We start from the raw sequence: 57671 nt of genomic DNA, 5'->3' as shown, positions 1-57671 counted from the left end.
GCGGGCTCCCGGCACCGTATGGGCGGGGCGCTCGACGTCTCCGAGAAGATCCATCACTTCCTGCTGCCGGCCAAGGGCTGGGGCAGCGCGGTGGAGGTCCCCAAGCAGGTGCGGGACCTGGTTGATGCCGAGAAGCTCAAGGCTCTCAAGACCTGGCGCAGGGAGATCACGAAGGCACCGAATAAGACCCAGACCAAGCGGCTGACGGCCCTCGCCCGGCGCGTGGAGGTGCTGTGGGAGATGACCTTGCGGCGCCTACGGGTGGCGGAGGCGGAGGCCTCACGCCGAATCGACCTGTGGGGCCGCGATGCGCAGGACGACGCCGGTTCAACGGTGTCCCGTGAGGACATTGAGGCTTACCTGGGAGCGCCAGGTTCGGCGTACCGACGACTGCGGCTGGTGATGGATGCGTGGTGCGCGCTGTGGTACTGGCCACTGACCACGGATGTGACACCGCCGAGCCTGGATGAGTGGTTAAAGGCGTTGGAAGCGATTCTCGGCTACGGCGGTCAAAACTCTGCGACCAACGAGCCGACGTTGGCGGAGGCGACCACGTGGGAGGACCTGGATAGGACCGAGAAATGGGATTTCCAGTTCGCCAGCGCTCGCGAGATGGAAGCGGTCATCGACGAGCACCCGTGGCTAGAAGTAGTGCGGGACGTGGCCAAGGCGCAGGGCTTCTTCCACTGGGAACTGGACTTCGCCACCGTCTTCGCCCGCGGAGGCTTCGACCTCCAGGTGGGAAACCCGCCGTGGGTGAGGCCGACTGTTGACCTCAACAGCCTGCTCTCCGACGGTGACCCATGGTGGTCGCTAAGCCACAAACCCTCCGTCGCGGTCAAGAAGGAGCGCATGCCGCTGACCCTGGCGCGCCCCGGAGTCCTGGGTACAGTCCTTGACGGGACGGCCGAAGTCATTGTCCTCTCTGAGCTCCTGAGCGACCCGACCGTCTATCCGCTGCTCAGCGGCCAACCGGATCTCTACCGGGCCTTCATGTGTCAGGTGTGGGAACACCAGAGTGAGCACGGCATCTCGTCACTCATTCACATGGAGACTCACTTTACTGACGCCAAAACTCCAGATCTGCGCGCTTCCGCCTACCGGCACCTGCGCCGACACTGGCAGTTCATCAATGAACTTCGACTCTTCGATGTCCATCACCTCAACGCGTATGGTATCCATGTCTATGGCTCAGAACAATTGCCATCGTTCCGTCATGCCGCCTCGCTCTACCACCCCGAGACGGTGCAGCGCTCCCTCATGCACGACGGCAGCGGGGAAGAACCCGGATTCAAGGACCCGCACACCGGCACATGGGACTTGCGACCACATGCAGCCCGCATCGAATCCATCGATGAATCAACACTAAAAGTCTGGCAGTCGGTGACGGAATCTGCCGACTGGCGTTCAGCCCCCATGGTCTCCACCGTGAACTCAGCCGCATCACGAACGCTGGCGACGTTGGCCACCCAACCACGCATCAGCACTCTCAACCTCCAATTCTCATCCGGATGGCACGAAACGTCGGACTTCGAGAAGGGGCGCTTCGAAAAATCATGGGGACCAGCATCCTGGGACAATGCCATCCTCCAAGGCCCTCACCTTCATGTCTCGACACCGCTGTATAAACAGCCGAACGAAACGATGCGCAGCAACAAGGACTGGACCTCCACCGATCTGGAGACTCTTCCGGTAAGTGCTCAGCCCATCACCCAGTACAAACCTGCTGGAGATTCTGCCACCTACGACCAGCTCTACACCCATTGGGGTGATTCCTCCGCCCGCGACCACTATCGCATCGCCTGGCGCGCCATGGCAGCAAACACTGGAGAGCGCACCCTAATTTCGGCCATGATTCCACCCGGAACGGCACACCCCAATGGCGTCTTTTCCTCCGGATCACCGACAATCACGCCTCGATTTCTTGTGGCTGCTCAAGCAGGCCTATCGTCACTTCTGACTGATTTTTCACTGAGATCTCTACCCAAGTCAGGCATATATTTCTCAGATTTCTGCCGACTGCCCACAATTACAGATTCACACCCATTCCTCGCGAGGATCATTCTCCGCACACTTCGCCTGAATTGTCTTTCCGACGCCTATGCAAACCTATGGACCGAGTGTTGGGATGAAACCTTCTTGACTGATGCCCCGATTCTGGAACGTTATGATGAGCGTCCGATTGGTCCGGAGTGGACGGCGGACACACCTTTGCGTCGGGCGGAGGATCGTCGCAATGCTCAGGCGGAGATCGACGTCATGGTGGCAATGATGCTGGGGGTGCCGATCGAGGACCTGTGCACGATCTACCGCACTCAGTTCGCGGTTCTCTACGACTATGACCATGGCCGCGGCCAGGGGGCTTACGTCTATGACGCAAATGGCCGCCAGTTGCCGACTCCGGTCCGCCAGGCTTGGGAGAAGCGCCAGCGCCCCACCTCCAATGAGGACATACCCCTCTCTGAGCGTACTCACACCCACCCAGGCTCCGGCGTCTCCTACGTCTACGACCTCCCCTTCCGCATCCGCGACCGCGAATCCGACTTCCGCCGCATCCATCGCTCGCTCCAAGAATTCGGCCTAACCGGCTCCACCCCCGACACAAATCCTCAACCCCCAAAGGACTAACTCCCCACTGAACGCGCTCTACATAATTTCGAGACACACCTCCGGGTCGAGTATTATTCATCCGCAAGTTGCTCATCCCATTTGTCAAGATGATTAGCTTCCTGCTCATAACCGTCAGCCATCTGCCGCAAAATCATTGAGGTTCGAGGCCACCTAACAGCAAGTTTTCTAGCGGCGCTACGGAACTCCTGCGCCTGAAGTCGTTCAAAACCTCCACCATCATAAACGGGACGAACAGAAACACCCTGTCGGTTATAGCGACCGGTCGCCAAGCCGGCCTCAACACCTTCATTCTTCAAAGACTCGATGATAACCCTCACCTCTTCGGCAGGCCATATTCCGTCCTGCCCATCCGGGCTCGACGCCAGCACCTTGCCAATCTCCCTGTCCCCCATTTCTACGTCACCGCGTTCATCAAACAGCGTACGACATTTCGATACCCAACACCTCAGATGGTCTCCATCAATCTCCCCACACTCACGAAGGCCAGGCAGAATCCCCCAATGGAAGAGAACACTGTGAGCCAGTTGTGCAAGCATCACATCTCCTTCGGTTCGCGCCTTTCCTAGTTGATGCTGCCCGCGATAGATCAATCTAACGAGAGATACAAATTCTTCAGGCACATTTCCAAGCAAACTATATAATGCAAAGGAAGGGTCGTGATCTCCTCCAATGAAATCAAAATAACAAAACTCCAGCCAAGGCAGAAGCAGATCTTTTGGAGCCACGACTTCAAGCCACTTAAGAAGTTCTGAAACAACGTAGCCATAATGCGATCGATCAAAATTCTCCTGCACGGCCAAGCATGCACTAAGTACGTTGATCACCGTCACAGAGTCCACCGAAAGTTCACCTCCGCACTTCAACCGGAACAGGACATCAAATGCGCGCCAGGGGCGTTCGTGTACTAAAAGGAGACTAATGGCCTCGACACATTGAGCTTCAGGGATTTCGTGACAGTTTACATTACTCCAGTATGCCATGACAAATGCGTCGTCATATTTTTCAATCCAGTTCCAGAATCTTTCCTCAGTTGGAATCGAAGCGGCTAGGGCCAAACGTCCGTCAACTCCAAGTCTGGCACTAGCCACAACTTCCTCAAGCCATGACACCCCTTGATACCTTGCCTTGGTATGGACATAGGCCCGAGCCGCACATTGAAGATTGACTGCTTTGTCTTCTTCGAGCCAACGAATAATGTCGGTATCGCTCACGAGATCAAGACTGGCAAGAATTGTGCCGATAGTTTCAGGACGCTCGACGTCGACACAGAGCAGCCTAATCGCGCTTAATCCACCACCCTTTGCCACATTCTTAAGAGTTTCCAGCTGAATACTATTAAGTGCGGCCTCATATCCATCGTCATTCCACCGGAGTCCACGAACACGAAGGTCTATAGTCCAACCGAACAAGTTCACATACTGTCGCGGATCACTCGGATTCAGAAGACACGTAGAAGCATTGCGGAGGAAATTCAAATCCGAGCCAGCCGCGGCCCATCCGGCACCAGGATGAGCTTCATGGTGGGCAATTTCATCCACCAGTTCACGCCATACAGTATAGCGATCCTCATCACACCAAAACGAACAGTTGGAAAGGATGGCTTTGGAAACTGCGTGCACAAGTGTCGATTGCATTGCTTTTGGCAAACTATGCAATAACTTGATCAGATCAACCCAGCGTTCTGATTTAACTCCTGCTGTACTAACTGCCAGATCAAGCACCAACTCCTCAAACTGGCAAACTTCGTTGTACTTAATACATGCGCCGGGCAGTTCCCAATCACGAAACCTGGGCCCCATCGAGCTGACAATAATTGACTGACTAGGTTTCAGTAATGTCATTACCAGGCGCCAACCGACCTCGGGATACTTTTCTATCACCTGCTCAATGACGGCAATTTTGTCGTTCGTATTCGATACACTCTGCGCAGCCCAAACTGCGGTGACCTTATGGAGACTATCGAGAGGTTGGTTACGATCACCCAGATCGCGGGCAGCCAGGGCAGCCATTTGCATAGCAGCCGCACCAAAATAGTCCTCCGACCAGCAAAGGCATTCCAGCGCCCACAGTAAGTGATGAACTTGTGAATTGAATCCGGTTAAGAAACTAGCTAAATGAGGTTCATGAAAGAGTAGCTGGATAACTGGTGCCCCCTTGTCCAGGTCTTCTGATATTGCAGCCAAAAATTCACTTGGCGCCGCTTCTGCTAGCAGGGGAAGCGCCGAAGCCAGAGACATCAGAGCATCGCCAGTTTTGTCGGCAAATAACATCTCAAGCAATTGCTTTACAATACCTCTGACGTGAGGCTCAAGCATTTCCGATGTTGCAGCTGTCAAAGTAAGTCCTTCTGCGACATGCTTACGCAATGTGTCCGAACACCCAGACCGTATTCCACGAATCTCCGCAACTACGCTTTCCACCAGCCCCAAACCTAGACGTGGATCTGCTGCAAATAGAACATCGAACACCAAGGATCGCCATCTTTCGATGACTTCTGTTTCAATCTTGGGCAGCAGCAGGCGTGCCGCATCTACTGGATCCGCTAACCGCCACACTGATCCCGATAAAATGAATGGCGAATCAGCCTGACCACTAAGTGAGTCAACTAGAAGGCGAATATCGCTCATACAAGCTCCACAGAATGACTCGATATGATCTTTGTCCCGATCATCTCCGTCCTCCCAGGCGCCGATCAACACCAGCGGAGCAAGGATCGACACCGCCGTCACATCGCGAATCCATGCAGGATTCTGTACATCTGGATTTTTCGAGTTCATGCGCAGAAAGGCACCCATACTTCTACGGGCAAGCACTGCTATACGCTCCGCTTGACGGAAATCAACGCCTCCCTGACGGAGAATTTCAGCAGATTCATGACGCCCCACCTTAGGTAGCACAATCGTATTAGCATCTTTACTACGCGATTCACCGTCAATGACCACCAACACTCGGTGTCCTTGGGCAAGAGCAGTTGCCGTATCGGGGTCGTTGAATCTGGGTATCAGCAGCAGCGACGTCTTGAACTCCACCAAGTGATCCCAAGCCACCCGATCGCTAACAATCAGCGTACGCTCGAGCAAACTTGGGTAATCCTGAAGTGTCGCATGCAAAAAAGCCAAAACATCCCGTGAATCAACAGACAAGATCGACACCGGTGCGGCCAGTTGACCATCCTGAATTGCGTCGATGAGTTGCTTTGATTGAGAGTCACGTCGCGCAACATGGAATTGTGGAGGAATCTGGATGATAGAGTTTTGGCGTAGGTTGATCCACCAAGCCTGTAGAGTCTGCACTGCGCGAGGATTCCGACCAAGTTGTTCTGACAGCCAGTAGTGCACAGAGGGAGTTTCCTGTAGCCACCCCTCAAGCCTCTGAGCGTCTATTACTCTAACGTCGGCAAACTTCTGTTCCGACCGTCGATCTTCCACCCAATTTTGTCCACTCGGCCAACTTCGCGGAGTCGCGAACACAAAAACCAGCTTGCTACATCTGTCCCCTAACTCCGCAAGCCGTTTACTATAGTCGTTTTGAGCTTTACGTTTGACGTCTTTGTTCGTTCCAAACTCAAAACGCAACTCTCCGACAGGTAGATATGTACTACCAGCTGAAGAGGCAACACCATCCCATCCAGGCGCAGCTACACCTTCGTGAGCTCGAATGTCAAGATTTGTGATTCCCGGGGCCTGCGCGAGAAGACGGCGCATGAGTTCAGGAAATGAAGTTTTGGCGTGATCTCTATCTGCCCACTGCTGGATCTCAACAGCTGTGACTAGTTCAGGATTGTTCGACCGCAACGCCGGTGAGATCAACTGCTTCTCAGGATCGATGGATGCTCCACTGTTCACATCCTCAATACTAGCTCAAATTCTTCACAGGTACCGTCAAGTTTACATGACAAGGCGTTGGTCTAGGTGACGGGTGACGACAGCCCCTGAGTTGACTCGGCGCGAGCAGGCGCCATTGTCAGTTGCTCGGCACGAGCGTCCGAGGTTGGTTTTGATCGCCTCGCCGAGGATAGCACCACGATCGGCGATCTTGGTACAGGTGGCGTCGGTGACCTTGTCGGGAACGTGTTACCCATCGTCGGGCTCTTCAATGTGGAACAGTCGCTCGGCGGAAGCGAGAGCATCAAGATTGTCTTTGTTCGCAGTCTCGGTGAACTTGGTGGATGGGTGAGTCATGGTTGCTATTTCCAAGAGCACGCTCAGTTGTTATGGCACCGAGCCGATGTAGTACCAAACTTACGATGTCGGTGCCGGCTGGCATGATGGAGCCCGCCTCTTTTCGGCACCTCCTCCCGGAACGTCCATGTGTCCTTGCCGGGGAGGGAAGGCTTGGGAAGGAGGCGAGGGCCGTGTCCAAGCCGCAAGGCCGACGCGTTCACGTCCGCAAGGGCAAAGTAACGGCCCGGAAGGTGAGCGAAGTACTGAACTCTGTCGCTCGCCTCGTCCGGGCCGTCGGTGTCTTTGTGGATGCCCTCAGCAAGTGGATCGGCTAGGCCATCCTCTTGCTAGGAGAGTCGCCTGGATGCTACCCGGGTGGCTCCCCACCATTATGGCTGGCCCCGCTCAGCCCTGTCCACAGCGCGACGAGACTCATGAGGGATGCCCGCGAAGTAGGTTCGGTGCCTCACTAAGAACTGCTCGCGAAGTCCGTGGACCGTGAAGGGAATGCGAGCCCGAGGCCCGGCCTTGACCTCGCCCCAAGGAATGGTGCCGTGCTCGGCAATCTCAGCTCGGGCGGCGTCGGCGGCCTCAATGTCCGCCAGGTCCTCCGCCACCTGAGTGAGGCGCTTCAGGTCGTCGGCGTCGATCACCGCGGCCACGCGGCGGCCCCGGCGGGTGAGGAACACGGGCTCATGGCTCGCGCGGGCGTCGTCGACAGCATCGTCGAGTCGGCTACGCGCAACAGAGACGGGCAGGTCAGACATGACCTCCAGTATGGGTGAAGACTGCGAATACCTACGCCTTATCTCAAGAAGCGACTCGGGCTCCGCTTCTCCTTTCCTCTCACTGCGGTAGCCTCTGACCTGCGGGATCCATCTCCCGGAACAACGACGATCCGCACAAGGCCATGCCAGCCCCAGCACACACCATTCCCGTGCCATATCCGCACCCACCACGCACAACCGACACGCTCCACTTATGACTCTCCTCCTCCCCAGCCTTCAGGCCGAACGCATCAGGCGATCCATCGTCGACTACCTGTCGACGACCTTCGCGCTCACCGACACCGAGCCGCGGCGGGTACTCGCCGACTTCCTGGAGGACGAGGAGCAGGGGGTCTTCGTCGGCCCCTTCGTCCGCCTGCGCCTGCCCTACCTGGCCGCGAGCGCCAACCCCCATGCGGAGGGCCAGGCCGACAGCGCGACGAACCAGACCGACAGCCCCCTCGACTGGGACCCCGGCCTTCCTCCCTACCAGCACCAGGAGGACGCCTACCGGCGCCTGACCACCAAGGGCGGTCACCGCCCCGAGCCGACCATCGTCACCACCGGCACCGGCTCGGGCAAGACCGAGGCCTTCCTCCACCCCGTCATCGACCACGTGCTGCGCGCCCGCGCCGAGGGGGTCACCGGCGTCAAGGCCCTCATCCTGTATCCGATGAACGCCCTGGCCGCCGACCAGGCCGGCCGCCTCGCCCGCCTCATCGCTGGGGATCCCGCCCTGGCGGGGGTGCGCGCCGCCGTCTACACGGGAGACTCCTCCGCCCGGCCGCACAAGCACGTCACCGCCGACTCCCTCATCACCGACCGTTACGTCATCCGCGACGACCCGCCGGACATCCTGCTCACCAACTACAAGATGCTCGACCAGCTCCTCCTGCGGCCCGAGGACCGCGAGCTGTGGCGGGCCTCGGCCGGGTCGCTGACCTACCTGGTCCTCGATGAGTTCCACACCTACGACGGCGCCCAGGGCACCGACGTCGCCATGCTGCTGCGGCGCCTGGGTCTGACCCTACGCGCCCACCTGCCGGTCGACGACCCCCGTCAGGAGGCCTTCGCCTCCTCGCCACTGGGCCCCGTGTGCCCCGTGGCCACCTCCGCCACCCTCGGCGATGGCGCAGACCCCTCCCGGATGCTCGCCTTCGCCCGTGATGTCTTCGGCGCGGACCTGCCCACCAGCGCCGTCGTCACCGAGACGCGCGCCGACCCCGAGCGGTGGGCCGAGACCCACCGCCGCGCGGCCAAGGCCAAGGGACTGACTAGCCGCATACTGAACCTGGAGTCCCTGCCGGTCGAGAACCTGCAGGCCCTCGCCGACCTCGCCGAGTCCGGCTCCCCCAGCCCCGAGAGGCTGCTGCGCGACGTCGTCGCCAACCTCTACGACCTGCCCGAGGAGGTGGAGGACACCCTCGACGCCCCCGGCCTCGCCTCCGCCCTCCAGTCCCACCCTGATGTCCTGGGCCTCGTGCGCGCCGCCGAGCACTCCACGCCGCTGGCCGGACTCGCCCGCACCCTCATGAGCCCGGCCCACGAGCCGGGCCTGGCCCGTCGTGCCCTATCGGCGATCCTGGCGGCCCTGTCGGTAGTGCGCGCCGGGATCGACAGCGTCCCCGACCGGCGCGCGGTCAACGTGGAGGTCACCTTGTGGATCCGGGAGGTCACCCGCGTCGACCGGGCCTTGAGCTCCCTACCCGCCTTCCGCTGGGGCGACGCCGTTTCCGAGCACGCGCAGGTCGACGAACCGGCGCGCCCCGCCCTGTACTGCCGCTCCTGCGGGCGCTCCGGCTGGGGCATCGTGCTGGCCCCCACCGGGCAGCAGGAAAAGGACGACCAGTCCCATGTGCGCCGCGACCGTAAGAACGGCGATCCCCGCTTCCGCGCCCTCCTGTACGCCCCCGGGGAGGATGCCGACTACCGCAACCGCCTCGAGGCCGGCCAGATCGATCTGGAAGCCCGCCACCCGAGGCTGCGCTGGTACTCCGTCCACAGTCGCGAGCTCCTCACCCGCCGCCCGCCCGATGACGACCCGGAGGCCAAGGAGGGGCGTGTGCTTCCGGTCCTCACCCTGAACGGTGACGAGCGCAGCATCGCCGAGGACTCCATCCACGACGTGTGTCCCTCGTGCAAAACCAGGGACTCGATCCGCTTCCTGGGCTCGGCCGTCGCCACGCTCCTGTCGGTGTCGCTGACCACCCTGTTCGGCGACGACGCCCTGGACAGCACCGAGAAGCGCGCCCTTATCTTCACCGACTCCGTTCAGGACGCCGCCCACCGGGCCGGCTTCATCAACCAGCGCTCCCACACCATGAGCCTGCGCTCAGCCCTGCGGAGCGCCCTCACCACGGAGATGCCCATCGACGAGTGGGCCGAGGCCGCCCTCGATGACGCCCAGGCCAGCGCTTTCGACCGCTACCGGCTCGTGCCCGCGGCCCTGGCCGAGCACCAGCGTTTCAAGCCCTACTGGGACCCGGACGCCCCGGCCTCCAAGCGCAGCCGGGCCAAGCCGCACGTGCGCCGTCGGCTCCTGTTCGACATCGCCCTGGAAGTGGGCCTCCAGTCCGCCTACGGGCGCACCCTGGAGGCCACCGGCTCAGTGGCCGTCCATGTCAACGCCGGTGAAGGCGATGCCCTCATCAGTCTGGCCCGCCAGGTCCTCGGAGCCGACCAGCAGGGCGTTCTCGACGAATTCGAGGGCATCACCGATGCTCACCTGCTCGCCTGGGTGCGCGGCACCCTGGAGCGCATGCGCCGCGACGGCGCCATCGACCACGAGTGGCTCACGCGGTACAAGAGCGAGGACGGCAAGCGCCTGTGGATCTGGTACAAGCGCAACCGCGACCAGGGCCAGCCCGCCTTCCCCTCCGGGCGCGCCGCCCCCGCCTTCCCTCAGATGGGAGGCGGCCTCGACACCCGCAAGTCGGCCTTCGTGCCGGTGGGCTCATCCAGGTCCTGGTACGCCACCTGGACCCGCAAGTGCTTGAAGGTGGTCCCGACGCACGCCGCCCGACTGGCCCGCACGCTCCTAGCCCACCTGGCCGAGGACGGCATCCTCACCGCCACCAGCACCAGCAGCGGCGGCACCGTCTACGGCCTGCCGGCCGGGCGCGTCACCGTCTCCCCGCTGCGCGAGGGCACCCGCGACGCCCTGCTCCTGGTGTGCAACACCTGCCGCACCCAGCTTCCGGCCGCCACCGACACCGTCGATCAGCTGAACGGCGCCCCCTGTCTGGCCTCCGGCTGCCCCGGCGTGCTGGAGGCCGGGCCGCACCCCGCGGAGAGCTTCTACCGGAACATGTACGCTGGCTCCCACGTGCGCCGGGTCGACTCCCACGAGCACACCTCGCTGCTCGACGCCGACGAGCGCGCCCGAATCGAGGCCGGGTTCAAGCGCCCCGAGCAGGTGCCGGGCGACCCCAATGTCCTCGTGGCCACCCCCACCCTGGAGATGGGTATCGACATCGGGGACCTGTCCACCGTCATGCTCGGCTCCCTGCCGACGACGGTCGCCTCCTACGTGCAGCGGGTCGGCCGCGCGGGCCGCCGCAGCGGCTCGGCGCTCGCCCTGGCCTACGTGCCCGGTGGGCGCAGCCGGCTCCCCATCCTCGACGACCCCGCGCGGCTCCTCAATGGCTCCGTCGCGCCACCGTCGACCTACCTGGGAGCCGAGGAAATCCTTCGCCGCCAGTTCCTGGCCTCCGTTATCGACACCCTCACCCGGGAGAACCACCCGGCCGTCCCCTCCGGGGGACACGGACGCGGTACCGCCGGGGCCGCCCTGGGAGCCACCGGGGACGGGTCCCTCATCGCCGCCATGTGCGGGCGGATCGAGCGCGACGGCGCCCTGCTCGCCAAGGCCTTCACCGCCGCCTTCTCGGAACGCACGCCCGCGCTCGACCGCCTGAGCGCCTGGGTAACCCAAGACGGCGGCGCTGGGCCCCGCGAGATGCTCATGCGGGCCTGCACCGAGTACCGCGCCGAAGCCGAGTGGCTGCGCCACCAGGAGCGCCAGATCCGCGAGGCCCTGCCCGAGCTCACAGCCGCCGCCGAGCGCCCCAACGCCACCGAGGAGGACAAGCGAGCCAAGCGCGCCGCCGAGGGAGCCCGGAAGGCAGCCCAGGCGCGGGTCCTTGAGCTGGACCGGGAGCACTGGGTCTCGGCCCTGGAGCGCCACGGGGTCCTGCCCAACTACACGCTCATCGACGACTCGGTGCGCCTGTCCGCCCGAGTGTCCTGGCAGGACCCGGACAGCGGCAAGTTCCGCTCCGAGCCCTACGACGTCGAGCGGGCCTCCGTTCACGCCCTGCGCGAGTTCGCCCCCGGCGCCACCTTCTACACCCGCGGCCTGGAGATGAGCATCGAGGGCATCGACGCCTCCGACCTGGGCGAGCAGGCGCAATGGTGGTTCTGCTGCGGGGCCTGCGGATACGCCGACGTCCGGGGCCCCCAGGGGCGGGTGCCCACGCCGCCACCGGAGTGCCCGAGGTGCCGCGACACCTCCATTGCCGACGTCGGGCGCGCCCGGCGGGTCCTGCGCCTGACCCGGGTCTTCGCCGACGTCTCCAGGGACGACGCCCGGATCGGGGACGCCAGCGACGACCGGGTCCGCGCCCATTTCGAGGTCCTGCCGCTGGCCGACTTCGACCCCGCGCGCGCGGTGCGCCAGTGGAGCGTGGAGGACTCCGGGTTCGGGCTGGCCCGCTACCGCGCCATGAATCTGCGCTGGCTCAACACCGGAAGGCCCCTGGCCGGTCAAAGCGTCGACAGGGTCGCGGGCACCGCCGTCTCCTCCCGGGACTTCCGCCTGTGTGAGGCCTGCGGCAAGCTCGACACGAGCACTGGGATTTCCGACGCTCGCGAGCACCGTCCCTGGTGCAGGCACCGCAGCGACCCCGTCGAGCACGCCGTCGCCATGGACCTCATGCGCGAGCTGAGCACCGAGGCCCTCTCCTTCGTCCTCCCCCTGGGATTCGCCACCGACCGAGTGGGGGTGGACTCCCTGGCCTCCGCGATCCTCCTGGGGCTGGAGATCGTCACCGGAGGGTCCCCCGCCCACCTGGGCATCGTCAGCGTCCCCCACCCCGTGGCGGGCGGCGCCCCCGGCGAGACCCGTCCAGCCCTCCTCCTGCACGACACCGTGCCCGGAGGCACCGGCTACCTCACCGATCACGACGACCCCGCCAAGCTCTGGAGCCTCCTGGTGCGCACCGGCCGACGCCTCGAGAACTGCCCGTGCCGCACCGGGGAGAAAGACATGTGCCCCGACTGCCTCCAGCCCCACGCCGTCTCCGGCGAGGTCACCCGCGCCGCCGCCCTCCACGCCATCGGCCAGCTCCTGGGAGTGGACACCATGAGCACCGATGCCCTGTTCGCCGACCTCGACCCGGAGTCTCCCACGTGGAGCGTCACCGACGAGGCCGTGCGCGCCGGCACCGGGGAGAGCCCCCTGGAGGTGCGCTTCCGCGCCGCACTCGTCGAGCTCCTGGGCAAGGAGATGACAGTGGGTCTCACCAGCGACCCCTCGGGCGCCCCCGCGCTGGAGATCGACGGGGGCCGCTGGAGGATCCGCCCCCAACTCGACGCGCGCGGAGCCCGCCCCGACTTCACCTGCCTGCGCCCCGGCGGCCGCAGCCCCATCGCCATCTTCACCGACGGGCGCAGCTACCACGCCACCCGCGCGCACAACCGACTGGCCGACGACGCCGACAAGCGGGCTCGGCTGCGCGCCGACGGGTACCGGGTCATCTCCGTCGGTGCCGAGGACCTGGACCGGCCGTGGAACCCGACCTGGCTGAATAAGGAGGCGGTCAAGGGGCTCATGAGCGGCACCCTGGGGACCGCACGCGGGAGCGGCGTCACCGACCCGGCCGTCGCCGCCTGGCGCGGCGGGCCAATGGCGTTACTCCAGGCGATGCTGCGCGACGACGTCGACGGCCCCGACGCCGGTCCGACCGCCGCCGCCCTCAGCGCCCTGGCCGACTCCGTGTGGGGGCCGCTCATCCTCGGCGCCTTCCACCACCTTCCCCTGAACGAGGCCGCGTCCCTGCAGTACTCCCCTCCCCCGAAGGACGATCCCCACGAGGAGGGCGCCGGGAGGACCGCGGCGGATCCGCTGTGGGAGGCGCTGCACGCGCTGTGGCCCGAGGCCGACCTCCCCGAACCCTCCGGTTCCGCCACGGCGACCTCGAGCTCGGTGTTCGCCATCCCCCACCTGGCTCTGGCGGTCCAGCTCACCGGGACCTCCACCACGGGGATGGCCCTCGTGCTCGACGACTCCGAGGAGGCCCTGGCCTCCCCCGACCACCCCGACGCCTGGCTCGCCTGGCTGCGGCTGAGCAACGTGCTCGCCCTGGCCCAGGCCACCGTGGACATCACCACCACCAGCCGGGCCCTGGCCGAGCTGCGCGCGCGGGCTGATGCCGAGACGGCCGTCGCGGGCGCCGCAGGCAGCCCCGATGCCCTGGGCACCCTGGGCTGGGATCAGGTCGACCAGGGCTTCGCCCCCGAGGCCGTCCTCTTGCTCCTGCCCCACCTGGCCGCCGCCGGTGTCCCCTACGAGGGCGACGGCATCGAGGTCGCCGGCGGTGTTATGACGGACCTGTCCTGGCCCGGGCCGAAGGTGGCTTTCCTCGGTAGGCCGCAGGAGGGCGACGTGGAGGCCCTCACCGGGGCCGGGTGGCACGTCGTCGTCGCCGGGGACGATCCCGCCCGCACCGCCATCGACATCTCGGAACTGATCCCCGCGCTCCCGGAAGGACATTGATATGCCCGCAATCCTGTGGCCCAGTAGCAGGCCCAAGGACGCCACCACCAAGGACCCCTCCCTCAGGGCGAAGATCGGCCCGTTCATCAACAAGCTCGCCACCATGTCGGGAAGCTCCGGCCTGCACCTGGAGCATATTCACCGAGCCAAGGACCGGCGCGTGCGCACCGCGCGCGTCACCGACTTCTACCGCGCCGTCCTCTTCGAGCTCAACGCCGGCGACGAGGTCGTCTACGTCGTCCACGGCGTCTGGCCGCACGACGAGGCCATCAGGATCGCAGAGTCCGTCACCGTCGGCATCAACCCCCGCAACGGGATCACCGAGGTCACCAGCTTCAAGGACCTCATGGACCTAGATCCCGAGACCGTCGAGAGGGCCCGGCGCGAAGCCCAAGCCGCACTCGCCGCTGCCCAGCGCGAGACGGATGAGATCGCCCGCGAGGCCGTCCGCCGTGCGGCCGCCAACGCCGAGGCCCGCCGTCGCAACAAGGCGGCGGGGGCCCCTGGCACCGGCACCGCGGCCGCCGGGGCGCCGGTGGAGGACCGCCATCGCGAGGGCGGCGCCGTCTCGGTCCCGGGCGCCGTCGTCCTCAGCGGACGCGACCCTGCCCCCGTCTGGCCCGAAGGGCTCAGCGCGGAGGACCTGCACGATGAGCTCGGCATCGATATCCGGTTGGGTGCCGCGGCGCTTGCGGCCACCCACGAGTCGCAGTTCCTCGACCTGGTCTCCACCGCCCCGGTCGCCTGGCAGGGCGAAGCCCTCCTCGCGCTGGCGACGGGATCGACGATCGAGAGCATCCGCGAAGACTTCGAGTTGCGGCATTCGCGCGACGTCGTCACCGATCCCACCGACGCCGACATCATCGCCGGACTGCGCACCCGCGCGGCGCGCTCCAGCTTCACCTGGCTGGAGAACGACGAGGACCTGCGCCGCGCCATCGAGGGGCTCACCTTCGCCGAGTGGCAGCTCTTCCTGCACCCCCAGCAGCGGGCCCTGGTGGAACGGCGCGCAAACGGCCCCATGCGGATCTCCGGCGGCGCGGGAACCGGGAAGACCGTTATCGCCGTCCACCGCGCCGTCGAGCTCGCCAAGCGGGATGCAGCTGACGGGCGAGAGCCGCAAATCCTGCTGACCACTTACACGCGCAACCTTGCCGACGATCTGCGCCGACAGGTCGCCCAGCTCGAGCCTCGGCTGTCCTTCACCGAGAGGCTTGGCGAGTCCGGGGTCATGGTCAGCGGCCTGGACCGGGTAGCGCGCATGATCCTCCAGCGGGCCGGGACTGAGATCGCCCCGATCGCCCAAGAGGTCATCGGCCAGCCCCGCAAACAGGTGCTCACCTACCCCCGGGCCAATGTGTGGCAGGAAGTCCTCTCCCTTGTGGGCGGGGGGCTGCCGGAGGGGCTGCGGTCCGCCGACTTCCTGGAGTCCGAATACGAGATGGTCGTGCTGCCTCAGCGTGTCGCCACCCTCCAACAGTACCTGCGCATCCGGCGGCCGGGGCGGGGCGTCGCCCTCGACCGGCGCAAGCGCGCCGCCGTGTGGAGAGCGATCGAGGGGTACCGGGACCGCACTGCCGACCTGGGCGTGACCTCCTTCTCCGAGCAGCTCGCCCTGGCGGCCGCCTGGCTCGATCGGGAGGCGGCGCGGGGCGTACTCCGGCCCTTCCGCCACGTGCTCGTGGACGAGGCCCAGGATCTGTCGCCCGCTCACCTGCAGCTGCTGCGGGCGCTGGTGGAACCTGGCCCGGATGACCTGTTCCTGGCCGAGGACTCCCACCAGCGGATCTACGGCAAGAAGATCACGCTGAGCCACTACGGGATCCAGGTGCGAGGGCGGTCGAGGCGGCTGACGCGCAACTACCGGACCACGCGCCAGAACCTCGATGCCGCTTTCGGGATTCTCGACCAGGGCGCCTACGAGGACATGGAGGGGCAGGCCGAGGAGCACCGGTACGTCTCGCCGCGCTCGGGGCCCGACCCCCTACTCCTTCACGCCGTCGACCGCGCCGACGAGCTCGGCAAGGCCGCCGAACTGCTGACCCTGTGGCTGGAACAGGACCGGGACAGCGGCCTGAACGCCCCGGAGAGCATCGCCGTCCTCGTACGCGACCGCTACCAGCGCGACGCCGTCGTCAACGGCCTGGCGCAGCGCCATGTGGAGGTGCGCGCCGTGGATCGTGAGGCGGTCGGTCGGGGCCGACCGGTGGTCATGACGATGCACCGGGCCAAGGGGCTGGAGTTCCGCAAGGTCCTGCTGTTCGACGTCTCACGCAACGCAATCCCCCGCTCGCTGCGCGACCAGCAGTACTCCGAGGCCGACGGCGCCGATGCCCTCCTGCGGGAGCGCTCGCTGCTGTACGTGGCCGCAACCCGCGCCAGGGACCAGCTCGCCATCTCCTGGACCGGCGAGGCCAGTCCCCTCATCACCTCCCTCGCGCCGTAGGCCCAGGCCCTCGCACCGCACCGTCCTCGTTCGGGAACGTACTTGTCCCGCGAGAACTGCGTTCTCCCGCAAACGACTGGGGGCGGACCCCAGTCGTTTGCGGGAGAAGTACGTTCTGGACGGAAAACGCAGTCCTCGACGCGCATAGCCGACCGCTCTGCACCGCCGGAACGCCGGACCGCACAGCCCCGGCCCCGAAGAGGCACCATGAGGCTCGAGGACTGAGCCTCCGGGAGCAGAGCCTCCGGGAGCAGAGCCCGGCCCCTCAGCCCCCTCAAACCTCTCAGCCCCCTCACCCCTCAGGTGCGTCCGCGCGCGCTGTGCGACCTGGGCGCGCCTGCGCATACATCAGGCCCGCCACGTACGCCCCCGGCGAAGCGGACGGCCGACGCCCGGCCACCCGGCTCCTCCTTAACCCTGCCGCACAGGGTCCTCCAGAGCAGCGGCACCGGCCTCTCTGAGGGAGTTTCGGGCCACTGGTGGGCGATATCCACAGGATTGCTGGCCGTTCGCCGGAGATGGGCTGAGCGCTCCCTGAGGCCTTCTTGGACCTCATGTCCTATATGTGGGATGTGCGTCACCACAGCTCGCATCCGGTGTCCGAATGGTGTTCTCGCGCATTGACGTTGTACGGTTGGCCCACGACATATTTGACCAGGAAGAGCGCGCCCACGTGCGCGCCGTGACACGTTGGAGGGGGTCGAGCCTATGGGGCGCGGCCGTCAGAAGGCCAAGGCAACCAAAGTTGCCCGTAAGCTCAAGTACTTCAGCCCGGAGACCGATTACAAGGCTCTGGAGCGGGAGCTCGTCTCAGCATCCTCGGGCTCTGAGCCTGATGACGAGATCGATTACGAGGAACTGGCCGCCAAGTATGCCGTCGACGACGATGACTGGGACGAGGACGGGAAATAACCCCACCCCCAGTCGAGGAGGGCCGGAGGAACGCACCTACCGGCCCTTCCGCGCGCCTGTCAGCGCGTGAGTCGAGGCTGCCGGGCAGCCATCCGTGTCACTCTCGGCGACTCTTCACTCCTCATCCGATCCACCTGTGTCGCATCGACCCAGGTCGGGCCCGTGCTGTCCTGGTGCAGTGCTCCAGGGGCGGCCCAGGTGGGATTGAATAGTCGCCAAGCGTGACACGTGGCGCGAGGCCCCGTCGGACGCATTCCGCATCCGGCGGGGCCTTACTGCTCGCAGCTGCTCGCGACCGCCTGTAGCAGCTCTCAGTCGCGGCGGGCTCTCAGGCGGTCCGGTAGTCGCCGTGGATGTCGACGGCGCCGCCGTCGACGCCCTTGGTGCCAGAGACGACCCGATCCTGGGCCTCGTACTTCGCAGCCTCGTGCACCTCACCGAGCACCCAGGCGGGGATGTCGGAGCCCTCAGCGACGCGCAGGACGGCGTCGACTGCGCTGGGATCGACCACGGCGACCATTCCCACGCCGAGGTTGAGGGTGCCCTCAAGGTCCTCCCACGGCACCGAGCCGAGCTCGCGCACGGTGGAGAAGACCGGCGGCACCGTCCAGGAGGCCCGGTCGACGTCGGCGATGAGTCCGGCCGGCAGGACCCGGGCGACGTTGGCGGCCAGTCCCCCACCGGTGATGTGGGACAGGGCGTGGACCGGCCCCGGGGCGGCCGGCGAGGACAGGGTCTCCAGCATGGCCAGGCACACGCGGGTGTACAGGCGCGTGGGCTCGAGCAGCTCCTGGCCCAGCGTGCGGCCGAACTCGGGGACCTCTCGCTCCAGGCCCCAGCCGGCGTGCTCGATGACGCGGCGCACCAGGGAGTAACCGTTAGAGTGCAGGCCGGAAGCGCCCAGGGCGATCAGGACGTCACCGGCGCGCACCTTCTCCGCGCCGAGCGCGCGGTCGGCCTCGACGACGCCGGTGGCGGCCCCGGCGATGTCGTACTCGTCGGGCGCCATGAGGCCGGGGTGCTCGGCGGTCTCCCCGCCCAGCAGCGGGGTTCCGACGGCGGCGCAGGCCTGGGCGACGCCGCGCACGATGTCCGCGATCCGCTCGGGGACGACGTGCCCGCAAGCGATGTAGTCGGTCATGAGCAGGGGCCGGGCCCCCACCACGATGATGTCGTCGACCACCATGCCCACCAGGTCCTGGCCGATCGTGTCGTGAATGTCGAGGGCCTGGGCGATGGCAACCTTGGTGCCCACGCCGTCGGTGGAGGTGGCCAGCAGGGGGCGGCGGTAGTCGCGCAGCGCGGAGACGTCCACGAGTCCGGCGAAGCCCCCGACGCCGCCGACGACAGTCGGGGTCATGGTGGCGCCCACCGCGTCCTTCATGAGGGCGACGGCCCGGTCCCCGGCGGCAGTGTCGACGCCGGCGGCGGCGTAGGTGATTCCCGGGGCGGACTGCTCGGGCTGCTGACTCATATGGCGGCTCCTTGGGGTTCGGGTCTCGGAGGCGGTGCGGGCAGATGCGGACGGATACAGACGGATACAGACGGTGGAGTCCGACGTGGACCGGTCGGGCAGGTCGGATACGGGGCCGGGCTAGGACGTCGTCGAGCCCAGGGGGCTGCCGGAGGCCAGGTCGGGTCGGGTGATGCTGCCCAGCGGCACGGTGCGCTCGGCGCCGTCGGCCTGCTCGCTGCGGCGCCGGCTGCGGTAGGCGGTCGGGACACGGCGCACGGGGATGGCGGCGGACTTCAGACTGCGCACGGGCGGCGGGATCGGGTAGTCGCCGGTGAAGCAGGCCATGCACAGATCGTCGACCTTCTGGCCGCTGGCGGACACCATGCCCTCCACGGACAGGAAGCCCAGGGAGTCGGCCCCAATGGACTCGCCGATCTCCTCCACGCTCATGCCGGTGGCGATGAGCTCGGCACGGGTGGCGAAGTCGATGCCGTAGAAGCACGGCCACATGACCGGCGGGGAGGAGATGCGCACATGGACTTCGGCGGCGCCGGCCTCGCGCAGCATCCGCACCAGGGCCCGCTGGGTGTTGCCGCGCACGATGGAGTCGTCGACGACGATGAGGCGCTTGCCCTCGATGACCTCGCGCAGGGGGTTGAGCTTGAGGCGGATGCCGAGCTGGCGCAGGGTCTGGGTGGGCTGGATGAAAGTGCGCCCCACGTAGGCGTTCTTCACCAGGCCCTGCCCGTAGGGGATGCCGGAGGCCTGGGCGTAGCCGATGGCGGCCGGGGTGCCCGACTCGGGCGTGGCGATGACGAGGTCGGCCTCCACCGGGTGCTCGCGGGCCAGGGCGGCGCCCATCTCGTTGCGCGAGGCGATGACGCTGCGCCCGGCGATGCGGGTGTCGGGGCGGGCCAGGTAAACGTATTCGAAGACGCAGCCGGCCCGGCGGGCGGCAGCGAAGCGCGAGGAGCGCACGCCGTCCTCGTCGATCTCGATGAGCTCGCCGGGCTCGACCTCGCGCACGAAGGCGGCGCCGATGATGTCGAGGGCGGCGGTCTCGGAGGCCACGGCCCAACCGTTGCCCAGACGCCCGAGCACCAGGGGGCGCACCCCGTGCGGGTCACGGGCGGCGTAGAGGGTGCCCTCGTCCATGAAGACCAGAGAGAAGGCGCCTCGCAGCATGGGCAGGACCCGGCGGGCGGCCTGGGGCACGCTCAGCGGGGCCTGCGCGCAGTAGGCGGCGTCGAGCTCAGCCTCGTCGGTGATGCCGGAGGTGAGGACGTCGGCGGCCGAGTCCCAGCCCTCCAGGGCGCCGCGCTCGGAGACGAGGTTGAGCAGGGCGGCCAGGACCGCGGTGTCCGTGGAGGAGCCGCGACCCAGCTCGCCGCTGAGGTCCTCCCCGGAGGTGGAGTGCACGGCGTCCATGAGCTCGCGGGTGTTGGTGAGGTTGCCGTTGTGGACCAGGGCGAGGGTGGAGCCGGCCGCCGGGCCGAGCATCGGCTGGGCATTCTCCCAGGTGGTGGCCCCCTGGGTGGCGTAGCGGACGTGGCCCACGGCCATGTGGCCGGTCAGGTTGGACAGGGCCCGGTCATCGAAGACCTGGGAGACCAGGCCCAGATCCTTGTAGACGAGGATCTGGGAGCCGTTGGAGGTGGCGATGCCGGCGGACTCCTGGCCGCGGTGTTGGAGGGCGTACAGGCCGAAGTAGGTCAGGCGGGAGACCTCCTCGCCGGGGGCCCACACGCCGAAGACGCCGCATTCCTCGCGCGGAGACGGCTCGAGCTCGTCGGAGTGGTCGTCGGGCAACGCCGTCAGGGCGGGAGCGTCCACGGGCGCCGTCAGGCCGGCCTGGTCCAGCCGGCCGAGGGGCTCGGGGAACCCCGCCCGCGGGGCGAGGCCGGCGTCGTCGGGACGGTCACGAGTGGTCTGCATGGGGTTCTCACCGGTGCACACACGCACAGTCTTTCACGGCCCGGCCCCGTCTGCCCATCGGCGAGCGCCAGGGCGGGCCCATTCGTTACCACGTCCCCACTCCCAGTCCCACCGGGGATCAGCTCGCGGGCAGGAGCTGGAAGCGGATGCCGGTGGCGGGGTCGGCGGTCAGCAGGCGGACCCGCACGCGCTCGCCCACCGGGAGGCGACCATCGGACTTTCCGCTCCCCCCGCGGATCTCGGTGACGACGGCGGGCTCGGCCAGGACGAGCTCGCCGCGCCCCTCGCGCTCGGAGGTGATGACGCCGTCGAAGACCTCACCCTCGTGGCCGCGCAGCACCAGGGCCTCCAGGGCGGTCAGGGCGCCGCGGCCGATCGCCCGGGCGCGCTTGCCGGTCTGCTCCATGATGCCGGGCAGATCGGGCAGGGCCTGGAGCACCCACTCGGGCACGGACCTGCCGGCGCAGGCGGCGATGCAGATCTCCTCGCCGTAGCGGTCCACGAGGCGGCGCAGCGGGGCGGTGACATGGGCGTAGCGCGCGGCGATCGCGGAATGGACGGCTTCCTCGGCGTCGGAGGCCTCGTCGTCGGCCGGGATGCCGACGCCGCCCGCGCCGAAGGCGAGGTAGCCCGACCCGCGGAAGAGGGACATGGCCTGATCCATGAAGGCCGCATGGGCGGGCACGGCGTGGTCCAGGCCGCGCACAAGCTCGGGGTAGGGCCGGGCGGCCGGCCAGTCGATGCCCAGCGCCGCGGCGACGCGCCGCAGGCGGGCGTAGTCCTCGGGGCGTGCCGGCGGCAGGGTGCGCAGGATGCCGACGCCGCACTCGACCATGATCCGGGCGGCGCACATGCCGGTGAGCAAGGAGATCTGGGCGTTGTACTGCTCTGCGGGCACGGGCACGCGGTAGGCGAGCCGGTAGCCGGCCGGGGCCGAGGAGCCGTCGGAGGTGTCGGGGCCATCGGGGCCGGCCGTGCCCGCCGCCTCCCGGGTTCCGGCCGTCCCCGCTACCTCGATGACCTGCTCGGGCGTGGTCATGCTGATGCCGCCGCGGGCGGCCTCCCGCTCCAGGCGCAGGCGGCCGATCTCGGCCAGGAGCCCGGGCAGGTCGGCGGGGGCTGACGGCGGCAGGGAGCCCACCTCGTCGATGGCGGCCTGGACCTGGTCGTAGGTGAGCCGCGCCCGCGAGCGCACGATGGCCCTCTCCACGCGGGCGGAGAGGACCTCGCCTCGAGCATCGAGGTCGATGGTCCACAGACAGGCCGGGCGGTCCACGTCCTCCAGGAGGGAGGCGGCGCCGTGGGAGAGGACCTCGGGGTGCAGGGGTGTGGCGGCGTCGGGGGCGTAGATGGTCTCGCCGCGGCGGCGCAGCTCGACGTCCAGGGCGCCGCCGGGGGTGACGAAGGTGGCCAGTGAGGCGATCGCGTAGTGGACGCGGTAGGCGGCCGCAGGCCCGGGCGCGTCCCTGGTCGGCGCGCTGGCGTGGTCGGTCTGCGCGGGCAGGCGCTCCAGGAGTACCGCCTGGTCGAGGTCCATGGAGCCGGGCGGGTCGATGGTGACCAGATCGAGGGCGCGGGCATCGCGGGCGCCGTCGGCCAGGAGCCGGGCGGGTCCGTCCTGCGCCCAGGCGGTGGCGGCGGCCTCGGCCTCTGCGAGGGCCTCGGGTGGGAAGGCGGTGGGGGCCTCGTACTGCGCGCGGAGCGCGTCCAGGGCGCGGGCGACCTCGGCGGGCGGGGCGGTATAGGTGCTCAGGCGCGTACGACTCATGAGGCGAACCTACCGGCGCCACCCCTACTCACCGACATTTTCTTCACAGATGACGCGTATACGCGTCGTTTTTGAAGAAATTGTTGGTGTTCAGCCAGGGATCCGGATCACGGGCAGGTAGGCGGATAAGTCGCAACGCTCGCCGGAGGCCTGCAGGGCGCCGCCAGCCAGGGCGTCCTGCCAGGTCAACCGGCCGGTGGCCAGGGCCAGCCAGGTGGGGGCGTCGGTCTCGACGACACTGGGCGGGGTTCCCCGGCGGTGGACGGTGCCCGCGACGGCCTGCGTGACGCCGAAGGGCGGGACCCGCACCTCGACCGAGCGCCCCGGGGCGCAGGCGGCGAGCTCCTCGAGGGTGTAGCGCACGGCGGTGGCGGTCATCCGGCGCCGGGCGGCGCGCTCGGCGGGGCTCACGGAGTCGCTGGCACTGGCAGCGCCGGTTGCCCCTTCAGTCCCGTCGGCCGATCCGCCCCCGGACGTGTCCTGCTCCTGGGCCCACTGGCGCAGGGCCTGGGAGCCCGCCGCGGGATCGATACGTCGTCTAGCAACCATGACGCGAAGCCTATCTGCGACCAACGCCGGGGCCGAGCGAGAGAACCCATCAGGAGCCGACAACCACCTTTGGGAGCCGGACCAGGAACGTGCTGGCCCTGGCTGGCCCTGACCTGCCCTAGCCAGCTCTGACTTGCCCTGACTGGCCCTGCCAGCCCTGCCGGCCCCGACGACGCGATGCAGGGCGGCCGGCCTCGCACATCGGGAACTGCGTTTTCCACCCAGGACGTACTTCTCCCGCAAACGACTGAGGTCTGACCGTCGCCTTCTGCGGGAGAACGCAGTTCTCGATCGAAAAGTACGTCCCCGATCAGGGTCAGCACAGCACGACGGGGCCTCCCCTGGCGGTTCCTGCCCAGAGCAGGCCGGTGCAGCCCCTCCACGCGCCGGCCGCATTTCTCCACAACGACGAGGACGGCCCGCCCAGATGGCGGGCCGTCCTCGTGACAGCGGTCGGGAACTGGATCAGGCGGCAGCAGCGGCGGGCTGCGCCTCGGCGGCGTCCTTACCGTCCTTGTTGCGCCCCAGGCCCTTAAGGAGGATGACCAGCGCGGTGCTGACCGCCGTCCCAACCAGGATCGCCAGGAGGAAACCGCCGAAGTTGGTGATGGCGAAGGCGACGAACACACCGCCGTGGGGGGCGCGCGAGCCGACGTGCATGGCCATGGTCATCGCGCCGGTGACCGCACCGCCGGCCATGGTGGCCGGGATGACGCGCAGCGGGTCGGCGGCGGCGAAGGGGATGGCGCCCTCGGAGATGAAGGACAGCCCCAGCAGCCAGGCGCTGCGCCCGTTCTCGATCTCGGCCTTGGTGAACAGCCGCGAGCGCAGGAAGGTCGCGGCGGACATCGCCAGCGGCGGCACCATGCCGGTGGCCATGACGGTGGCCATGATCTCGTAGGGGGCGGTGTTGGTGGCGCTGGCGGCGGACAGGCCCGCGGTGCCGAACAGGTAGGCGGCCTTGTTGACCGGCCCGCCCAGGTCGAAGCACATCATGAGCCCGAGGATGATGCCGAGCAGCACGGCCGAGCCGCCCTCGGACATGGAGGTCAGTCCGTTCTGAAGCGCGGTCATGAGGGAGGCCAGGGGCAGTCCGAGGACCATGTACATGAGGGCGCCGACCACCAACGTGGTGCCCAACGGGATAATGACCACGGGCATGAGCCCTCGCAGCCAGGACGGCACATTGAGCCCCGCGAGCCAGGCGGCGAAATAGCCCGCGAGGATACCGCCGACCAGGCCGCCGATGAACCCGGCGCCGACCTCGACCGCCACGACGCCCATGACGAATCCGGGCGCGATACCGGGCCGGCCGGCCAGGCCGAAGGAGATGTAGCCGGCCAGCGCCGGGACGAGGAAGGTCATGGCCGCCTTCCCCAGCAGGAACAGTGACCACCCGATGTACAGCAGCAGCCCGGACTGGGAGACGGAGATCGTCTCGGTGGCGACGACGTCACCCGCCGAGTTCTTGATCTCGTGGACGAACTCGCTGCCGGGAAGGTTCCACAGGGAGTAGTCGCTGATGGAGATCTTCTCGTAGAGGTTGGCGACGTCGTACCCGGCCAGAAGGAAGCCCAGGGCGATGAGCAGACCGCCGGCGGCCACGAAGGGGATCATGTAGGACACGCCGGTCATGACGGAGCGCTGGAGGCGCCGTGCCCAGTGCTCGGAGCCCTCCTCGCTCTCCTCACTGGACTCGCTGCCGGCGGGCACGCGGGCGGCGCTCGGGTCGTCGGCCGCGGCCAGCGCCTTGTCCACCAGGGAGCCTGCATCGTTGACGGCGGCCTTGACGCCGACGTCGATGACGGGCTTTCCGGCGAAGCGCTCGCGTCCCTTGACGGGCAGGTCGTGGGCGAAGATGACGGCGGTGGCCCGCTCGATGAGGTCGGGATCGAGGGCGTCGATCTTGCCCGAGCCCTGGCCTTCGATGGCCACGGTGATGCCGCGGTCCTTGCCCGCCTGCTCCAGGGCCTCGGCGGCCATGAAGGTGTGGGCGATACCGGTGGGACAGGAGGAAACGCCCACGATGACGGTCTCGCCCACCGCGGGGGCCGACGACGCCGCGGGCGCCGCCGCGGTCTTGGAGTCCTCGGCCGACTCCGCCGCCCCGGCCTGGCTCTCCTCAGCATCTCCCCCGTCGTCGAGCAGCTCGGGCTGGACCTGTCCGGTGACGATCCGGGCGATCTCCTCGGCGTCGGCGGCCTGGCGCAGCGCGTCGGTGAAGTCGGACTGCATGAGGCCGCGGGCGAGCTTGGCCAGGAGCTGGAGGTGGAAGTCGTCGGCGCCGTCGGGGGCCGCGATCATGAAGATGAGGTCGGCGTCCCGGCCATCGGCGGCCCCGAAGTCGACCGGCTGCGCCAGGCGGGCGAAGCCGAGGCTGGGGGCCAGGACGTGGGAGCTGCGGCAGTGCGGAATCGCGATGCCCCCGGGGATCCCGGTGGGGGCGGTTGACTCGCGCTTCTTGGCGTCGGCGGCCAGGCCGTCGGGGCTGGAGGCCCTACCGGCCCCGGCCACGGTGGCGGCCAGGAACTCGATGACGTCTTCCTTGCCCGGGCCGGCGTCGGCGTCGAGCGCGACCAGCTCGGGGATGATCAGTGGGGTGTTCTCGGTCATGGTCTTCCTTGGTGTCCGAGGTGCTGCCGTCCGGTGGGCGGCGGTTGCGTGTCAGGGGTGCTTGAGGCGGTCAGGGGCGGTTCGGCGGGTGGTTGTCGTGCGGCGGACGGGTAGGAGGTTGTGGGCATGTCGGGCTGGTCGGAGGCGGTCGGTTCGATCGGTGTCGGCGAGCGCCGGTGACAGCCGGAAACAGTCGGCTGAGGACGGCGGCCCGGGCGTTCCCATCGGCACCGCCGCTGCCGGCTCAGTCGAGGCGGGTGACGACGGGCGCCTGCGCGGGCAGGTCGGCGGGCGTGGGCAGCGTGGTTCCGGGCAGGGAGGCGGCCGCCGACCCATAGGCCATGGCGGTGCTCAGGCGCTCGGCCTCGTCCCCGCCGCTGACGTCGGCCAGGATGTAGCCGGCCACCGAGGAGTCCCCGGCCCCGACGGTGGAGACCACCGGGACCTTCGGGGCGGTGGCGTGCCAGGCTCCGTCGGCGGTCACCAGGACTGCGCCGGCGGGGCCGAGCGTCACCATGACGGCGCCGATCCCCAGGCCCACCAGCAGGCGGGCGGCGTCGACGACGGGGCCGTAGTTCCCTTCGACGGCCCCCTCCTCGAGGGCCATGGCGCGCTCGGCCGGCAGGCCGGCGAGCTGGCCGAGCTCCTCGCCGTTGGGCTTGATGAGGTCGGGAGCCGAGTCGGGCAGCTCTGCGGCCAGGGCCGCGAGGGGATCGTCGGAGGTGTCGACGGCGATGCGCAGTCCCGGGGCGGCCTCGCGCAGGAGCCCCACCAGGCGGGCGTACCAGTTGGTCGGCACGCCCGGTGGCAGGGAGCCGGACATGACCGCCCAGTGGTGGGGGGATGCGCCGGCCGGAAGCGGCGTGGTCGCCAGGGTCTCCAGGAGGGCGTGCTCGACGGCGGCGATCTCCTCCTCGCTCAGGCCTGCCCCCAGCTCGTTGAGCTTGGTGGTGGTGCCGTCGGGTTCGGTGACCGCGGTGTTGATGCGGGCGGCGCCGGCCACCGGCACCGGGTGGACGGTGAGCCCGGGAAGCTCGAGTGCTCCCAGGGCGGTGAGGATGGGGTCGTGCTCGGCGGCGGGAAGGACGGCGGTGGCGGCGCGCCCGGAGTTGGACAGGACGCGGGCGACGTTGACGCCCTTGCCCCCGGGCTCCATGACCACGTCGGTCAGGCGTTGGACGGCGCCGCGCTGGAGGGGCCCGGCCAGGGAGACGGTGCGGTCGAGTGACGGATTGGGCGTGAGGGTCAGGATCATGCGACAAGGACCTCTGTTTCGGTGGTGGCGAGCTGTTCGGTCAGTGCGGGCGGGAGCTCGACGTCGGTGACCAGGAGGTCGATGTCGTCGAGGGTGGCGAAGGAGACCAGGTGCTCCTGGCCGATCTTGGTGGAGTCGACCAGGGCCACCACCTGGCGGGCGCTGCGTACCATGGCGCGTTTGACGGTGGCCTCGTCGGGGTCGGGCGTGGACAGCCCGTGGGCGGCGCTGACGCCGTTGGCGCCCAGGAGGGCGACGTCGACACGCAGGGTGGAGAGGGCCTCGACGGCCTCGGGGCCGACGGCGGCCTGGGTGAGACCGCGCAGTTGGCCGCCCAGGATCCGCACCCGGGTATGTCCGGCGGCGGTCAGGGAGGCGGCGGTCAGGACGGAGTTGGTGATGATGGTCAGGTCGCCCTCGGCGGGCAGGAGGCGGGCGGCGGCACCGGTGGTGGTGCCGGCGTCGACCAGGAGGGTGGTTCCGGGCTCCGGGTCCAGCCGTTCCAGGGCGGCGCGGGCGATGGCCTGTTTGGCGCAGATGTTGACCTGTTCGCGCTGGGTCACGCCAGTCTCCGGCAGGGCGGGGGCGAGGATGGCGCCGCCGTGGACCTTGCGCAGGGAGCCGTTGCGGTCCAGTGCGGCCAGGTCGCGGCGGATCGTCTCGGGGGTGACGTCGAAGTGCTCGGCGAGTTCGGCGACCAGGACGCGCCCAGCGCCGCGCACCTGCTCAACGATCTGGCGGTGCCTGTCCTCGATGCGCATGTTCACCCCTGACGTCGGTGTCGTTGGCCGGAAATGCCTGTTCGGGCATTAACCAGACCCATAATGTCTGAACGGACATAAGCATATGTCCGTTCAGACAGTCCCGTCTACCCCTGAGTGACTCACAATACATTTTATAGGTTGTTCTGAGAACAGGGTCCGCCCTCAGGCCTGAAGTCGCCGGCGCAGGATCAGGTAGCCGCCGACGGCGAGCAGGGAGAGCGCGAGCGATCCCGCGTTGAGCGAGGCGCCGGTGCGGGCCAGGGGGCCGCTCGCCCGCCCGGATGCCCGATCGGGCACCCGGGCCACAGCCGGAGCACCGGTGCCGGTCGTGCCGACGGGTTGGGGCTGCGCAGCCGCGGAGGGCTCGGCTCCGCCACCGGCCTGCGGGCCGGGCGCGTTGTCATCGCCGTCGCCTGTGCCGACGGCGACCTCGACCGAGAAGCTGTTGAGGAGCGCGCCCGCGGAGTCGACGGTCTCAACGGCGACCCACCGGCAGGTGGCGGCCTGAATCGTGCGGCAGGTTCGGGTGGGGGCGTCGGCCGGAACCGCGAGGTCGAAGACGGCCTTGCCGGTGGTCGGACCGGTGGGGTCGACGGTCAGGTCGATGTCCCGGCTGAGGATCTCCGTGCTCCCGGCGCTCACACGCACGCGGCGGGCGCCGGCGGCCTGCTCGGAGGCGTTGGTGTAGGCCAGGGAGTCCATGGTCACCGTGACCGCCCCGGCGCCTGCGGCCGAGGGCGCCGCGCTCATCGCGACCTGCCGCTTGGAGTAGCCGGCCTTGACGGGTTGGTCGCCGAAGGAGGCCAGGTAGGCGGAGGTGACGTCGCGGTCGAGGACGCCGGTGTTGGTCGACGGCTTGTCCTTGAAGACCGTATAGCCGTCGCCGCCGGCCAGCAGGAAGGAGTTCGAGGCGACAACGACCGTGTCCTCGTCGGCCAGCGGCTCGCCGTCAACCCGGATCTCGCGGATCGCAGGGGCGGCGGAGCCGCCCGGGGTACTCGCCTCGGTGAGGACGTCGACATTGCTGGACAGCCCCAAAGTGAGCACGGGCCGGCTGGAGCCCGGCTGCCACTGCTGGGACAGGAGTGTCCTCAGCTCGGCGCCGGTGAGGGTCGTGTAGGCCATCTCGTTGCCGAAGGGCTGGACGGTGTAGGCCTCCCCGGAGGTCAGGACGCCGTCGCCCTCGGTACCGGAGGCGGCGTAGCGAAAGTCGGCTCGCACGCCGCCTGCGTTCATGATGCCGACGTACCTGGTGGAGCCGGCCGGCTGGATGTCGGTGGCGAGCCAGCTGCGGAAGGACTCGGCGATGAGGTCGGAGGCGGTGGACTCGGTGCCGCGGTTGGCGCCGGGGCCGGTGCCGTCGGAGCCGCGCAGGAAGTCCGATCCGATCCTGGCCAGCGGCTTACCGCCCTCGGTGGCGGAGTCTTTCTCCGCCCGGGCGACGATCCCGGCCATGCCGTAGGCGTCGGTGGTGCAGTTCGAGCCGCGCAGGTCCTCGTTGTCAGCGCGGACCACGGCGGTCCTCCTGGTGGCGGGGTCGTAGCTGAGGCGGATGCGTCCGAGGGCCCAGCCGTAGTGGTCGGCCTGGACGACGGCGATCTGGTTGCCCTCGACTCCGGTGACGGTCTGGGCGAAGGGCACGTGGGTGTGGCCGGAGAAGACCGCGTCGACGCTGCCGCCGAAGCTGGTGGCGGTGGTGGCGGCGTCCTCGTGGCTGAGGACGACGACGATGTCGGCCTCGCCGTTGGCGGGGTCTCCGTCCTTGAGTTCGGCGGCGCGGGCGTTGGCGGTAGCGACGGCGGGGCTCAGGGTGAGGGTGGACAGGGCCGAGGGCGACACGAGGGTGGGCAGCTCGTCGGTGACGACGCCGACGAAGCCGACGCGCACGCCGCCGACCTCCTTGATGAAGGCGCCCCGTCCGTTGCCCTCGGCGGCAAGGGGCGCCGAGCCGGAGACATTGGCGGCCAGGATCGGGAAGTTCGAGGCGGGCAGGATGCGGTCCTCGAGGTCGGCCAGCCCCTGGTCGAGCTCGTGGTTGCCCAGGGCGGAGGCGTCCAGGGACATCGCGTTGAGCGCCTCGATGGTGGGGCGGTCCTGGAGGATGGAGGAGACGTAGGCCGATCCGCCCACGGAGTCGCCGGCGGAGACGAACAGGGTGTTCGGGTTGGAGGCACGGGCGGCGGAGACCTCGCAGGCCAGGGTGACGGCGCCGGGGTCCTCGACGGTTACCTGTCCGGTGTCGCGGTCCGTCTGGGTGGTGCGAGAGATGTGGCCGTGCAGGTCGGTGATGCCCAGCAGGTCGATGGTGGTGGCAGGAGCGGCGTCGGCGGCGGGAGCAGCCGGAGCCGCAGGAGGCGCGGGAGGCGCTGCCGGTTCATCGGCGCCGGCGGGCGGGGCGAGGGGGCCGAGGGATGTCAGGGCGAGTCCGCAGATGACGGCGCAGGCCCGGGCGGCACGGGCGGGAAACAGTCGCATATCGTTCCTTCGTCATTCTCTGTCAGGCGCAGGGTGGTGATCGGGATGGCGGTACCAACGGGTGGAGGGACGGTGGCGGGCGGGCTGGACATCACCAACCGTATGCATCTACAAGGATCGCCGCAGCCCTTTTTCATGGATTTGGGCTATCTCCTCCGATCGACGCCGTGCCCGCCGCCCCGGAGTCGGGGCGGCGGGCACGGCCGTCGGTTTTCTCACCGCTGCGTCAGGCTGCATCCGGCTGCGTCAGTCGGCCTGCCGTCTGTGCCGCAGGATGAGGTAGCCGCCGGCGATGAGGGTCAGGGCGATCACACCGGAGCCCAGGGACACGCCGGTGCGGGCCAGCGACCAGCCGCCCGAACCGCTGGTCGACCTGCCACTGGTTCCGCCTCGGGCCTCCGACCCTCCGGCGCTTCCCCCGCTCGCAGACGGAGGCAGACCACCGACACCGACCGGCGCCGTCGGGCTGGCAGCACTCCCGCCGTCGGGTACAGCCGTCGGGTTCTCACTCGGGGCCGCACCGGAGCCGCTACCGGGCGTCGCAGTCGGGGACGCGGTCACCCGGCCGTCACCGGAGTCCTCACCTCCCGGCCCCTGCGAGGCAGTTCTCCCTCCCCCGGGGACCGGCGTCGTCGGGTCGGCGCCAGCTGACGGCTCGGCACTCGGCGCCGGGGTTGGCGATGTCGTCGCGGACGGTTCCGGCTGCGCACCGGGCGTAGCCGACGGCGTCACCCCGGGGCTCGCGTCGGCCGGCACCTCGACGTAGAAGCTGTTGAGAACCCGGCCGACGCCGTCGACGGACTCGAGAGTGACCCAGCGGCAGGTCGTGGCCTCCGCACTGCGGCAGGCGCCAGTGGGCGCGTCGGCGGGAATCGTGAGGTCGAAGCTCGCCTTGCCGGTGGTAGGGCCGCTACGGTCCACGGTCAGGTCGATGTTCTGGCTGAAGAACTCCTTGTCCCCGGATACGGCGCGCACGCGGCGAGCTCCAAGGACCTGCTCGGTGGGGTGGGTGTAGGCCAGGGAGTCCATCGTCACCGAGACCGTGTCCGTGCTTGCACCCTTGGGCGTCACGCTCACGCCCACCTGTCGCTTGGCGTAGCTCGGTTTGAGTACCTGCTGGTTGAAGGAGGCCAGGTAGTTGGTGGTGATGTCGCGTCCGAGTGATCCGACGTTCACGACCCCGCTTCCGTTGGGGAGCGTGAAGCCGGCGCCACTGGTGAGCAGCTCGGTGGTGGAGGCCACGACCACCGTGTCGGTGTCCCCCAGAACCTGCCCGTCCACCCGGATCTCACGAATCGTGGGGGCGGCGCCGTCCTCGGTCTGGGCGGCAGCGTCCACGATGACGTCGACATTCGCGGACAGCCCCAGCTGAACAGAGGCCGGATCCGCTCCGGGACGCCACTGCTGGGCGATAAGCGCCTTGAGGTCGGCACCGGTGATGGAGAGGTAGCCCATTGCCTTGTCATCCGGGGAGACGTCACGGACCTCGTCGACCGTAAAGAGGCCGTCGACCTGGTCAGCGGGCACCTCTCCGTGATAGTTCCCGGTGCTCTTGTACCGGAAATCGGCTTTGAGGTCGTCGGCCCGCACTACTCCCACATAGTGCGTGGAGGCCGGCGGTTGCTCCATGGGATCAATGTCGGCGAGCCAGTATCGGTAGGACTCGGCCACCAGGTCGGCCGCCGTGGACTCGGTGCCGGTGTGAACTCCGGGAGTCACACCATCCGATCCGCGCAAGTAGTCGACGCCGAGCTGCGCCACCGGCCGCGCGGCCCCCAGATCCATCATCTTGTTGTATCTCTTATATGAGAAGATATCGACGCCGCCAAAATCGTCTTCATAGCAGTATTCCTGCTTCAAATCCCGATTCTCCACGTTGACGACAGAAACCTTCTTGGTGTCCCGGTCATAGTTGAGCCGAACCATCCCAAGTTTCAGACCGTAGTGGTCGGGCTGGACGACGGCGATCTGATTGCCCTCGACCCCGGTCACCGTCTGCGCGTAGGAGACGTGGCTGCGTCCAGCGACGACGGCGTCGACGTTCTTGGAGAAGCTCGTGGCCGTGGAGGCCGCGTCCTCATGACTGAGCACGACGACGACGTCGGCCTCACCATTGGCCGGGTCACCATCCTTGAGGTCGGCAGCGCGGGCGTTGGCCGTGGCCACCGCCGGGGCGACCGTGAGCTGTGCCCGGGTGGAGGAGGAAACCAGCTTGGGCAGCTCATCGGTCACCACACCGATGAAGCCGACCCGCACCCCGTCGACCTCCTTGATGAAGACCCCGCGACCGTCCCCCTCAGCGCTCAGGGCATCGGAGCCGGACACGTTCGCCGCCAGCATGGGGAATGTCGCATAAGGAAGAACCCGGCCCTCGAGGTCACCGAGACCATGGTCAAGCTCGTGCACCCCTAGCGCAGAGACATCCATGCGGAGCCGATTCAGCACATCCAGCGTCCCCTCGTCATGATTCATATAGGACGACCGATAGTATGATGCTCCGATATTGTCTCCCGACGAGACGAAGAGCGCATTGGGATTCGCCCTGTATACCCTGCTCATCTGGCACGCCAGGGACGTCACACCGGGATTCTCCACATTGTTGATGTCGACCTCACCAGTCTCCGGATTCTTATGAAACGTGCTTTCAATGTATCCATGCAGATCGGAGATGCCAACAAGGTCAATGGCGACTCCCCCACCTGGGGAATCCAGTGGCACAGCAGCGTCGGACCCTCCGGCGCCCTGAGCTGGAGCCACCCCGGAGGGCGCGGCAATGGAAAGAGGGCTGAGTGCGGCGAGGGCCAGCGCACCGAATGCGGCGCAGACTCGTCCGCGCCTTCGCGATATGAGTCTCATCATATGTCCTTGATCAACGAGAAATGAGTGCGGGAAACGTAAAGGGAGAAATGCTGTGCCATCGATCGCCTCTCAGTCTTCCTGCCGTCTGCGGCGCAGGATGAGGTAGCCGCCGGCGACGAGGGTCAGGGCGATGACGCCGGCACCCAGGGACGTACCTGTGCGGGCCAGTGGCCAGCCGCCCGAGCCACCGCTCGGCTTACCACCGGCGCCACGAGCCTCAGAGGCAGCAGTGTCCGCCCCGCTCGTGGCAGCGGGCAGCCCACCAACGCCGACCGGCGCCGCGGAACCGTCATCGCCCCCACCTCCGGGCGAGGCCGTCGCCCTACCCTCCGGGACCGCGCTGGCACCACCGGCACCGTCACTGGGCGCCGCCGAAGCCGACGGAGCCGCCTGTGCGCCGGGCGCGGCCGACGGCGTCTCACTGGCACTCGCCGACGGCCCGGCACTGGGCGTCGAGGACGCCGCCCCCGTCGAAGGCGGAGTCGACGGCGTACTGGGTGGAGTCGCCTGCGAACTGGGCGCGGCCGACGGCGTCGCCGCCGGCTTGGCATCGGTGGGCACCTCGACGTAGAAGCTATTGAGGACCTTGCCGGCAGCGTCGACGGACTCCACGGTCACCCATCGGCAGGTCGCACCCGCCGCGCTGCGGCAGGCACCGGTGGGCGCGTCCGCCGGGATAGTGAGGTCGAAGACCGCTCTGCCGGTCGTGGGGCCGATACGGTCCAGGCTCACGTCGATGTCCTGGCTGAAGAACTCCTTGTCCCCTAAGCGGGCACGGACTCGTTGCGCACCGAGGACCTGTTCGGGATCGTTGGTGTAGCCCAGGGAGTCCATCGTCACTGTCACCGTGCCGGCCTGGCCGGGCTTCGGGACCACGTTCATCCCCACCTGACGCTTGGCGTAGGACGGGCTCAGGGGCTTGTCGCCGAAGGACTGCAGGTAGGAGATGAAGACGGTGTGCTGGAGCGTGCCGACGTTGACGACGGCATCCTCGTCAGGACTGGGGAAGTCGTTGTTGTCATGGAGCAGCTCGTAGGTGGAGGCCAGGACCACCGGGTCCGTGTCCCCCAGAACCTGCCCGTCGACCCGGATCTCACGCACTGTGGGAACCTTCCCGTTCTCCACCGTCGCGTCGGGATCCACGATGACGTCAACATTCGAGGACAGCCCCAGGTTGAGCACGGGGGGCTCGGCGTAGAACCTCCACTGGTGGGCGATGAGCTTCTTGAGCTTTGCACCATTGACGGTGACGTAGGCGAGCGGTTTGTTGTCGGGCTGGACGTCGAGCGCCTCCCCGTAGGACACCAGGCCGTCCTGGTCCGGGCGCGGGATGTCGTCGTGGCGGCCAGACTCGAGGTAGGTGAGGTCCTTCTTCACGTCCCGGGCACTGACGATGCCGACATAGTGGCTGGAGCCGGGAGGTTTGATGGAGGTGATCCAGCTGTGGTACGAGTCGGCGACCAGGTCGGCGGCCGTGGACTCCGTTGCCGTATTGGTGTTGGGGACACTTCCGTCAGACCCACGCAGGAAGTCCGCCCCGATATGCGCCAGCGGCTGCTTCGAGACTTCCCTGGCGGCCCCCTCGTACTCCCAGGTCTTGCTCCACACCTCAGGAGAGGATCCTCGGCATGCGTAATGTCCGATCCACATGTTCTCCGCGCTGGAGGAGACGATCTTCCGAGTCGTTCGGTCGTACTCCAGGAGAATGTCCCCGAAGCTCCGGCCGTAGATCTCGGGCTGGACGACGGCGATCGAGTTGCCCTCGAATCCGGTGACAACTTGTCCGTACTCCCCTGCACCACGGCCGGAGACGACGGCGTCGACGTTCCTGGAGAAGCTCGTCGCCGTGGAAGCCATGTCCTCGTGGCTGAGCACGACGACGATGTCAGCCTCACCATTGGCCGGGTCGCCGTCCTTGAGCTCGGCGGCGCGAGCATTGGCCGTGGCCACCGCCGGGGAGACGCTCAGAACCTCTCTGTTCGCAGCGAGTGTTCGGACGGGAAGCTCGTCGGTCACCACACCGACGAAGCCGACGCGCACCCCGTCGACTTCCTTAACGAAGACCCCGCGTCCGCTCCCCTCGGCACTGAGGGAAGCGGAGCCGGACACGTTCGCCGCCAGGATGGGGAAGTCGGAGGCTGGCAGGATCCTGTCCTCGAGGTCCTTCACTCCGCCATCGAGCGCGTGGACCCCCAGGGCTGAGGCATCCAGCTTCATCGCATTGAGGCCATAGATGATGGGCTGGTCCTGCACGAAGGAGGACGCGTGGGGCGAGGCGCCGATGTTGCCGCCGGAGGAGACGACAAGCGTGTTGGGGAAGTCCTCCCGGACCCCGCGGACAGCGCACTCGATTCCGATCAGGCCGTAGTCCCTGGAGGGGTCGTACTCCTCGGTCTCCGGGTTGTACCCGCTCGTCTCCAGGTAGTGACCGCGAAGGTTGCCCAGGCCGATCAGCTTGATGCGCACCTTGTTGCCCGGATCGTCGGCCCCTTGGTTCCCGTCAGCGCCGTCGGGCGGTTTCTCCACAGCGGCGGCCGGCGGTATGAGGGATGCCGTCGGAACCGCGATCATGGGACTCAGGGCAGCCACCACCAGGGCGCTCAGTGCTGCGCAGACTCGTGCTCTCCGAGCTGGAAGTATTCTCATGTCAATCCTCATGGGACGTCGGGATGGAGATCGGGATCATGTGAGGAAGGGAACATCTCCACGGTACGCCCCTTCCATGATTTTGGCAGTGTTTTTCACGATCTCATCCGATCGGTAGGTTGCCCGATCGTGACCGCGCCCCCAGTGGCGCAACAACGACGGCGTCCGCCGCCTCTTTCTCAGAGGCGACGGACGCCGTCGCTATGGGCGCGAGCCCGGATCAGCCAGGTATCAGACGATGCCGTGGGCGATCATGACGTCGGCAACGCGGGTGAAACCGGCCGCGTTGGCGCCGAGCACGTAGTCGCCGGGGCGGCCGTACTCCTCGGCCGCGGCGACGCAGGAGTCGTGGATGTCGGCCATGATGCCGGTCAGCTTGGCCTCGGCGGTCGCGAAGTCCCAGCGGGTGCGGCCGGCGTTCTGCTCCATCTCGAGGGCGGAGGTGGCCACGCCACCGGCGTTGGCAGCCTTACCGGGACCGAACAGGATGCCGGCCTTCTGGAAGGCCTCGACCGCCTCGGGGGTCGAGGGCATGTTGGCGCCCTCGGAGACCACTCCGCAGCCGCCCCGCAGCAGGGTGGCCGCGGCGTCGCCGTTGAGCTCGTTCTGGGTGGCGCAGGGCAGGGCGACGTCGCCGGGGACGTCCCACACCGAGCCGCCGGTGACAAGGCGGGCGCCGGGGCGGCGCTCGACGTAGTCGGCCACGCGGCCGCGCTCGACCTCCTTGACCTGCTTGAGCAGCTCGAGGTCCACACCGGCCTCGTCGACGACGTAGCCGGAGGAGTCGGAGAAGGTGATGGGGGTGGCGCCGAGCTGCTGGGCCTTCTCGATGGCGTAGATCGCCACGTTGCCGGCACCGGAGACGAGGACCTTCTTGCCCTCGAGGGACTCGCCCTTGGTGGCGAGCATGGACTGGGCGAAGAGCACGGTGCCGTAGCCGGTGGCCTCGGTGCGCACGAGGGAGCCGCCCCAGGCCAGGCCCTTTCCAGTGAGGACACCGGCGTCGTAGGAGTTCCGCAGGCGCTTGTACTGGCCGAACATGTAGCCGATCTCGCGGCCGCCCACGCCGATGTCGCCGGCGGGCACGTCGGTGGACGGGCCGATGTGGCGGGCCAGCTCGGTCATGAAGGACTGGCAGAAGCGCATGACCTCGGCGTCGGAGCGGCCGTGCGGGTCGAAGTCGGAGCCGCCCTTGCCGCCGCCGATGCCCTGTGCGGTCAGGGCGTTCTTGAAGATTTGCTCGAAACCGAGGAACTTGATGATGCCGGCGTTGACCGAGGGGTGGAAGCGCAGACCGCCCTTGTAGGGGCCCAGCGCCGAGTTGAACTCAATGCGGAAGCCGCGGTTGACGTGGACCTGGCCGGCGTCGTCGACCCACGGCACTCGGAACATGATCTGGCGCTCAGGCTCGACGATGCGCTCCAGGAGGGCGCCCTCGGCGTAGTGGGGGTGCTTGGCGATAACGGGACCGAGTGACTCCAGCACCTCGTGGACGGCCTGGTGGAACTCGACCTCTCCACGGTTGCGAGTCACAACCTGCTCGTAGACCTTCTCGACAACGTCCTGCATGAGGGACTCCTTCGCCTAGCGGATTAGCTCAGCACCTGGCTGGTCGCCGCGGCGCCGCGAGAAGACTTCCACCGAGACGTTCACTGAGACGAAACATCTCGCTATCCGGAGGAAACATAGGCGCCGAAAAGGCCGCATTTCGGACGATAATGCAGTCGAGGTCACAGTTCTTGGATGATCCTGTTATGAACGGTGAACAGTATTCGGACACCTCCGGCGGCTCAGCCGGAGCGGCCCGCTACACCCATGGCCACGGGGCGGCGGTCCTCAGCGCGCACTCACGTCGTGGCGCCGAGGACTCGGCCGCCTACCTCCTGGGCCGCCTGCACGCCGGGATGGATCTGCTCGACGTCGGCTGCGGGCCTGCGACCATCACCGCGGACCTGGCCGCCCGAGTGGCTCCCGGACGCGTCGTCGGCCTGGATGCCGCCTCTGGCGCACTGAAGGCGGCCCGAGCGACGCTGGCCGAGCGGGACCTGTCCGCGAGGGTGGAGCTCACCGACGGGGATGTCATGTCTCTGCCCTTCGACGACGGTACCTTCGATGTCGCCCACGCCCACCAGGTCCTCCAGCACCTCAGCGACCCGGTGGGCGCCCTGACCGAGATGCGACGGGTCACCCGCCCCGGTGGGATCGTCGCGGTGCGCGACGCCGTCTACTCCGCTATGACCTGGTTCCCGGAGTCCGAGGGCATGAGGCTGTGGCGCTCGGTCTACATGGCCACGGCTCGAGCCAACGGGGGCGAGCCCGACGCCGGGAGCCGGCTACTCGCCTGGGCCCGCCAGGCGGGCTTCACGGACGTGAGAGCCTCGGCCTCCACCTGGTGCTACGCCACGCCGGCCGACCGCGCCTGGCAGTCGGAGACCTGGGCGCAGCGGAGCCTGACCTCCTTCGGGCCGCGCGCCGTCGAGCTGGGGCTGGCCAGCAGCACCGACCTGGAGACGATGGCCCGGGCCTGGCGACAGTGGGGCGGCAGCGAGGACGCCTGGTTCGTCGTCGTGCACGGCGAGGTCATTGCCCGTGCCTGACGGCGGACGCACGAGATCGGCCGGCACCGTGAGTCTTCGTGCCGGCCGGTGAGGAGGGTGGCTCCGGCATCGGGCCCCGTCGGGGCTAGGACCATCGCGCCCTGACGGCCGCTAGGCCGCCACCCCACGCCCCATCGGCAGATGAGGCAGCCAACACCGCGCTATCCACATCATGGTCGCCGCGGCACCGGGGCGGGATCAGGCGCCGAGTCCCCAGATCGAGGCCGCGCCCGGCGCAGTGAAGCGGAAGCCGGAGGCGAGCAGCGTCTGGGGGACCGCACGCTGGGAGGCACCGAGCAGCTCGGCAAGCATGCTGCCGATGCCTCCGGTACCGCCGGCCGCCCCGCCCCTCCCCGCCCAGTCCAGCAGGGCCTGGGGCACCACCGCTATCGAGGGCGGGCCGCAGGCGCGGGACAGTAGCCGGTGGAGGTCGCGGTTGCGCAGAGGCTCGGGCGCGGTTAGGTTGACCGGCCCTCGGATGTCGTCGTGCTCGATGGCCCATAGGAGGCCGGCCGCGGCATCCTCCAGTCCGATCCACGGCTGCCACTGGTCGCCACGGCCGAGCCGGGCCCCCGCCCCCACCCGGTAGGCGGCGCCGAGGAGCCTGCCCAGCCCGCCCGAGGAGCTGACCACCAGGCCCGTGCGGGACTGGACCGTGCGCAGCCCGGCCCGCGCCGCCGGGCCCGCAGCGGCCTCCCAACGCAGGCACAGCTCGGACAGGAACCCCTCACCCGGGCCGCACGCCTCGGTGAGGATCTCATCGCCCCGATCCCCGTAGAAGCCGGTGGCCGACCCACTCAGCAGGACCCCGGGCCGCCCCGCCGGGGGCAGGCTCGCGGCGACCTGGGCGATGAGGGCGGTGGTGGACAGGCGCGAGGCCGCCAGCGCGCGACGGCGCGCCGGTGTCCAGGGGCGCGGCGCGATCGGGGCGCCTGACAGGCACACCACGGCTCTGGCCCCCTCCAGGGCGCCGGGCGCCAGGATGCGCTCGGCGGGGGCCCACCAGGCGTGCTCCCTACCGGAGGCATCAATCTCGATGTCCTCCCGCGATGCCTCGCCCGGTCCGCTGCGGTGGAGGATCCGGATCCTCCAGCCACTGTCCCGGGCCATATCCGCCAGGCGGGATCCGATGAGGCCCGCGCCGGCCACGACGAGCAGCCCCGGGCCGCTGCGGCGGCCGGGCGGTGCTGAGGGGATCTCGTGAGTGCCCATTGACCCCACCCTAGGCCCTCGGCCGCCCCTTGGGCCCGCCCGGCCTCGTCTGCGCCCCTGGCGCCAGCGCCGGGGGCAGGAGGAAAGACCCTGCCCCTGGGTGAGGAGTGAGCCGCGTCAGGCCGTAGAATGCGCAAGATTCGCGCCCACTCCTTTAGGCTCGCCTCAATGCTCGAACACGCCCCCGCCTCCCGCTCCTCCGTGATGGACCTGCTGGCTCTGCGCTCCGTCATCGAGCTTCCCATAGCCCAACGCCATGTCCTAGACCCCGAGATCCTGCGAACGGTGGCCGCCGTCGATCGAGTCGGCGACCTGACACGTTTCAACGTCGCAGAGGTCCCCGAGCTCGCCCGCGTCTCCGAACTCGAGGAGCTCCTGACGCCCGATGAGCATGGATGGGCACTGGGGCACGCGCTGTCGCTGGCCGTTGAGCACGGGCAGCGCCTGTGGCTGAGCGAGGTGACCCCGGAGCAGCTGGAGCGGCTGCGGACGGTTCTGGGCGAGACGCTCGTCCACATCGCTTCGCTGGACGAGGCCGCGGGGGCGGAGGGGGCCAGAGGAGACGATCTCGCCGACGAGTCCGCCCCAGCGGGTGAGCGCGCCGTCGTCGCCGTGAGCCCGCGACGCCTGCTGGACGGGTGGGCCACCGGGACGCCTGAGCAGATCGGCTACCTGCGCACCGTCCTGGAGGGCACGGACCCGCTGCGGGTCTCGCGGCACACCCTGGCCGCCCTGCACGAGGCGGAGGTAGACCTGGTGCCGCGCTCCGGTATCGTCCGGCTCCTGCACAACCCGCGCTTCCTCGCCTACGCGGCCGTGTTCATCTACTCCTCACTGCGGGCGCTGCCGGCCGTCTACGCCCCCGGCTTCCGCGGAAACCTCTGGGTGCTGTGGACCATCGACATCGTCACCGCCGGACCCTACGCATGGGGCATCATCGCAATGGTCGCGGGCCGGCGCCGCCGCATCCGCTTTGCCGGCTTCCTCGTCACCCTCATCACCTTCGTGTTGCCTTACGTGTACTTCTTCTTCGCGGGCAGCCACGGCGACGGCAACCACTACCCCGGCTGGGTCATCATGGTGGTCATCGGCCTGGTACTGGCCACCTTCCTGCTCGAGGGCGGGCACTGGCTGCGGGACGTGGCCGTGGCCAGGGGCCTGCGCGCCTCCCGGATCAACTGAGGACCGCGCTGCCCGCGGATACAACGAAGCGGCCACCCGCCTGATGGTCAAGTGGCCGCTGTGCGGATTGTTGCCGACCGGTGAGCCTTTGCCACCAGGAGGCGCAACCGGACGGCTATGCGGTCGGCGCCGTGGCCGACTCCGCACCGCGGATCGATCGCAGGAGCCCGGCAAGCAGGAACCACCCGCCGGAAACGATGACAACGGCGACCAGGCCGAGGGGCCGGTGGGGGTGGATCGCCACGAGCCAGCAGGTGGCCAGGAACCACACCGCCACCGCGCCAATATTGAGGGCGCGGAAGCGCTTGACTCGCGCCGGGTGCGCGTAGTGGGTGGGGACGAGGGTGAGCACCACGAAGATGAGGGTGACGACGATGTTGAAAACCGCCGGCGTGCTCAGGACGTAGAACATGAGGGCCACGATGTTCCAGGCCGCCGGGAAGCCCACGAAGTAGTAGTCGGTGGACTTCCACTGCTTGTTGGCGTAGCAGAACATCGACGAGCTCAGGATGAGTGCCATGAGCAGGCCCGCCACCGGCCTGGGCCCCATCGGCAGGGCCACGTACATGAAGACCGCCGGGATAAAAGTCCAGGTGAGGTAGTCGACGACGATGTCCACGATACCGCCGTCGAACCAGGGGATGATCTCAGAGACCTTGGCGCGCCGGGCCAAAGTTCCGTCCACGCCGTCGACGACGAGGGCGACGAGGAGCCAGAACCACATCCAGGTGAACTCCCTGCGGGGGTTGATGGTGGCCAACATGGCCAGGCTGGCCCACACCAGTCCCGACATGGTCAAGATGTGTACTGCCCAGGCGGCGACACGGGCCCGTGCCGGGTACTGCGCCGTCGACACAAACGTCCCCTCTCAGTGGATGAACTGACGACGGGAAGTCTATGCGGTTCACAGCCCGATCACATATTCGCACGGGTCGTTCTCCCCATAAACGCGCATGAGCCTCCGAGCGCCCCAATTTGGGCACGTCATCGCCCCTGAAACAGTGTGTCCCCGCACCTGTTGGTACGGGGACACACCGGGCCGCTACGCGCCCGCGGGCGCTCACAGGAGATGACTCACATGCTCACGTGACGGAAGTCGAAGGGGTAGATCCCCATGGGGTTCCAGTGGGCGACGAGCCGTGCTCCGGTGGCCGCGCCGTGGGCCCACAGCTCACTGGCGATGACGACGCCGCCACCCTCCAGCTCGCTCAGGGCCAGGCGGTGGTGGCCATCGATATAGTCATCGGCCTGCTCCACCGGGTAGAGGGCCAGGTCGGAGGCGGGGAAGGAAAGACCGGCCAGCTGCTCGTCGAGGCCGGCCAGGTCGTGTCCGGCAATCCCGTAGCGGCTCGCCAGCTCGTTGACGTCACGGCGAGCGATGGCGGCGACGAACTCCTGGACCTCGGTGTAGATCCGACGGCGCAGTTCCTCGTCCCCCCAGGGGGCCGGGGCCGGTTCCTCGTCGGGTGCCTCTTCGGAGTCGCGCTCGGCGGAGTCGTCGACCGCCTCGCCGGGCTGCTCGGTGGGCTCGGAGTCCACAACGGGATCGGAGTGCTCCACGGCGGGCTGCTCGGCGGAAGCGCCCTGGGCGGCACTGTCCTCGGGGGAGTCCTCGGGCGTCGAGTTGGTCGGCGCGGAGACGGGCTCGGAAGCGGAGGCGCCCTGAGCCTCCGCAGAGAGCGGATCGGCCATGTGAACCGTCTCCGCCGTGTCCTGCTCGTCCGTGGCGGGCGGCACCGCGCCCTCAACGGAAGCGGCGTACCAGGGGATCTCCGCCTTCGCAGGCTCAGCGGGCTCTCCGGAGGGAGGCGTGTCCGTCTGCTGGCCGTCGTGGCCCGTAGCGTCCACCGGGGTCCGCGCGGAGACCGCCACATGCTCCCAGGCCTCGCCGGAGGCGGCCATCGGCTGCTGCTCGGGGGCATCGGCCCGGGCCGGTTCGGGCCCCTCGGGATGAGCGACGGTCTCACCGGTGGGTGCGGCCACGGGCTCACCACCGGCGTGCTCGACGGCGGGGACCACCACCGGCTCGTACGCCGACTCGGCCGTCCCGGAGGACTGCGCCGCCCGGGGCGGTGAGGCCAGAGCGGAGACAGCATCGACGCCTCCCTCGGGAGTCGTCTCAGTGGCCGCCTCACCAGTTCGTTCGACAGCTGCTCCGGCGCCCGGATCGGCCGGGGTCTGGGAGGTGTCGGCCACGTGTCGGGCTCTTGATGCGTTGGCCGAGTTCGTCCGATCGCCCGGAACAGCGGGCGTCTCGATGACGCTCTCGGGTTCCTGGGCGGGGCGCTCGTCCGCAGCAGGGCTGTGCGCCGATGCCTCCTCGGTCTGCTTCTGCTGGACGTCCTCGGGCTCCTGGGCAGGACGCTCCTCCACGGCGGGTGCTGTGACGGGAGCAGCGGCTCCCTCGGCCGTCGACGGCGTCGAGACGGCCGGCGCAGTCACCTCGCCATCCACGAGACTCTGATCAACGGGGAAGGGCTGGACGAGAAGGGTCTCCCCCGTCGGGGCGGCGACCGGCTCGGTCTCGGTCGGCACGGCGCCGTTGTTCTCCGGGGCGGGTGTCACCGGCTGCCCGGAGGTCGAGGCGGTCTCGGCCGGCGTGCCGGCGGTAGCGGCCGCGTGCCGGGCCTGGCGGGCGGCCGCGGACTCCCCCGTCTCAGGGGCGGAGACAGGGGTGACGATCTCGACCTCGGCGGCGTACTCCTCCGTCTCGGTCATCTTCGTCACGGACTCCGCAATGGTCTCGGCAGCGGATTCATCTTCGGTCTCATCAGGAGCGCCCTGAGAACTCTCAGGGGTGGCCACCGGAGCCCCCTGCGCCTCAGCCGGCACGTTCTCCTCCACCGCGGCAGCGGGCTGAGCGGAGTCGGCGGTGGTCTGCGCAGGCCTGGTTCCGACTGCCGAGTCGGCCGACGCGGCAGGAGCCGACGGGGCCGATGCGCCGGAAGGGGCCGGCACCTCCTGCCGTTCGGGGGATTCGGGGGATACCTGCTCCGAGGCCCCTGCCGGTTCTGCCGGCTCAGTGACCTCAACCGGTTCGGCAGGTCCAGCAGCCTCGGCAGCCTCGGCGACCTCGGGCGCCTGGGGCGGCTCGGAGGGCTCTTCCGCGGCCGGGCTCTCGTCTACCTGAACGTCCTGTGCGGGCTGCGCGGCGACGTCGCGCACTGGATCGGGATCGATGTACTGGCGCCGTTCCACGCCCACCCGGGTGAGCTGGCCCGCAAGGATCTCCGGGCGGCCGAGGTAGTCCCAGACCTCGCCGGGACCCGAGCGCAGGCTCAGGGACGGGGCGTCGAGGACGGCCACCCCGCCGTCGGGCAAGAAGCACAGGAACAGGCCGGTCATCTCACCGGTGGCGGCGTCCCACAGGCGCGCGGTGCCGTCCTCGGAACCGGTGAGGATCCGGGTGCCGTCGGGGCTCCACTGGGCGTCGGTGACGCCGAAGCGGTGACCGGCCAGGGACAGGACGATCTTGCCGGAGACCTCGTCCCACACGCGCACGACGCCGTCGTCGAAGCCGGCCAAGACCCGGGTGCCGTCGGGGCTCCAGGCGTAGGAGCGGACCATGGCGCCCTCGTCGCGCAACGTCACGAGCTCGCCGGAGGTGATGACGTCCCAGACGTGGGCGGCGCCATCGGCGCTGCCGGTGACGACCCGGGGGCCGCCCTGGGTCCACACGACGTCGCGCACCCAGTTGCCGGTGTAGGTGTGGATGACCTCCCCGGTGGTGGCGTCCCAGATGCGGGCGGTCCCGTCCTGGGAGCCGGTCAGGACGCGCTGGCCGTTGGGGCTCCAGGCCACCGAGGTGATCATGTCGCGGTGGCCCTCGAGGGTGAGGATGCGCTCGCCGCGGGCGGCATTCCAGATCGCGGCGCGGTCGTCACCCAGGCCGGTGAGGATGCGCTCGCCGTCCGGGCTCCAGGAGACATCGTTGACGTCGTCTTCATCGGCAGTCAGGGCCTGGACGACTTCGCCGGTGGTGGCGTCGAGGATGAGGACGCGCGGCGAGAGGTAGGAAGAAGTGGCCAGGCGGGTGCCGTCCGGGCTCCAGACGACCTCGCTCAGCTCGCGGGCCCCGCTGTCCACCATCAGCCGCGGTTCGCCGGTGGCGGCGTCCCAGACGCGATTGCCGCCGATCTTGGCGCCGATGGTCAGCTTCGATCCGTCGGGGCTCCAGGAGACTGTCTCAACGGAGTTGCCGGCCCCCAGGACCAGCTGGGTCTGGCCGGTGGCGGCGTCCCAGATGCGCACGGTGTCGTCGTGCGAGCCAGTGGCCACACGGCGCGAGTCCGGGCTCCAGGCCAGGGAGCAAGCCCACTGGGTGTGGCCGCGCAGGCTGAACAGCTCCTCGCCGGTGGCGGCGTCCCAGATGTGGGCGGTGGTGCCGGAGATGTCGTCGGTGACGATGCGGCCGCCGTCGGGGCTCCAGGAGACCACGCTCACCCAGCGGCGCTCGCGGCCGTGGAGACTGAGGACCTCCTCGCCGGTGGCGGCGTCCCAGATCCGGGGCTCGGCGGAGTCGAAGGCGGTGATGATGCGGCGGGAGTCAGGACTCCATGACAGCCCGGTCATCGGCTCGATCGGACCGAGGCGGGTCGGCCTGCCGTCGGGCCCCACCGTGCCGCCGCGCCCCACGAAGGCCATGGGGCCCACGCGCAGCAGCTCGGTGCCGGTAGTGACGTCCCAGACGCGGGCGGTGCCGTCGTCGGAGGCGGTGGCCACACGGGTACCGTCCGGGCTCCAGGCGACGGCGGTGAGGTGGTCCGTGTGGCCGGACAGGGTACGCACCACCTGGCCGCTGGATGCGTCCCAGATGCGGGCCGAGGCGTCGTCGAAGCTGGTGAGGATACGAGCGGAGTCGGGGCTCCAGGCCACCGCCCCGCCGACACCGGAGCCGCCGACGCCCAGGGTGAGCAGGTCGGCACCGGTGGTCGCGTCCCAGATGCGCACGCTGTGATCCTCCGCCGCAGTGAGGAGGCGCGTGCCATCGGGACTCCAGGCCACCGCGCTGATGGACAAGCTGGGACCGGCGAGCGCGAACAGCTCGATACCGCTGTTGGCATCCCAGACGCGGGCAGTGCCGTCATGCGATCCGGACAGGAGCCGTGTCCCGTCCGGACTCCAGGCCACGCCCCACAGCGCGTCGAAGTGGCCGGCATACAGTGACACCTCGCGAGGGTCGATCGTCCCCGAGGTCTCTGAAGGCACAGTCATGGTTGAAGTCTAGAGATCCCTACACGGTATCGGTGGCATCTTCGGCCGATTGCGAGCAGTTACCTGAGTGATATCTGGCAAATCCGGGGAAGAGAGGGCGCCACGCCGGGCGCGCGACACGCGGTGGCGGCCTCTTCCGCGTCACTGCGAGCCAGTTGGGCGGGCGGGCCCGGAGCCGGAGCGGCCGACGGGCCTGAGCACGTCGGCCATTCCGATATCTTCCCGAAACATCCGGATATTTCATGGCGGCTGTCGCCGGGGTCGACGGCGGGAGGCGGGAGGAGTCAGCCGGCACCATGTCAGACCAGCCCTGGCCAGCCCTGGCCAGCCCTGACCGCCAGTGCCCGGTACTGGCCGGTACTGGCCGAACTGCCTCCAACTTGGGTAGGAGGCCCACCACGACCCGCCCTCCTTCGGATGGATATGGACCGATGGGGAATCATTCGACGGCTCGATGTGCTTTCGCCCACGATCGCGCAGGCTGGAGTCATGACTGCGATAACGACCTCCCGCCCCACGAACCAGGAGCTCGCCCCCACCGGCGAGAGCCCCGGGCGCCACTGGTTCAAGACCGTTCTAACAGCACTCCTCGCCGGGGTCCTCTGCCTGGTGCTCATCGGCGTCACGCGCACCGCGTCCGCGCTGATCACCGGTAAGAACTAACTGAGCCGCCCGGCCGCTCCGCCACTCCACCGACGATGGCATCGAGAGCGCGGGTCGGGAGAGTTCAGGCGCCGGCGCCGTGGAAGACGGCCTCGAGATTGTTGCCGTCGGGGTCGAGCACGAAGGCGCCGTAGTAGCCGGGGTGGTAGTGCGCTCGTTCGCCGGGTCCTCCATTGTCCTTGCCCCCCGCTGCGAGGGCCGCCTCGTGGAAGGCGTCCACCTGCGCCGTCGACGACGCCGCCACAGCAATATGGCAGGGCGTCGGGCTCTTGGTCGGAGACAGCCATAGATCCGGGGACGCCGGAGCGCCCTCCGGAGCCCCGGGCACGGGGGCTCCCAACCCGGTGACGGGCCCGAACTCCATGACGACGCGGTAGCCCAGAGGCGCGAGCGCCGCCTCGTAGAAGGCCTTCGAAGCCGCCGGATCGCTGACATTCACAGAAATGTGATCGATCATGCACCCAGGCTAACGGAGCACATCCGGGACGCGTAAGACCCGATCGAGAAACTCTAACGGCATCATCGACGGCGCAAGCACCACCTGACCCCGCCGTAAGGTTGCACGAAGAATGCCCGGCTCGGTGCGACGTGACGGGGAGGACTCAGAACAGGGCCGGCAAGACGCCCTCGACGTCGGCCCCGAGCCCGGCCAGGTCCAGGACGAGGGGACGCCCGGCGCCGCCGTCGGAGAGCAGGTCGCTGCCGGCCACGACGAGCAGGTCGCCGCCGGTGGTCCCCAGCCGGGCCACGGCGACGTCCTCGGCCTCGGCGGCCGCGGTCACGGCGGGCACGAGTTCCTCGCGCACGGCGACGATCGCGCGGGCCCCGGTCTCAGAGAACAGAGCGGTGAAGTCGTCCACGCCCTCCTCCTGGATGCTGGTCAGGTCCACGCTGGCGCCGACGCCGCAGCGCAGGCAGGAGTCCACGAGGGTTTGGATGAGGCCGCCGGCGGAGCAGTCGTGGGCGGCGCGCACCAGCGGCTCGCCGCCGGGCCCCTCCGCATCGCTCAGGGCCAACAGGACCCGCCCGAGCGCCATCTCCGCCTCGAGGTCGACGCGCGGGGGCAGCCCGCCGAGGTGGTCGTGGACCACTCGGGACCAGGCCGAGCCGTCGAGCTCAGCGGCGGTGGCGCCCAGGGCCATGATGGCCAGGCCCTCCTCGTGCCAGCCCGAGGGGTTGGCACGGCGCACATCGTCCATGACTCCCAGGACGCCGACGACGGGCGTGGGGTTGATCGAGGAGTCGATCTGTCCCTTGACCTTGCCGTGGGAGTTGTAGAGGGAGACGTTACCGCCGGTGACCGGCACGCCCATGACGGTGCAGGCGTCGGCCAGGCCGGTAATGGCCTCGACGAGCTGCCACATGGCGTCGGGGTCCTCCGGCGAGCCAAAGTTGAGGCAGTCGGTGACGGCCAGGGGCCGGGCGCCCACGGTGCACACGTTGCGGTAGGACTCGGCCAGGGCCTGGGCGGCGCCGGTGGCGGGGTCGAGCTTGGTGAAGCGGCCGTTGGCGTCGGTGGCGATGGCCACGCCGCGGCCGGTGACCTCGTCGACGCGGATGACGCCGGCGTCGTCGGGCTGGCACAGGGCGGTGTCGCCGCGCACGAACCGGTCGTACTGGTTGGTGACCCAAGCGGTGGAGGCCTGGTTGGGGCTGGTCACGACGGCGCGCACCTGCTGGTCGAGCTCGGCGGCGCTACCGGGGCGGGCCAGGCGCTCGGTGGTGTCGGCGTTGAGCTCGTCCTGCCAGGCGGGGCGGGCGTAGGGGCGCTCGTAGGTGGGGCCCTCGTGGGCCACGGTGCGCGGGTCGACGTCGACGATCCGCTCCCCGAAGTGGTCGATGGTCAGGCGGCCCGAGCCGTTGACCTCGCCGATGACGGCGGCCTCGACGTCCCACTTGTCGATAACGGCCATGAACTCCTCGAGCTTGTCGGGCGCGACGACGGCCATCATGCGCTCCTGGGACTCGCTCATGAGGATCTCGCCGGCGGTCAGGGTGGGGTCGCGCAGCAGCACCTTCTCCAGGTCAACGTGCATGCCGCCGTCGCCGTTGGAGGCCAGCTCGGAGGTCGCGCAGGAGATGCCGGCAGCACCCAGGTCCTGGATGCCGAGCACGAGCCCGGCGCCGAACAGGTCCAGGCAGCACTCGATGAGGACCTTCTCCATGAAGGGGTCTCCCACCTGGACGCTGGGGCGCTTGGCAGGCATGCCGTCCTCGAAGGACTCGGACGCCAGGATGGAGGCCCCGCCGATCCCGTCACCGCCGGTGCGCGCCCCGAAGAGCACCACCTTGTTGCCGGCGCCCGTGGCGTTGGCCAGGTGGATGTCCTCGTGGCGCAGCACGCCCACGCACAGGGCGTTGACCAGCGGGTTCTCCTGGTAGGAGGAGTCGAACTCGGTCTCGCCGCCGATGTTGGGCAGGCCCAAGGAATTGCCGTAGGTGCCCACGCCGGCCACCACGCCGTGGACGACGCGCGCGGTGTCGGGGTGGTCGACGGCGCCGAAGCGCAGCTGGTCCATGACGGCCACGGGCCGCGCCCCCATGGAGATGATGTCGCGCACAATGCCGCCCACGCCGGTGGCGGCCCCCTGATAGGGCTCGACGTAGCTGGGGTGGTTGTGGGACTCGACCTTGTAGGTCACGGCCCAGCCGTCGCCGATGTCGACGACGCCGGCGTTCTCGCCCATGCCGACCAGAAGGTGCTCGCGCATCTCGGGGGTGGTCTTGGCGCCGAACTGGCGCAGGTGGACCTTGGAGGACTTGTAGGAGCAGTGCTCGGACCACATGACCGAGTACATGGCCAGCTCGGCGTTGGTGGGGCGCCGCCCCAGCAGCTCGCGGATGGACTCGTACTCGTCGGCCTTGAGCCCCAGCTCCTTCCAGGGCATCTCCCGCTCAGGGGTCGCGGCTGCGTCGGCGACGGTGTCGGGGTGGGTGGCTGGGATCACGGACTCGGGCGCCATGGGTGCTCCTGGTCGAAGAGGGAGTGCGGCCGGGCCAAGCCTACCCGCGCCCCGCGGTGCCTCACATCACCGCCCGGCCGGGTTCGCCCCGGCCTATGTCCTGTCCGAAGCTCCCCGGAATCCGGCCGAGAAACATGGCGAAACAGCAACGAGACGCCACGCCCACTTCCAAAGTGCTGCGACTCACACGAATTCGGGGGAAGATCGTGGCATGAGAGACATCGACGTCGCCCCGCTGCCCCTGTCGCATCTGGAGAGTCACCTGGACGAGGTAGCCGTCAAACGGTTGCAAACAAGTCTCGCGGGAGCCGAGGCCCTGTTGGAGGGACGCACCGTGTGGACGGTGACTCCGTCAGCCGCCGCCGGCTCGGGGCCGGCTGAGACGGTTGCGCCCCTCGTGGGCTATGCCCTGGGCGCAGGCCTGGACGTGCGCTGGCTGAGCCTGGACGCCCCCGAGGAGTTCACCCAGATCTCCGGCCGTCTACACGCCGGCATCCACGGCGACCGCGGAGACGGCGGCAAGCTCGGGGACAAGCAGCGCGACATTTACGAGCACGTGCTGTCCTCCAATGCGGAGAACATCGTCGATGAGGTCCGCTCCGACGACGTCGTCATCCTCCACGACCCGCCCACGGCAGGCCTGGCCAAGGCCCTCAAGGCCGTGGGCGCCACGGTTATCTGGCGCTGCCACGCCGGCGCCGAGGGCGCAGGCGAGGCCGCCGACTACGCCTGGGCCTTCCTGGACCGCTACCTGGAGGATGTGGACCTCGTGGTCGTCTCCCGGCCCGAGTACCGCCCGCCCTACATCGAGACCGAGCGCTGCGCGGTCCTGGCCCCCTCCATCGACGCCGACTCCCCCAAGAACCGGGTCCTGGACCTGGACGAGGCCTGGTCGGTGGCGCGGCTGTCTGGCATCTTCGCAGGCGAGCCGCCCTTCGAGGCCGTGCCCTTCATGCGCCACGATGGGCGCGCCGACGCCTTGCGCGGCCTGGCGGACGACCCGGTCCTGGCCGGCGGCCCGGTACCGTTGGGTGCCCGAGTTATCACCCAGGTCAACCGCTGGGACCGTCTCAAGGGCGGTCTGGAACTGGTGGAGGCCTTCGCGGAGAACATCTCCCTGCTGCCCCAGGACGCCCACCTCCTGCTGGTCGGCCCCACCCCGGACGGACCCGAGTCGCAGGCGACCCTGACCCAGATCGTGGAGCGCTGCTCGCTTCTGCCCGACTCGGTCGCCTCTCGGATCCACGTGGCAGCGGTAAGCATGGAGGACCGGGAGGTCAACGCCACCGTCGTCAACGCCGTCCAGCGGGTCAGCTCGGTGGTCACCCAGCGCTCGCTCATCGAGGCCTTCGGTCTGACCGTTGCCGAGGCGATGTGGAAGAAGGCCCCGGTGGTGGCCTCCGCGGTGGGCGGTATCCGCGACCAGATTGACGATGGCGTCGACGGGGTCCTGGTCGATCCGGCTGACGGCACCGCCTGGGCCGAGGCCGTGCGCGATCTGCTGCTCTTCCCCGAACGGGCCCGGGAAATGGGACTGGCCGCCCACGAGTCCGTGCGCCGGGAGTTCCTGTCCAACCGTCACCTGCAGGACCTCCTGCAGATCGTGGCCGACTTGGTGGGCTAGTCGCCCTATTCGGAAGGCTGTCGACTGCCCCGCCTGCCCGCCGTTCGACTGCCGGCCGCTCCTCGGGGAGCGGCCGGCGATTCTTTCAGGGGCGGATTCAGGGGACTTCGTCACACCATGAGCGAAGTTATCCACAGGTAGTGTCCACAGGCTTGTGCAGGGGTGTGTGGGTTCCCGAGATGTCGCCACTCCCCTTGTGCACAAGACCCGTTCGAGACCTCCAGCCTCGATGAGCGATGCCGCTGGAGACTTCCCACAAACCCGGCCGGCGACCTTGGGGCATCATCGCTATAGACAGAGTTTTGCCTGAAAATACGGGAAAACTGTCCAATAGGTTGGAGCCTGTCCGCAGACTTCCGCCGTCGGTGAGCCCGGCGGTGGCGGAAGCACATTCTTGATCTCGGCGCAACTCGAACGAGGCCGTCCCCAGGGTACTTCGGGCAGACAGTCGCCCCACCCTCTCCACAGTTCTACACAGGCTCGAAGCGGGGCTGTGGATAACTCGGCGGGCGGGGCGACGTGATGGCGGTCCTTGACGACCATCAGGGTCCGGTGCGGGCAACGACGACTCGGACTCGAGAAGAGGGGCCGGACGATCGGGCGGAGCGGCAGCGTCAGACGGCCAGGAGCGAGTCGATGGCGGAGCCGAAGATCCCCAGGCCGTCGGTGCCGGTCCGGGGACCGGCCTGCGAACCGGGGCCGAATCCGGGCTCGACGGCATGTTCGGGATGGGGCATGAGGCCGACGACGTTGCCGCGCTCGTTGCGCACACCGGCGATGTCGCGGGCCGAACCGTTGGGGTTGCCCACGTAGCGGAAGACGACGAGGCCCTCGCCCTCAAGGCGATCGAGCTCCTCGGGCGAGGCGATGAAGTTGCCCTCCCCGTTCTTCATCGGTACGACGATCTCCTCCCCGGCCGTGAACCGGTTGGTCCAGGCGGTCTGCGCGTTCTCGATGCGCAGGCGCTGCTCGATGCAGATGAAGCGCTGATTCGCGTTGCGCAGGAGGGCGCCGGGCAGCAGATGCGCCTCGGCGAGGATCTGGAAGCCGTTGCAGATGCCGAGCACGGGCATGCCGCGCTCTGCGGCGGCCACGACCTCCTCCATGACAGGGGCGAAGCGGGCAATGGCGCCGCAGCGTAGGTAGTCGCCGTAGGAGAAGCCTCCGGGCACGACAACGGCGTCGACCCCGCGTAGGTCGGCGTCCTTGTGCCACAGGCTCACCGGCTCGGCCCCGGCCAGGCGCACGGCGCGGGCGGCGTCGACGTCGTCGAGGGTGCCGGGGAAGGTGATGACGCCGATGCGAGCAGTGGGAGAGGTACTGGGAGAGTCGCTCACAGCTCAGGCCTCCTCGTCGACGGCCACGGAGACGACGTCCTCGATGATCGGGTTGGACAAAAGGGTGGCTGCGGCCTCGCGGGCGGCGGCCAGGTGTGCCTCGGTGACGGGGCCATCCACGGTCAGCTCGAAGCGGCGGCCCTGGCGTACACCGGTGAACTGGTCGAATCCGAGGCGGGGAAGGCTCCCGACGACAGCCTTGCCCTGGGGGTCAAGGATCTCGGGCTTGGGCATGACCTCGACGACGATGCGTCCCATGGGTGCTCCTCAGATAAGGCGGGATGAGTGCGCAGCCAAGACTACTCGGACTTGGCCGGAAGCATCCCTCTGGCCGGACGGCGCGCAGCCCTGGGGCGGGCCCGGTCGGCTCCCGGCAGGCTCAGACTTGGCCGAGCCATTCGCCGGCCAGACGGATTGCAACGATCCCGCCCAGACTCAGGGCGGCGGTGGCGATGAGCCATTCGGGCCCCAGGATGAGGGCGACGACGGCGCAGACCACGGCACCGGCCAGCATGAAGCCGCCCACTGCTCCGGCCACGCCCGCGGGTGCGCGGGTCGACTGGTCGACGGTGGAGGTGCCCATGACCGGCTTGGGCCCGGACTCCACGGTGGGGGCGGTCTCGTCGCCGCGTTCGGAGGTGCCCAGCAGGAGTGGTCCGCGAGCGCGGGCCACCAGCCGGGCAGGGTCGTTGACTTTGACGGTCCCGGTGGTCAGCCCTGCGGCGGCGTCGAGCACACCGGGCTTCCAGCGCTCGGCCTCACGGCGCAGAGGCGTTCCTCCGGCCCAGGCCAGGTAGCCGGCGGCAGCCACCAGGCCGGCGCCGCCCAGGACGGCGACGAGCCACGGCGGTATCCACAGGTGGCCGATCTCGGCGTTGCGGGCCAGGTTCATGGCCGAGACGGTGGCCAGGAGCAGGCCCACCAGGGCGAAGGCCACGCCGGCCAGTCGCTGCCTGCGCACCGCGGCGGGCCACGGGGAGCGGGTGCGGGCGCCAGAGCTCTTGGCGGGGCCGCGCCCCACGCCCCAATCGGTACCGGAGGAGGGACGACGGGGGCCGCGTCCCTTGGCGGGGCCGCGCCCCACGCCCCAGTCGGTACCGCCTCCCTGTGCCTTGATCTCCTCGGTGTCGAGGGCATTGGTGGCCGCTTCCCAGGCACTGGACTCCGCCAGAATGCCGGGGTCGTCCTCGGATGCGGCTGCGGTGTTGGCGGCGGCTTCGGTGGTGTTGGTAACGGTGCCGGGGGTGCCGCCTGCGCCGGAGGAGGGCCGCGACTGGTACCCGTATCCGGAGGCCGACGGCGCTGCGGCACCGGGGGCGGGAGCGGCGGGCGGTGGTGGCGCGCCTGCCCCAGAGGAGGCGGTGGGCTCGACGGTGGGCTTGCCCTGGGAGATCGTGAAGACGCGGGTGGTCGTGGTCGCCCCCTGGCGGGACGCATTCGAGCCGTCGACGGGAGCGGGGCGCACGACGGGCCGTGGGGAACGACTGTCGTTGACGACGCCCGCCCCGGCCCTGCTCTGCTGACCGGCAGCAGCCGCTGCGGGGCTGTCGGCAGCGGAGCCGACGGCGTCGGGACTCTTGCCGGCAGGCGACGCCGGGGCGTCCGTTTCGGCGGACTCGCCGCGTTCCCCCTGTTCCCCCTGCTTCTCGGAGTCATCGCCAGGGTCGCCAGCGCCGCCGTCCAGTGCCGCGTTCTCGTCGAACGAGTCGCCCCCGGCTTCATCCGCGGCGCCGTCGGCCGTGCCATCCGCAGCGTCATCGACGCTGTCGTCCGCGGTGATGCGCTGGTCGGTCTCAGGAGCGCTCTCAGGAACGTCTTCCGGGGCGCTCGCTGTCTCACCGGGTCCCTGTCCGTCGCCGCGGGTCGAACGCGGGGAGGCGGGAGATCCGGCGGGCGAAGCGGAGTCGGTCCAGCCGCTGCCGTCACCGGCCGCGTCGGCCAGGTCGATGGCGATGGCGGCGTCGACGGCGTCGGCAGTGCCCGAGGCGATGGCCTGGGCGGCGGCCGAGCGCATGTCCTCCTCCGTCATGAGCGCCGCGCTGCCCGCGTCACGGGGGCCGGCGGCGCCGTCGGCCGAGCCCGGGGCGGAGATGGCGGACGCTGCAGAGGCATCCGAGGCCACTGAGCCGGCGGGGGCCGGGTTGTTCCCGGAGCGGACGACCTCGAGCAGCCCGTTGCCGCCGGCCCTGGTGGCGGTAGTCTTCGCGCGCGGGGCCTTCTTGGGCATGATGCCCCAGTTGATGGGGCCCTGCTCGTTGTCGGGACGTCGGTCACGGGGAGTCATGAGATCACCTGTCCCAGGATGGAGGCGAGCCCCAGGGCCACGAGCACGAAGCCGGTGGCGCCGAGCAGGAGCTGGCCGACACGGATAAGGGTCTCGCCGGTGGAGGTTCCGGCCAGGCGCTCGTCGGCCGTGCGCCCGAAGGACGTCGCGGCCAGCGCGGTGGTGACCGGGCCGGAGACCACGTCGAGGGTGGTCAGCTCACGCCGGCCGGTCGACTCGGGCACCAGCACCTTGGTTCCCGGCACGGTGAGCGCCGCCAGCTCGGTTCCGGGCTGAGCCGCCGTAGGGCCTTCGGCCCCCGAGCCCCGCGACGGGGATTGGGGACCTGTGCCGGACTTGGAACTCTTGCCACTCGTGGCATTCGCGGCCTTCTTGGAGGCGGCAGCCTCAGCCTGCCGGCGGGCCCGGGCCGCACGGACCCGGTTGCGTTCCAGACGCAGGCGGGGGGCGTTGACCACCAGGGATCGGGCCGAGACTCGCAGGGAGGCGAGCAGGCCCAGTCCCACGAGGATGAGGGCGGTGCCGCCCAGGATGCGGGAGGTCCCCGTGACGCCCAGGGCGGAGGTGACGGCTGCGGATAGCGCCAGGACGATGGTCAGGACGATCAGGATGACGAGGACGTAGAATCCCGGACCCGGTTTGAAGGCGCGGGCTGCCGTGCCCGTATCGGGAGCGTCCGTCGAGGGCTGGGTCGTGGTCATGACAGCTCCAGGGGGCGACCGGTCAATCGTTCGTAGGCCTCGAGGTAGCGTGCCCGGGTCCGCTCGACGACGTCGTCGGGCAGTACCGGGGGCGCCTGGTCGCCGTCGCGGTCCCAGCCGGAGGCAGGCGAGGTGAGCCAGTCGCGCACGTACTGCTTGTCGAAGGAGGGGGTGACCCGGCCGGGCGTCCAGGCGTCGGCCGGCCAGAATCGGGAGGAGTCGGGGGTGAGGACCTCGTCGCCCAGCACCAGATCGCCGTCCGGGCCGGTGCCGAGCTCGAACTTGGTGTCGGCCAGGATGATGCCGCGCTCGCGGGCGATCTCGGCCGCCCGGGTGTAGAGGGCCAGAGTCGTCTCGCGCAGGGCGGTGGCGGCCTTCTCCCCCACCATCCGGGTGACGTGCTCGAAGGTGACGTTCTCATCGTGCTCGCCGAGCCCGGCCTTGGCGGCGGGGGTGAAGATCGGCTCTGGCAGGCGGGACGCCTCGGTCAGGCCATCGGGCAGGGGCACGCCGCACACGGAGCGGTTCGCCTGGTACTCGGTCAGGCCGGAGCCGGTGAGGTACCCGCGGGCCACGCATTCCACCGGGAACATCTCCAGGCGCCGGCAGATCATGGCCCGTCCGGCCACCTCGGCGGGGACGTCGAGGGAAACGAGGTGGTTCGTGACGACGTCGGCGAGCTGCTCGAACCACCAGGCGCTCAGGGCGGTGAGGACCCTGCCCTTGTCCGGGATCGGGGTGGCGAGGATGTGGTCGTAGGCGCTGATGCGGTCCGAGGCGACCACCAGGAGCACGTCCTGCCCGCTCCAGGGGCCCTCGGCGACAGGGGCGTAGACATCCCGGACCTTGCCGCTGGAGCGGTGCTCCCAGCCTGGAATGGTGGGAGTCTGTGAGGCGGATGCTGAGGCCCCGAGGCTGACGGAGGCGGAGCTCGCGGACTGAGTCATGCCCCCATCCTGCCATCGGCGGGCGCTGCGTGTCCGGTTCCGAGTGGCGGCGTCGTCTGCGTGAGTCGCCACTTCCGACCTCTTCGCGTACCGCGTCATCACGCCAATTCATCCGGGTCGTAGGAGGAGAGGGCCCGGATGGAGGCCGGAGCAAATCCGACCTGTGGGAAGGGAACGATTCGGATGGGAGCCGGTTCTCGCGCAGGCGGGCGGGACGCTGACGTGGCACAACGCCGACGCCAGCGCGCGCCCCGCGCAGCCACCCGAAGCGCTGCGGGTCGGTCTCAGGAAAGAGCAGCGGGTGTGCGCTTGATCTCGGAAGAAGTGCGGGTGATTAGGCGCACTCCGCCCTCGTGACCGTATCTTCCGGCCCGGAAACTGCGGTTTCGGAGCAGAAAGCGAGCCACACCATACGGTCGCGGCGATGTGAAAGGCCTACTCGGTACCGTCGGCGCCTCCGGCGCCGACCGCTTGGGCGATATCGGTGCGGTACTGGGCGCCCTCGAGGCCGATGCGTTTGACGGCTTCGTAGGCGCGCGCTCGCGCGTCCTCCACGGTGGCCCCCATGGCAACGACGGACAGGACGCGCCCGCCGGTGGCTACCAGCTCACCCCGTTCGGTGGTTCCGGTGCCGGCGTGCAGGACGTGGACGTCGTCGAGCTCCTCGGCGGCCTCGATCCCGGTGACGGCACCACCGGTCGTCACGGTTCCGGGATAGCCGGGGGCAGCGATGACGACGTCGACGGCGCACCGCTCGGACCAGACCGGCTCGGGAGCCTCGGCCAGGGCGCCGGTGGCGGCGGCGTGGAGCAGTTCGGGCAGGGAGGAGGTCAAGCGGGCCAGGACGGCCTGGGTCTCCGGATCGCCGAAGCGGACGTTGAACTCCACGACGCGCAGTCCACGGCTGGTCAGGGCCAGGCCGCAGTAGAGCAG

General features: G+C 68.7%; 32 protein-coding genes (2 of these 32 running past the window's edge). 8 read left to right on the top strand and 24 right to left on the bottom strand.

All coding sequences use genetic code 11. From position 1 onward, the window contains the following. A protein-coding gene (locus FK256_RS01855; RefSeq protein ID WP_141423480.1) for an Eco57I restriction-modification methylase domain-containing protein crosses the window boundary here: on the top strand, window positions 1–2628 show its 3' portion. It extends 2145 nt beyond the left edge of the window; only the last 2628 of its 4773 coding nucleotides appear in the window; its start codon lies off the left edge, out of view; its stop codon occupies window positions 2626–2628. Between the two features lie 53 nt (window positions 2629–2681). Here the strand turns inward: FK256_RS01855 and FK256_RS01850 are convergent, their stop codons facing one another. Continuing rightward, complete coding sequence (locus FK256_RS01850) at window positions 2682–6476, bottom strand: hypothetical protein (protein WP_141423479.1); 3795 nt, start codon at window positions 6474–6476, stop codon at window positions 2682–2684. Window positions 6477–7183: 707 nt separating this feature from the next. After that, a complete protein-coding gene (locus FK256_RS01845) occupies window positions 7184–7561 on the bottom strand; it encodes a type II toxin-antitoxin system Phd/YefM family antitoxin (protein WP_244936100.1) in 378 nt (125 codons plus the stop codon). A 214-nt stretch (window positions 7562–7775) separates the two neighbouring features. Between FK256_RS01845 and FK256_RS01840 the strand changes: the two genes are divergently transcribed. From FK256_RS01840 to FK256_RS01825, 3 genes are all read left to right on the top strand, one after another. Then, complete coding sequence (locus FK256_RS01840; protein ID WP_141423478.1) at window positions 7776–14336, top strand: DEAD/DEAH box helicase; 6561 nt, start codon at window positions 7776–7778, stop codon at window positions 14334–14336. A 1-nt stretch (window position 14337) separates the two neighbouring features. Next, window positions 14338–16782 carry a UvrD-helicase domain-containing protein gene (locus FK256_RS01835; RefSeq protein ID WP_141423477.1) on the top strand — a complete coding sequence of 815 codons (2445 nt, stop codon included), beginning with the start codon at window positions 14338–14340 and terminating at the stop codon, window positions 16780–16782. Window positions 16783–17490: 708 nt separating this feature from the next. Beyond that, a complete protein-coding gene (locus tag FK256_RS01825; RefSeq protein WP_009234752.1) occupies window positions 17491–17694 on the top strand; it encodes a DUF3073 domain-containing protein in 204 nt (67 codons plus the stop codon). A 328-nt stretch (window positions 17695–18022) separates the two neighbouring features. Here FK256_RS01825 and purM read toward each other — a convergent pair whose 3' ends face one another. The 11 genes from purM to gdhA all read right to left on the bottom strand — a co-directional run bounded on the left by purM (window position 18023) and on the right by gdhA (window position 37583). Further along, the gene (gene purM, locus FK256_RS01820) at window positions 18023–19168 is read right to left on the bottom strand and encodes a phosphoribosylformylglycinamidine cyclo-ligase (RefSeq protein ID WP_141423475.1); all 1146 of its coding nucleotides are present in this window, start codon (window positions 19166–19168) and stop codon (window positions 18023–18025) included. A gap of 120 nt (window positions 19169–19288) precedes the next feature. Next, window positions 19289–21085, bottom strand: coding sequence for an amidophosphoribosyltransferase (gene purF / locus FK256_RS01815; RefSeq protein WP_141423474.1), 1797 nt, complete (start codon window positions 21083–21085; stop codon window positions 19289–19291). Between the two features lie 118 nt (window positions 21086–21203). Next, a complete protein-coding gene (locus tag FK256_RS01810; protein WP_141423473.1) occupies window positions 21204–22853 on the bottom strand; it encodes an RNB domain-containing ribonuclease in 1650 nt (549 codons plus the stop codon). 90 nt (window positions 22854–22943) lie between these two features. Further along, a complete protein-coding gene (locus FK256_RS01805) occupies window positions 22944–23402 on the bottom strand; it encodes a sterol carrier family protein (protein ID WP_141423472.1) in 459 nt (152 codons plus the stop codon). 465 nt (window positions 23403–23867) lie between these two features. Then, on the bottom strand, window positions 23868–26015 hold the full coding sequence (locus FK256_RS01800; RefSeq protein ID WP_141423471.1) for a PTS fructose transporter subunit IIABC: 2148 nt from the start codon (window positions 26013–26015) through the stop codon (window positions 23868–23870). Between the two features lie 244 nt (window positions 26016–26259). After that, entirely contained in the window at window positions 26260–27270 is a 1011-nt protein-coding gene (locus FK256_RS01795) for a 1-phosphofructokinase family hexose kinase (RefSeq protein ID WP_141423470.1), read from the bottom strand. After that, window positions 27267–28031: a DeoR/GlpR family DNA-binding transcription regulator gene (locus FK256_RS01790; protein WP_141423469.1), complete on the bottom strand. Its 765-nt coding sequence runs from the start codon at window positions 28029–28031 to the stop codon at window positions 27267–27269. The genes FK256_RS01795 and FK256_RS01790 overlap by 4 nt, the downstream gene beginning before the upstream one ends. A gap of 165 nt (window positions 28032–28196) precedes the next feature. Then, window positions 28197–30509, bottom strand: a complete 2313-nt coding sequence (locus tag FK256_RS01785) for a bifunctional metallophosphatase/5'-nucleotidase (protein ID WP_141423468.1) — start codon at window positions 30507–30509, stop codon at window positions 28197–28199. A 246-nt stretch (window positions 30510–30755) separates the two neighbouring features. Then, entirely contained in the window at window positions 30756–32834 is a 2079-nt protein-coding gene (locus FK256_RS01780) for a bifunctional UDP-sugar hydrolase/5'-nucleotidase (RefSeq protein ID WP_244936099.1), read from the bottom strand. Window positions 32835–33437: 603 nt separating this feature from the next. After that, window positions 33438–36014 carry a 5'-nucleotidase C-terminal domain-containing protein gene (locus tag FK256_RS01775; protein ID WP_141423467.1) on the bottom strand — a complete coding sequence of 859 codons (2577 nt, stop codon included), beginning with the start codon at window positions 36012–36014 and terminating at the stop codon, window positions 33438–33440. Between the two features lie 231 nt (window positions 36015–36245). Continuing rightward, on the bottom strand, window positions 36246–37583 hold the full coding sequence (gdhA, locus tag FK256_RS01770; RefSeq protein ID WP_141423466.1) for an NADP-specific glutamate dehydrogenase: 1338 nt from the start codon (window positions 37581–37583) through the stop codon (window positions 36246–36248). A 185-nt stretch (window positions 37584–37768) separates the two neighbouring features. Here gdhA and FK256_RS01765 point away from each other — a divergent pair, with 185 nt between their 5' ends. Continuing rightward, window positions 37769–38611 (top strand): class I SAM-dependent methyltransferase, encoded by an 843-nt coding sequence (locus tag FK256_RS01765; RefSeq protein WP_141423465.1) that lies wholly within the window; start codon window positions 37769–37771, stop codon window positions 38609–38611. A gap of 198 nt (window positions 38612–38809) precedes the next feature. Here the strand turns inward: FK256_RS01765 and FK256_RS01760 are convergent, their stop codons facing one another. After that, the gene (locus FK256_RS01760) at window positions 38810–39823 is read right to left on the bottom strand and encodes a TIGR01777 family oxidoreductase (RefSeq protein WP_141423464.1); all 1014 of its coding nucleotides are present in this window, start codon (window positions 39821–39823) and stop codon (window positions 38810–38812) included. A 168-nt stretch (window positions 39824–39991) separates the two neighbouring features. On the opposite strand from FK256_RS01760, the gene FK256_RS01755 reads away from it, so the two are divergent. Next, entirely contained in the window at window positions 39992–41005 is a 1014-nt protein-coding gene (locus FK256_RS01755) for a hypothetical protein (RefSeq protein WP_141423463.1), read from the top strand. A 115-nt stretch (window positions 41006–41120) separates the two neighbouring features. On the opposite strand, the gene FK256_RS01750 is transcribed toward FK256_RS01755, so the two are convergent. Further along, on the bottom strand, window positions 41121–41861 hold the full coding sequence (locus FK256_RS01750) for a CDP-alcohol phosphatidyltransferase family protein (RefSeq protein WP_009234769.1): 741 nt from the start codon (window positions 41859–41861) through the stop codon (window positions 41121–41123). A gap of 218 nt (window positions 41862–42079) precedes the next feature. Next, complete coding sequence (locus FK256_RS01745; RefSeq protein ID WP_141423462.1) at window positions 42080–46219, bottom strand: WD40 domain-containing protein; 4140 nt, start codon at window positions 46217–46219, stop codon at window positions 42080–42082. Between the two features lie 489 nt (window positions 46220–46708). Between FK256_RS01745 and FK256_RS14230 the strand changes: the two genes are divergently transcribed. Continuing rightward, a complete protein-coding gene (locus tag FK256_RS14230) occupies window positions 46709–46882 on the top strand; it encodes a hypothetical protein (RefSeq protein WP_170197887.1) in 174 nt (57 codons plus the stop codon). 64 nt (window positions 46883–46946) lie between these two features. Here the strand turns inward: FK256_RS14230 and FK256_RS01740 are convergent, their stop codons facing one another. Further along, on the bottom strand, window positions 46947–47339 hold the full coding sequence (locus tag FK256_RS01740) for a VOC family protein (protein WP_021606851.1): 393 nt from the start codon (window positions 47337–47339) through the stop codon (window positions 46947–46949). A 145-nt stretch (window positions 47340–47484) separates the two neighbouring features. Beyond that, complete coding sequence (gene purL / locus FK256_RS01735; protein WP_141423461.1) at window positions 47485–49845, bottom strand: phosphoribosylformylglycinamidine synthase subunit PurL; 2361 nt, start codon at window positions 49843–49845, stop codon at window positions 47485–47487. 211 nt (window positions 49846–50056) lie between these two features. On the opposite strand from purL, the gene FK256_RS01730 reads away from it, so the two are divergent. Continuing rightward, window positions 50057–51469, top strand: a complete 1413-nt coding sequence (locus FK256_RS01730; RefSeq protein ID WP_141423460.1) for a glycosyltransferase — start codon at window positions 50057–50059, stop codon at window positions 51467–51469. Between the two features lie 614 nt (window positions 51470–52083). On the opposite strand, the gene purQ is transcribed toward FK256_RS01730, so the two are convergent. The 6 genes from purQ to purD all read right to left on the bottom strand — a co-directional run. Next, the gene (gene purQ / locus FK256_RS01725) at window positions 52084–52806 is read right to left on the bottom strand and encodes a phosphoribosylformylglycinamidine synthase subunit PurQ (RefSeq protein ID WP_141423459.1); all 723 of its coding nucleotides are present in this window, start codon (window positions 52804–52806) and stop codon (window positions 52084–52086) included. Between the two features lie 3 nt (window positions 52807–52809). Continuing rightward, window positions 52810–53064 carry a phosphoribosylformylglycinamidine synthase subunit PurS gene (locus FK256_RS01720; RefSeq protein WP_021606846.1) on the bottom strand — a complete coding sequence of 85 codons (255 nt, stop codon included), beginning with the start codon at window positions 53062–53064 and terminating at the stop codon, window positions 52810–52812. 121 nt (window positions 53065–53185) lie between these two features. After that, window positions 53186–55090 (bottom strand): hypothetical protein, encoded by a 1905-nt coding sequence (locus FK256_RS14225; RefSeq protein ID WP_170197886.1) that lies wholly within the window; start codon window positions 55088–55090, stop codon window positions 53186–53188. Then, window positions 55087–55791 (bottom strand): hypothetical protein, encoded by a 705-nt coding sequence (locus FK256_RS01710; protein WP_141423458.1) that lies wholly within the window; start codon window positions 55789–55791, stop codon window positions 55087–55089. Before FK256_RS01710 ends, FK256_RS14225 begins: the two co-directional genes overlap by 4 nt. Continuing rightward, complete coding sequence (locus tag FK256_RS01705) at window positions 55788–56738, bottom strand: phosphoribosylaminoimidazolesuccinocarboxamide synthase (RefSeq protein ID WP_141423457.1); 951 nt, start codon at window positions 56736–56738, stop codon at window positions 55788–55790. The genes FK256_RS01710 and FK256_RS01705 overlap by 4 nt, the downstream gene beginning before the upstream one ends. Window positions 56739–57173: 435 nt before the next feature. Next, a protein-coding gene (purD, locus tag FK256_RS01700) for a phosphoribosylamine--glycine ligase (protein ID WP_141423456.1) crosses the window boundary here: on the bottom strand, window positions 57174–57671 show its 3' portion. The gene runs 783 nt beyond the window's last position; 498 of the gene's 1281 nt are visible here — the last part of the coding sequence; its start codon lies beyond the right edge, outside the window; its stop codon occupies window positions 57174–57176.

The organism is Actinomyces johnsonii (genome assembly GCF_006546835.1).
Classification (GTDB): Bacteria; Actinomycetota; Actinomycetes; order Actinomycetales; family Actinomycetaceae; genus Actinomyces; species Actinomyces johnsonii.
This window is presented reverse-complemented; position numbering and strand designations above follow the sequence as displayed.

Bases quoted from the DNA above. Each gene is read 5' to 3' on its own strand.
- FK256_RS01845 (WP_244936100.1), bottom strand. From the start codon at position 7,561: ATGTCTGACCTGCCCGTCTCTGTTGCGCGTAGCCGACTCGACGATGCT.
- FK256_RS01840 (WP_141423478.1), top strand. From the start codon at position 7,776: ATGACTCTCCTCCTCCCCAGCCTTCAGGCCGAACGCATCAGGCGATCC.
- FK256_RS01835 (WP_141423477.1), top strand. From the start codon at position 14,338: ATGCCCGCAATCCTGTGGCCCAGTAGCAGGCCCAAGGACGCCACCACC.
- FK256_RS01825 (WP_009234752.1), top strand. From the start codon at position 17,491: ATGGGGCGCGGCCGTCAGAAGGCCAAGGCAACCAAAGTTGCCCGTAAG.
- purM (WP_141423475.1), bottom strand. From the start codon at position 19,168: ATGAGTCAGCAGCCCGAGCAGTCCGCCCCGGGAATCACCTACGCCGCC.
- purF (WP_141423474.1), bottom strand. From the start codon at position 21,085: ATGCAGACCACTCGTGACCGTCCCGACGACGCCGGCCTCGCCCCGCGG.
- FK256_RS01810 (WP_141423473.1), bottom strand. From the start codon at position 22,853: ATGAGTCGTACGCGCCTGAGCACCTATACCGCCCCGCCCGCCGAGGTC.
- FK256_RS01805 (WP_141423472.1), bottom strand. From the start codon at position 23,402: ATGGTTGCTAGACGACGTATCGATCCCGCGGCGGGCTCCCAGGCCCTG.
- FK256_RS01800 (WP_141423471.1), bottom strand. From the start codon at position 26,015: ATGACCGAGAACACCCCACTGATCATCCCCGAGCTGGTCGCGCTCGAC.
- FK256_RS01795 (WP_141423470.1), bottom strand. From the start codon at position 27,270: ATGATCCTGACCCTCACGCCCAATCCGTCACTCGACCGCACCGTCTCC.
- FK256_RS01790 (WP_141423469.1), bottom strand. From the start codon at position 28,031: ATGCGCATCGAGGACAGGCACCGCCAGATCGTTGAGCAGGTGCGCGGC.
- FK256_RS01785 (WP_141423468.1), bottom strand. From the start codon at position 30,509: ATGCGACTGTTTCCCGCCCGTGCCGCCCGGGCCTGCGCCGTCATCTGC.
- FK256_RS01775 (WP_141423467.1), bottom strand. From the start codon at position 36,014: ATGAGAATACTTCCAGCTCGGAGAGCACGAGTCTGCGCAGCACTGAGC.
- gdhA (WP_141423466.1), bottom strand. From the start codon at position 37,583: ATGCAGGACGTTGTCGAGAAGGTCTACGAGCAGGTTGTGACTCGCAAC.
- FK256_RS01765 (WP_141423465.1), top strand. From the start codon at position 37,769: ATGAACGGTGAACAGTATTCGGACACCTCCGGCGGCTCAGCCGGAGCG.
- FK256_RS01760 (WP_141423464.1), bottom strand. From the start codon at position 39,823: ATGGGCACTCACGAGATCCCCTCAGCACCGCCCGGCCGCCGCAGCGGC.
- FK256_RS01755 (WP_141423463.1), top strand. From the start codon at position 39,992: ATGCTCGAACACGCCCCCGCCTCCCGCTCCTCCGTGATGGACCTGCTG.
- FK256_RS01745 (WP_141423462.1), bottom strand. From the start codon at position 46,219: ATGACTGTGCCTTCAGAGACCTCGGGGACGATCGACCCTCGCGAGGTG.
- FK256_RS14230 (WP_170197887.1), top strand. From the start codon at position 46,709: ATGACTGCGATAACGACCTCCCGCCCCACGAACCAGGAGCTCGCCCCC.
- FK256_RS01740 (WP_021606851.1), bottom strand. From the start codon at position 47,339: ATGATCGATCACATTTCTGTGAATGTCAGCGATCCGGCGGCTTCGAAG.
- purL (WP_141423461.1), bottom strand. From the start codon at position 49,845: ATGGCGCCCGAGTCCGTGATCCCAGCCACCCACCCCGACACCGTCGCC.
- FK256_RS01730 (WP_141423460.1), top strand. From the start codon at position 50,057: ATGAGAGACATCGACGTCGCCCCGCTGCCCCTGTCGCATCTGGAGAGT.
- FK256_RS01720 (WP_021606846.1), bottom strand. From the start codon at position 53,064: ATGGGACGCATCGTCGTCGAGGTCATGCCCAAGCCCGAGATCCTTGAC.
- FK256_RS14225 (WP_170197886.1), bottom strand. From the start codon at position 55,090: ATGACTCCCCGTGACCGACGTCCCGACAACGAGCAGGGCCCCATCAAC.
- FK256_RS01710 (WP_141423458.1), bottom strand. From the start codon at position 55,791: ATGACCACGACCCAGCCCTCGACGGACGCTCCCGATACGGGCACGGCA.
- FK256_RS01705 (WP_141423457.1), bottom strand. From the start codon at position 56,738: ATGACTCAGTCCGCGAGCTCCGCCTCCGTCAGCCTCGGGGCCTCAGCA.